The 55,819-nt window shown below is 70.6% G+C and carries 58 protein-coding genes, 1 tRNA gene and 1 riboswitch (2 of these 60 only partly in view); of the genes, 44 read left to right on the top strand and 15 right to left on the bottom strand.

The genetic code is table 11. The features are described 5' to 3' along the window. The 3 genes from ACTOWY_RS02990 to ACTOWY_RS02980 form a co-directional block, all read left to right on the top strand. Window positions 1-980, top strand: the 3' portion of a protein-coding gene (locus ACTOWY_RS02990; protein ID WP_441308057.1) for a glycoside hydrolase family 6 protein. 160 nt of this gene lie to the left of the window's left edge; only the last 980 of its 1,140 coding nucleotides appear in the window; its start codon lies beyond the left edge, outside the window; it ends in the stop codon at window positions 978-980. A gap of 180 nt (window positions 981-1,160) precedes the next feature. Then, window positions 1,161-1,766 carry a DUF1707 SHOCT-like domain-containing protein gene (locus ACTOWY_RS02985; protein WP_247759827.1) on the top strand — a complete coding sequence of 202 codons (606 nt, stop codon included), beginning with the start codon at window positions 1,161-1,163 and terminating at the stop codon, window positions 1,764-1,766. After that, window positions 1,756-2,133, top strand: a complete 378-nt coding sequence (locus ACTOWY_RS02980; protein ID WP_441308056.1) for a hypothetical protein — start codon at window positions 1,756-1,758, stop codon at window positions 2,131-2,133. The genes ACTOWY_RS02985 and ACTOWY_RS02980 overlap by 11 nt, the downstream gene beginning before the upstream one ends. 13 nt (window positions 2,134-2,146) lie before the next feature. On the opposite strand, the gene ACTOWY_RS02975 is transcribed toward ACTOWY_RS02980, so the two are convergent. Together ACTOWY_RS02975 and ACTOWY_RS02970 are read right to left on the bottom strand one after the other, a co-directional pair. After that, window positions 2,147-3,265: a glycosyltransferase gene (locus ACTOWY_RS02975; RefSeq protein WP_441308055.1), complete on the bottom strand. Its 1,119-nt coding sequence runs from the start codon at window positions 3,263-3,265 to the stop codon at window positions 2,147-2,149. A gap of 25 nt (window positions 3,266-3,290) precedes the next feature. Then, complete coding sequence (locus ACTOWY_RS02970; protein ID WP_441308054.1) at window positions 3,291-4,043, bottom strand: WecB/TagA/CpsF family glycosyltransferase; 753 nt, start codon at window positions 4,041-4,043, stop codon at window positions 3,291-3,293. Window positions 4,044-4,085: 42 nt separating this feature from the next. On the opposite strand from ACTOWY_RS02970, the gene ACTOWY_RS02965 reads away from it, so the two are divergent. Next, complete coding sequence (locus ACTOWY_RS02965) at window positions 4,086-4,742, top strand: GNAT family N-acetyltransferase (protein ID WP_441308053.1); 657 nt, start codon at window positions 4,086-4,088, stop codon at window positions 4,740-4,742. Continuing rightward, window positions 4,742-6,070: a glutamate-1-semialdehyde 2,1-aminomutase gene (locus tag ACTOWY_RS02960; RefSeq protein WP_441308052.1), complete on the top strand. Its 1,329-nt coding sequence runs from the start codon at window positions 4,742-4,744 to the stop codon at window positions 6,068-6,070. The genes ACTOWY_RS02965 and ACTOWY_RS02960 overlap by 1 nt, the downstream gene beginning before the upstream one ends. Here the strand turns inward: ACTOWY_RS02960 and ACTOWY_RS02955 are convergent. Then, window positions 6,065-7,390 (bottom strand): acyltransferase family protein, encoded by a 1,326-nt coding sequence (locus ACTOWY_RS02955; protein ID WP_441308051.1) that lies wholly within the window; start codon window positions 7,388-7,390, stop codon window positions 6,065-6,067. The genes ACTOWY_RS02960 and ACTOWY_RS02955 overlap by 6 nt on opposite strands. A gap of 136 nt (window positions 7,391-7,526) precedes the next feature. On the opposite strand from ACTOWY_RS02955, the gene ACTOWY_RS02950 reads away from it, so the two are divergent. After that, window positions 7,527-8,306, top strand: coding sequence for a DsbA family protein (locus ACTOWY_RS02950; RefSeq protein ID WP_441308050.1), 780 nt, complete (start codon window positions 7,527-7,529; stop codon window positions 8,304-8,306). Then, window positions 8,303-9,115 (top strand): cytochrome c biogenesis CcdA family protein, encoded by an 813-nt coding sequence (locus ACTOWY_RS02945; RefSeq protein WP_441308049.1) that lies wholly within the window; start codon window positions 8,303-8,305, stop codon window positions 9,113-9,115. Before ACTOWY_RS02950 ends, ACTOWY_RS02945 begins: the two co-directional genes overlap by 4 nt. On the opposite strand, the gene ACTOWY_RS02940 is transcribed toward ACTOWY_RS02945, so the two are convergent. Then, on the bottom strand, window positions 9,112-10,425 hold the full coding sequence (locus tag ACTOWY_RS02940; RefSeq protein ID WP_441308048.1) for a hypothetical protein: 1,314 nt from the start codon (window positions 10,423-10,425) through the stop codon (window positions 9,112-9,114). The genes ACTOWY_RS02945 and ACTOWY_RS02940 overlap by 4 nt on opposite strands. 303 nt (window positions 10,426-10,728) lie before the next feature. On the opposite strand from ACTOWY_RS02940, the gene ACTOWY_RS02935 reads away from it, so the two are divergent. Together ACTOWY_RS02935 and ACTOWY_RS02930 are read left to right on the top strand one after the other, a co-directional pair. Further along, entirely contained in the window at window positions 10,729-11,232 is a 504-nt protein-coding gene (locus ACTOWY_RS02935) for a DUF3145 domain-containing protein (RefSeq protein ID WP_441308047.1), read from the top strand. A 30-nt stretch (window positions 11,233-11,262) separates the two neighbouring features. Next, the gene (locus tag ACTOWY_RS02930) at window positions 11,263-11,838 is read left to right on the top strand and encodes a hypothetical protein (protein ID WP_441308046.1); all 576 of its coding nucleotides are present in this window, start codon (window positions 11,263-11,265) and stop codon (window positions 11,836-11,838) included. 7 nt (window positions 11,839-11,845) lie between these two features. On the opposite strand, the gene ACTOWY_RS02925 is transcribed toward ACTOWY_RS02930, so the two are convergent. The 6 genes from ACTOWY_RS02925 to ACTOWY_RS02900 form a co-directional block, all read right to left on the bottom strand. Continuing rightward, window positions 11,846-13,267 (bottom strand): acyl-CoA carboxylase subunit beta, encoded by a 1,422-nt coding sequence (locus ACTOWY_RS02925; RefSeq protein WP_441308045.1) that lies wholly within the window; start codon window positions 13,265-13,267, stop codon window positions 11,846-11,848. 87 nt (window positions 13,268-13,354) lie between these two features. Further along, complete coding sequence (locus ACTOWY_RS02920; protein WP_441308044.1) at window positions 13,355-14,581, bottom strand: beta-ketoacyl-[acyl-carrier-protein] synthase family protein; 1,227 nt, start codon at window positions 14,579-14,581, stop codon at window positions 13,355-13,357. After that, complete coding sequence (locus tag ACTOWY_RS02915; protein WP_185002353.1) at window positions 14,578-14,820, bottom strand: acyl carrier protein; 243 nt, start codon at window positions 14,818-14,820, stop codon at window positions 14,578-14,580. The genes ACTOWY_RS02920 and ACTOWY_RS02915 overlap by 4 nt, the downstream gene beginning before the upstream one ends. Window positions 14,821-14,901: 81 nt before the next feature. Beyond that, window positions 14,902-15,867: a beta-ketoacyl-ACP synthase III gene (locus ACTOWY_RS02910; RefSeq protein WP_441308386.1), complete on the bottom strand. Its 966-nt coding sequence runs from the start codon at window positions 15,865-15,867 to the stop codon at window positions 14,902-14,904. Window positions 15,868-15,887: 20 nt separating this feature from the next. Beyond that, the gene (locus ACTOWY_RS02905; protein ID WP_441308043.1) at window positions 15,888-16,820 is read right to left on the bottom strand and encodes an ACP S-malonyltransferase; all 933 of its coding nucleotides are present in this window, start codon (window positions 16,818-16,820) and stop codon (window positions 15,888-15,890) included. A gap of 186 nt (window positions 16,821-17,006) precedes the next feature. After that, window positions 17,007-18,215: a PucR family transcriptional regulator gene (locus tag ACTOWY_RS02900; protein ID WP_247759842.1), complete on the bottom strand. Its 1,209-nt coding sequence runs from the start codon at window positions 18,213-18,215 to the stop codon at window positions 17,007-17,009. Between the two features lie 188 nt (window positions 18,216-18,403). On the opposite strand from ACTOWY_RS02900, the gene ACTOWY_RS02895 reads away from it, so the two are divergent. After that, window positions 18,404-20,050, top strand: coding sequence for an alpha/beta fold hydrolase (locus ACTOWY_RS02895; protein ID WP_441308042.1), 1,647 nt, complete (start codon window positions 18,404-18,406; stop codon window positions 20,048-20,050). 219 nt (window positions 20,051-20,269) lie between these two features. Further along, entirely contained in the window at window positions 20,270-21,049 is a 780-nt protein-coding gene (locus tag ACTOWY_RS02890) for a mechanosensitive ion channel family protein (RefSeq protein WP_441308041.1), read from the top strand. Window positions 21,050-21,277: 228 nt separating this feature from the next. Here ACTOWY_RS02890 and ACTOWY_RS02885 read toward each other — a convergent pair whose 3' ends face one another. Continuing rightward, on the bottom strand, window positions 21,278-22,564 hold the full coding sequence (locus ACTOWY_RS02885; RefSeq protein WP_441308040.1) for a phytase: 1,287 nt from the start codon (window positions 22,562-22,564) through the stop codon (window positions 21,278-21,280). A 104-nt stretch (window positions 22,565-22,668) separates the two neighbouring features. Then, a riboswitch (FMN riboswitch) is annotated at window positions 22,669-22,797 on the top strand. A 93-nt stretch (window positions 22,798-22,890) separates the two neighbouring features. Here ACTOWY_RS02885 and ACTOWY_RS02880 point away from each other — a divergent pair. Next, the gene (locus ACTOWY_RS02880) at window positions 22,891-23,526 is read left to right on the top strand and encodes a nicotinamide mononucleotide transporter family protein (RefSeq protein WP_441308039.1); all 636 of its coding nucleotides are present in this window, start codon (window positions 22,891-22,893) and stop codon (window positions 23,524-23,526) included. A gap of 59 nt (window positions 23,527-23,585) precedes the next feature. Further along, window positions 23,586-24,839: a M14 family metallopeptidase gene (locus ACTOWY_RS02875; protein ID WP_441308038.1), complete on the top strand. Its 1,254-nt coding sequence runs from the start codon at window positions 23,586-23,588 to the stop codon at window positions 24,837-24,839. Window positions 24,840-24,914: 75 nt separating this feature from the next. Here the strand turns inward: ACTOWY_RS02875 and aceE are convergent, their stop codons facing one another. Then, window positions 24,915-27,683 (bottom strand): pyruvate dehydrogenase (acetyl-transferring), homodimeric type, encoded by a 2,769-nt coding sequence (aceE, locus tag ACTOWY_RS02870; RefSeq protein WP_441308037.1) that lies wholly within the window; start codon window positions 27,681-27,683, stop codon window positions 24,915-24,917. Window positions 27,684-28,016: 333 nt separating this feature from the next. On the opposite strand from aceE, the gene ACTOWY_RS02865 reads away from it, so the two are divergent. The 5 genes from ACTOWY_RS02865 to ACTOWY_RS02845 all read left to right on the top strand — a co-directional run bounded on the left by ACTOWY_RS02865 (window position 28,017) and on the right by ACTOWY_RS02845 (window position 33,527). Continuing rightward, window positions 28,017-28,448: a DUF3052 domain-containing protein gene (locus ACTOWY_RS02865; RefSeq protein ID WP_247759849.1), complete on the top strand. Its 432-nt coding sequence runs from the start codon at window positions 28,017-28,019 to the stop codon at window positions 28,446-28,448. A gap of 76 nt (window positions 28,449-28,524) precedes the next feature. Then, window positions 28,525-28,989 carry a peroxiredoxin gene (locus ACTOWY_RS02860; RefSeq protein WP_247759850.1) on the top strand — a complete coding sequence of 155 codons (465 nt, stop codon included), beginning with the start codon at window positions 28,525-28,527 and terminating at the stop codon, window positions 28,987-28,989. Window positions 28,990-29,038: 49 nt separating this feature from the next. After that, a tRNA-Val gene (locus tag ACTOWY_RS02855) sits at window positions 29,039-29,113 on the top strand. A gap of 371 nt (window positions 29,114-29,484) precedes the next feature. Continuing rightward, window positions 29,485-30,972 carry a tyrosine-type recombinase/integrase gene (locus ACTOWY_RS02850; RefSeq protein WP_441308036.1) on the top strand — a complete coding sequence of 496 codons (1,488 nt, stop codon included), beginning with the start codon at window positions 29,485-29,487 and terminating at the stop codon, window positions 30,970-30,972. Between the two features lie 1,703 nt (window positions 30,973-32,675). After that, the gene (locus ACTOWY_RS02845; protein ID WP_441308035.1) at window positions 32,676-33,527 is read left to right on the top strand and encodes an inositol monophosphatase family protein; all 852 of its coding nucleotides are present in this window, start codon (window positions 32,676-32,678) and stop codon (window positions 33,525-33,527) included. Window position 33,528: 1 nt separating this feature from the next. Here ACTOWY_RS02845 and ACTOWY_RS02840 read toward each other — a convergent pair whose 3' ends face one another. Together ACTOWY_RS02840 and ACTOWY_RS02835 are read right to left on the bottom strand one after the other, a co-directional pair. Next, complete coding sequence (locus ACTOWY_RS02840) at window positions 33,529-36,036, bottom strand: NB-ARC domain-containing protein (RefSeq protein ID WP_441308034.1); 2,508 nt, start codon at window positions 36,034-36,036, stop codon at window positions 33,529-33,531. Window positions 36,037-36,267: 231 nt separating this feature from the next. Continuing rightward, window positions 36,268-36,690 (bottom strand): GntR family transcriptional regulator, encoded by a 423-nt coding sequence (locus ACTOWY_RS02835; RefSeq protein WP_441308033.1) that lies wholly within the window; start codon window positions 36,688-36,690, stop codon window positions 36,268-36,270. Between the two features lie 127 nt (window positions 36,691-36,817). Here ACTOWY_RS02835 and ACTOWY_RS02830 point away from each other — a divergent pair, with 127 nt between their 5' ends. The 21 genes from ACTOWY_RS02830 to ACTOWY_RS02730 all read left to right on the top strand — a co-directional run bounded on the left by ACTOWY_RS02830 (window position 36,818) and on the right by ACTOWY_RS02730 (window position 51,161). Then, window positions 36,818-37,069 carry a helix-turn-helix domain-containing protein gene (locus ACTOWY_RS02830; RefSeq protein WP_441308032.1) on the top strand — a complete coding sequence of 84 codons (252 nt, stop codon included), beginning with the start codon at window positions 36,818-36,820 and terminating at the stop codon, window positions 37,067-37,069. Beyond that, complete coding sequence (locus ACTOWY_RS02825; protein WP_441308031.1) at window positions 37,069-37,413, top strand: WhiB family transcriptional regulator; 345 nt, start codon at window positions 37,069-37,071, stop codon at window positions 37,411-37,413. Before ACTOWY_RS02830 ends, ACTOWY_RS02825 begins: the two co-directional genes overlap by 1 nt. Next, window positions 37,413-37,772, top strand: coding sequence for a hypothetical protein (locus ACTOWY_RS02820; RefSeq protein ID WP_441308030.1), 360 nt, complete (start codon window positions 37,413-37,415; stop codon window positions 37,770-37,772). Before ACTOWY_RS02825 ends, ACTOWY_RS02820 begins: the two co-directional genes overlap by 1 nt. Beyond that, window positions 37,772-38,047: a hypothetical protein gene (locus ACTOWY_RS02815; RefSeq protein ID WP_441308029.1), complete on the top strand. Its 276-nt coding sequence runs from the start codon at window positions 37,772-37,774 to the stop codon at window positions 38,045-38,047. Before ACTOWY_RS02820 ends, ACTOWY_RS02815 begins: the two co-directional genes overlap by 1 nt. Continuing rightward, a complete protein-coding gene (locus ACTOWY_RS02810) occupies window positions 38,044-38,322 on the top strand; it encodes a hypothetical protein (protein WP_441308028.1) in 279 nt (92 codons plus the stop codon). The genes ACTOWY_RS02815 and ACTOWY_RS02810 overlap by 4 nt, the downstream gene beginning before the upstream one ends. Beyond that, a complete protein-coding gene (locus ACTOWY_RS02805; protein ID WP_441308027.1) occupies window positions 38,319-39,488 on the top strand; it encodes a DUF2637 domain-containing protein in 1,170 nt (389 codons plus the stop codon). The genes ACTOWY_RS02810 and ACTOWY_RS02805 overlap by 4 nt, the downstream gene beginning before the upstream one ends. A gap of 67 nt (window positions 39,489-39,555) precedes the next feature. Further along, on the top strand, window positions 39,556-39,879 hold the full coding sequence (locus tag ACTOWY_RS02800) for a hypothetical protein (RefSeq protein WP_441308026.1): 324 nt from the start codon (window positions 39,556-39,558) through the stop codon (window positions 39,877-39,879). A 45-nt stretch (window positions 39,880-39,924) separates the two neighbouring features. Then, a complete protein-coding gene (locus ACTOWY_RS02795; protein ID WP_441308025.1) occupies window positions 39,925-40,302 on the top strand; it encodes a hypothetical protein in 378 nt (125 codons plus the stop codon). Window positions 40,303-40,358: 56 nt separating this feature from the next. Further along, on the top strand, window positions 40,359-42,344 hold the full coding sequence (locus tag ACTOWY_RS02790) for a hypothetical protein (protein WP_441308024.1): 1,986 nt from the start codon (window positions 40,359-40,361) through the stop codon (window positions 42,342-42,344). Window positions 42,345-42,531: 187 nt separating this feature from the next. Next, window positions 42,532-43,074, top strand: a complete 543-nt coding sequence (locus ACTOWY_RS02785; protein WP_441308023.1) for a Pycsar system effector family protein — start codon at window positions 42,532-42,534, stop codon at window positions 43,072-43,074. 38 nt (window positions 43,075-43,112) lie between these two features. Beyond that, window positions 43,113-44,051 carry a hypothetical protein gene (locus ACTOWY_RS02780; protein WP_441308022.1) on the top strand — a complete coding sequence of 313 codons (939 nt, stop codon included), beginning with the start codon at window positions 43,113-43,115 and terminating at the stop codon, window positions 44,049-44,051. 35 nt (window positions 44,052-44,086) lie between these two features. Further along, window positions 44,087-44,614 (top strand): hypothetical protein, encoded by a 528-nt coding sequence (locus ACTOWY_RS02775; RefSeq protein WP_441308021.1) that lies wholly within the window; start codon window positions 44,087-44,089, stop codon window positions 44,612-44,614. Between the two features lie 39 nt (window positions 44,615-44,653). Continuing rightward, window positions 44,654-45,091 (top strand): hypothetical protein, encoded by a 438-nt coding sequence (locus tag ACTOWY_RS02770; RefSeq protein ID WP_441308020.1) that lies wholly within the window; start codon window positions 44,654-44,656, stop codon window positions 45,089-45,091. Window positions 45,092-45,125: 34 nt separating this feature from the next. Continuing rightward, the gene (locus ACTOWY_RS02765) at window positions 45,126-45,932 is read left to right on the top strand and encodes a hypothetical protein (RefSeq protein WP_441308019.1); all 807 of its coding nucleotides are present in this window, start codon (window positions 45,126-45,128) and stop codon (window positions 45,930-45,932) included. Between the two features lie 104 nt (window positions 45,933-46,036). After that, window positions 46,037-46,876 carry a hypothetical protein gene (locus ACTOWY_RS02760; RefSeq protein WP_441308018.1) on the top strand — a complete coding sequence of 280 codons (840 nt, stop codon included), beginning with the start codon at window positions 46,037-46,039 and terminating at the stop codon, window positions 46,874-46,876. Between the two features lie 54 nt (window positions 46,877-46,930). After that, a complete protein-coding gene (locus tag ACTOWY_RS02755) occupies window positions 46,931-47,281 on the top strand; it encodes a hypothetical protein (protein ID WP_441308017.1) in 351 nt (116 codons plus the stop codon). A 77-nt stretch (window positions 47,282-47,358) separates the two neighbouring features. Beyond that, window positions 47,359-47,793, top strand: a complete 435-nt coding sequence (locus ACTOWY_RS02750) for a hypothetical protein (protein ID WP_441308016.1) — start codon at window positions 47,359-47,361, stop codon at window positions 47,791-47,793. Further along, the gene (locus tag ACTOWY_RS02745) at window positions 47,786-48,205 is read left to right on the top strand and encodes a hypothetical protein (RefSeq protein WP_441308015.1); all 420 of its coding nucleotides are present in this window, start codon (window positions 47,786-47,788) and stop codon (window positions 48,203-48,205) included. The genes ACTOWY_RS02750 and ACTOWY_RS02745 overlap by 8 nt, the downstream gene beginning before the upstream one ends. Window positions 48,206-48,281: 76 nt before the next feature. Beyond that, window positions 48,282-48,833 carry a hypothetical protein gene (locus ACTOWY_RS02740; RefSeq protein ID WP_441308014.1) on the top strand — a complete coding sequence of 184 codons (552 nt, stop codon included), beginning with the start codon at window positions 48,282-48,284 and terminating at the stop codon, window positions 48,831-48,833. After that, on the top strand, window positions 48,830-50,380 hold the full coding sequence (locus ACTOWY_RS02735) for a YfjI family protein (RefSeq protein WP_441308013.1): 1,551 nt from the start codon (window positions 48,830-48,832) through the stop codon (window positions 50,378-50,380). Before ACTOWY_RS02740 ends, ACTOWY_RS02735 begins: the two co-directional genes overlap by 4 nt. A gap of 376 nt (window positions 50,381-50,756) precedes the next feature. Next, entirely contained in the window at window positions 50,757-51,161 is a 405-nt protein-coding gene (locus ACTOWY_RS02730) for an RRQRL motif-containing zinc-binding protein (protein ID WP_441308012.1), read from the top strand. On the opposite strand, the gene ACTOWY_RS02725 is transcribed toward ACTOWY_RS02730, so the two are convergent. Continuing rightward, window positions 51,146-51,286 (bottom strand): hypothetical protein, encoded by a 141-nt coding sequence (locus tag ACTOWY_RS02725; protein ID WP_441308011.1) that lies wholly within the window; start codon window positions 51,284-51,286, stop codon window positions 51,146-51,148. The two genes, ACTOWY_RS02730 and ACTOWY_RS02725, sit on opposite strands and share 16 nt — an antisense overlap. 35 nt (window positions 51,287-51,321) lie before the next feature. On the opposite strand from ACTOWY_RS02725, the gene ACTOWY_RS02720 reads away from it, so the two are divergent. From ACTOWY_RS02720 to ACTOWY_RS02700, 5 genes are all read left to right on the top strand, one after another. Continuing rightward, complete coding sequence (locus ACTOWY_RS02720; RefSeq protein ID WP_441308010.1) at window positions 51,322-52,500, top strand: hypothetical protein; 1,179 nt, start codon at window positions 51,322-51,324, stop codon at window positions 52,498-52,500. Window positions 52,501-52,505: 5 nt separating this feature from the next. Further along, window positions 52,506-53,075, top strand: coding sequence for a hypothetical protein (locus tag ACTOWY_RS02715; protein ID WP_441308009.1), 570 nt, complete (start codon window positions 52,506-52,508; stop codon window positions 53,073-53,075). A 183-nt stretch (window positions 53,076-53,258) separates the two neighbouring features. Next, window positions 53,259-54,062 carry a hypothetical protein gene (locus ACTOWY_RS02710; RefSeq protein WP_441308008.1) on the top strand — a complete coding sequence of 268 codons (804 nt, stop codon included), beginning with the start codon at window positions 53,259-53,261 and terminating at the stop codon, window positions 54,060-54,062. A gap of 880 nt (window positions 54,063-54,942) precedes the next feature. Next, window positions 54,943-55,155: a hypothetical protein gene (locus ACTOWY_RS02705; protein ID WP_247759851.1), complete on the top strand. Its 213-nt coding sequence runs from the start codon at window positions 54,943-54,945 to the stop codon at window positions 55,153-55,155. Window positions 55,156-55,180: 25 nt separating this feature from the next. Further along, window positions 55,181-55,819 carry the 5' portion of a hypothetical protein gene (locus tag ACTOWY_RS02700; RefSeq protein WP_441308007.1) on the top strand. The gene runs 456 nt beyond the window's last position, so only the first 639 of its 1,095 coding nucleotides appear in the window; it begins with the start codon at window positions 55,181-55,183; its stop codon lies beyond the right edge, outside the window.

Genomic DNA, 55,819 nt, shown 5'->3' with positions numbered 1-55,819 from the left:
CCGGCTCGATGCCGGCCCCGGCGCCCTCGGAGAACCCGCCCACGGGCAAACCGGGCAACCAGCCCCGCCCGCCAGCCGGACCCGCCGCGCCCAGCCCCATCGCGGAGACCAGGGGGCTGTTCGTGGACTCGGAGAGCAACGCCGCCCGCTGGGTGCGCGCCAACAAGGGCGACGGCCGGGCACACCTGATCAACGAACGCATCGCCGCCCAGCCGATGGCCCGCTGGATCGGCGGTGAGGGCGACATCCGGAGCTGGCTGGGCTCCTACGTGCAGGCAGCGGCCCGCGAGGACCAGCTGCCCGTCGTGGTGCCGTACAACATCCCCAACCGCGACTGCGGCAACCACTCCGCTGGCGGCGCCGGTTCGGTGGACAAGTACCGCCAGTGGGTGGAGACGGTGGCCGACGCCATCGGCAAGACCCCCGCGCTGGTGGTGCTCGAACCCGACGCGCTGATCCACCTGTCCTGCCTGGACCCCACCGGCAAACAGGACCGGCTGCGGATGCTCGCCGAGGCGGTCGCGACGCTGAGTCAGCGCGCCCCGAACGCCTGGACCTACCTCGACGGCGGCGACGGCCGGTACAACCCGCCCGGCACCCTGGCCCAGCGGCTCATCGACGCCGGGGTGAGCGGCGCCCGCGGCTTCGCGGTCAACGTGTCCAACTTCAACACCACCGCCGAGGCCATCTCCTACGGCCGCCTGGTGCAGGCCGCGATCGCCGCCCGCGGCGGCGGCAAACACGGGTTCGTCATCGACGTGAGCCGCAACGGCAACGGCTCCAACGGCGAGTGGTGCAACCCGCCCGGCCGCAAGATCGGCCAGTCCCCCTCGGTGGACGGCTCCTCACCCCAGGTCCCCGACGCACTGCTCTGGATCAAGCAACCCGGCGCCTCCGACGGCGACTGCGGCACCGGCAAGGGCACCGACTCCGGCGCCTTCGTCCCCGAACTGGCCATGAGCCTGCTCAACGGCCTCTAACCCCACCCGAGTGTTGGCCGAACTCGTACGCCGAGTTGGCCACAGTGGTACGGGTAGTTGGGCCAACTCGTACGCCGAGTTGGCCCAAGTCGGTCGCCGTCGGTCCACAACGGCCAACACCCCGTACCAGTTCGGCCAACACTCGGCGGCGGGTTGAGCGCACCCACTAGCCTGGCCCCCATGAACGACCTCCCCGAGATGCGGGTCAGCGACGCCGAACGCGACCTGATCGCCCAGCGCCTCAACCAGGCGGTCGGCGAGGGGCGAATCACCCTGACCGAGTACAACGAGCGGGTCGGGCTGGCCTACGCCGCGCTCACCCGCGGTGAGCTGGACCGGGTGGTCGCCGACCTGCCGGTGCTCGCCGCGCCCGCGCCGACCCCGGTGCCGATCCGGCACAGCCCGGTGGGGGAGAAGACCAAGTGGGTGGTCTCCTTCATGTCCGGCGCGGTGCGCAAGGGCCGCTGGCGGGTCACCCGCAAGACCGCGGCGATCGCGGTCATGGGCGGCACCGAGATCGACCTGCGCCGGGCCGAGTTCAGCGCGCCGGAGATCACCGTGGTCGCGGTGGCCTTCATGGGCGGGGTGGAGATCACCGTGCCGCCAGGGGTGCGGGTGGAGGTCGGCGGGTTCAGCTTCATGGGCGGCAAGGAGGTCAAGGTCGACGACGAGGACCTGCCGCCGAACGCGCCCGTGGTGCACGTCAAGGGCTTCGCCTTCATGGGCGGCATCGACATCCGGACCAAACCCGCGCGCAAGGCGATCTCCCGCGGGGATGACGACTGAGGTGCCGTTATCCGGCGAGGTGCGCGACCGGTGCCGCGGGTTCCTGCCCGCGGGCGCCGAACTGCGCTACCTGTTCCCGGCGGTCACCCTCAACCCGGGCATGGCCCCGGTGCTGGTCGCCGTCACCAGCCGCACGGTGACCATCCTGACCTGCAGTTTCCTTCGCCGCAACCGGCCGAACGGGGTGCTCGCGCACTATCCGAGGACCAGCAGGCTGGGCCCGGTGGACATCCGCACCACCGCGACCATCGAGATCGGCAGCACCATGCTGGAGATCGAGGACGAGTACATCCCGGTGGTGCGCTGCGCGGACGCGGAGATCGACGAGACCACCTTCCTGCCGCCGGACCCGCTGCCGGACCTGTAGCGCCGCCAGCCCGCTACAGCGCGGCCAGCAGCGCCTGCCCGGTCTCCGTCCCGTCGTGCGCGGCCGTCCAGCCCGGCACGTCCACCGTCGTCTCGCCCAGATGCCAGCGCCGGATGGCCGCGGCGGTCTGTGCCGGGCCGTCGGCGATCAGCCAGGGACCGGCCGGGTCCACCGCCTCGGCCAGTTGCGGCGGCACCACCGAGGGCAGTCCGTACTCGGCGGCCTCCAGCATCTTCACGCTGATCCCGGTGCTCGCGCCGAAGCGCGGCACCACCACCAGGCCGACCTGCCGGTAGAACTCGGCCTCGGCGGCCACCCGGCCCAGCGCGGTGGTGCGCGGATGTCCTTGGTGCACCTCGGTTCCCGACCCGGCCAGCACGAACTTCACATCGGTGCCCAGCCGGGTCAGCTCCTCGTGCACCGGACCGAGCAGGCTGGCCAGGGCGCGCTCGTTGGGCGGCCAGCTGGCCTTGCCGATGAAGCCGACCGCCTGCGCCGCAACGGGATCCGGCACCGGCCGCACGGTCAGCGGCAGTGGCAGGGTCGGCGCGGCCCAGCGGGTGAGGAACTCCGCGTCGGTGCGGGAGAGTGCGAAGACGGTGCGCGGCAAGGAGAGCAGCCGTCGTTCCGCCTTCGGCAGCCGCCAGGTCTCGCCCAGCAGGCGCAGTGGCCGCGGCGAATGCTCCAGCGCGATGGTGCTCTCCACGTTGTGCGCGATGTGCGCGGCCACCGGCACCCCGGCCGCCTCGGCCAGCAGCAGGCCCGGCCAGCCACTGGTGATCACCTTCCGGCCTGCCGCGCGCTCGTGCAGCAGCCGGGCCGCCGCCCGCCAGCCGGGGAAGGCGGTGAACTTGCGGGACAGGTAAGGCTGTTCGGTCACCGCCATGCCGGCGGCCACCCGCAGCAGCTTGGCCCGGTCGCCGCGGATCTCCAGTGGGACATCGCCCGCGGCGTGGCAGACCACCTCCTGCTCGGCCCACTGGCCGGGCGGGCCGGTGACGCACACCACCTCGACCTCGACGCCGGTCGAGCGCAGCACGGCGACCAGCCTGCGGTCCACCCAGCCGCTGCCGCCGAGTTCGGCCCGGCCCAGCGGGTAGGTGGTCACGAAGCACACCCGGGAAGTCGTCACGGCCTCGATTTGTACCCGCTCCCGGTCACCTTTTCGTGAAGACCCGCTCGGCCAGCACCCGCGCCAGGAAGAGCGGGTTGCCCAGCACGTAGCGGGCGAACAGCCTGCGCGGCTCCAGCCCGAGCCGGTACAACCACTCGATCCCGGCCTTCTGCATCCACCTGGGCGCCCGGGAAACCTTGCCCGCGGCGAAGTCCAGGAAGGCGCCAACGGCTACCCCCAACCGGGCGCCGGTATCGGCCAGATGGCGGTCCAGCCACAGCTCCTGCCGCGGATTTCCCATGGCCACCACCAGGATCCGCGCCCCGGACGCCTTGATCGCGGCGATCACCTCGGGCTGCTCGGCCTCGGTGAAGAAGCCGTGCCTGGTGCCCGCAACCCGCAACCCGGGGATCTTGGCGGTGAGGTTTCTCGCAGCGGTCGCCGCGATGCCCTCTTCGCCGCCGAGGAAGTACACCGGGGCGTCACGCTCCGCCGCCACCCGCAGGATCTCCGGGGTCAGATCGGTGCCGTTGAGGTTGTCCGGAAAGCTTTTTCCTTGCAGCTTCGCGGCGATCGCCAGGCCGGAGCCGTCGTTGAGCACCAGCGCCGCGTCGTCCAGTACCCGCCGGTAGGCGGCGTTGCGGACGGCCAGGTTGAGCGAGTGCGCGTTGGCGTAGGCGAGCAGTTGGGGGGCGGCCGAGTCGAGCAGTTCGCCGACTACGGAGAGCACCTGCTTCCGGGGCAGGCAAACCACCCGAATGCCGAGCACGGTCACTGTCGGGACGTTCGAGCGCATGTCAGTATCTTGCCGTCGAATGGCTGTGAGGAGTGGAATTTCATGCGCAGCGGCGTATTGCTGGCCGCGGTGACCCGGCGGCTGCGGCCACACCACCCGGGCTGGCCCGCGGTGCTCGGTCCCCTGTCCGGACACGACCGCGCGGTCACCCTGCGTCCACCCAGACCAGCCGACGCACCCGATTGGTGCGAGGCGGTGCGCGCGGACCGCAAGTGGCTGGAACCCTGGTGGCCGACCAGCGCCGCCTCCTGGGACAGCCGGTCCTGCCGGCAGGTCTGGCGGGCCCGCTGCGACGACTTCCTGCGCGCGGCCCGGCGCGGCGGCATGATCCCGATGGTGGTCGAGGTGGACGGCCGCTTCGCCGGGGAGATGATGCTGGACCGGATCGACCGCGACCAGGGCCTGGCCGAACTCGGCGGCTGGGTCTACTCCGCCTTCCACGGCACCGCGGTGGCCGCCACCGCCATGCGCGAGCTGATCCGGCACGGCTTCGGCCCGGTCGGCCTGCGCAGGCTCACCGCGCCGGTCGGGGTTGGCAACCGGGCGGCGGGCATCCTGGTGGCGCGCAACGGCTTCCGCAAAGAGGGCGTGCTGCGCGCGCACATGCACGTGGGCGGCAAACTGCTCGACCACCAGCTCTGGGGCCTGTTGCCGGAGGACGCGGAATGGCTGCGGAGCCCGGCGAATATTGTGGGGTAATGAGCTTCCACCGGTCCGCCCAGCTGCAGGCACGGTTGCACGAGCTGGTGCCGGGAGGTGCGCACACCTACGCCAGGGGCGCCGACCAGTACCCCGAATTCATGACCCCGGTACTGGTGAAGGGCGCGGGCGCCCGGGTCACCGACGCCGACGGCAATCAGTTCGTCGAGTACGGCATGGGCCTGCGCGCGGTGACCCTGGGCCACGGCTTCGCCCCGGTGGTCGACGCGGTGCGCGCGGTGCTGGCCGACGGCCTCAACTTCACCCGGCCGACCACCCTGGAACTGGCCGCCGCCGAGGACTTCCTGGCCGCGGTGCCCGGCGCGGACATGGTCAAGTTCGCCAAGAACGGCTCGGATGTGACCACCGCCGCGGTCCGGCTGGCCAGGGCCGCCACCGGCCGCGACCTCATCGCCATCTGCGCCGACCAGCCGTTCTTCTCCACCGACGACTGGTTCATCGGCACCGTGCCGATGTCCGCGGGCATCCCGGCCGCGGTCCGCGCGCTGACCGTGGCCTTCCGCTACAACGACCTGGACTCGCTGCGGTCCATTGTGGACGTCCATAGTGGACAGATCGCCTGCGTGGTGATGGAGGCGGCCACCACGCTGGCCGAACCCGAGCCCGGTTTCCTGGCCGGGGTGCGGGAGATCTGCGACCGGCACGGCATCGTGCTCATCTTCGACGAGATGATCACCGGTTTCCGCTGGTCCGCCGGTGGCGCGCAGCAGGTATACGGGGTGCGCCCCGACCTGTCCTGCTGGGGCAAGGCGATGGGCAACGGTTTCCCGATCGCCGCGCTGGCCGGCCGCCGGGAGCTGATGGAGCTGGGCGGCCTGGCCACCGACGCGGACCGGGTGTTCCTGCTCTCCACCACGCACGGCGCGGAATCGGTGTCGCTGGCCGCGTTCCGGGCGGTGGCCGCGGTGTACCGGGAGTCCGATCCGGTGGCGGTGATGGAACGTCAGGGCGCCGCACTGGCGGGCGCGGTCAACCAGCTGGCCAGGGAGTACGGCGTGCAGGACGCGGTGGCCGCGCTGGGCCGCCCGTCCTGCCTGGTCTTCACCACCAGGGACGCCCAGGGCCGCCCCTCCCAGGCCTACCGCACGCTGTTCCTGCAGGAGCTGCTCAGCCGGGGCGTGCTCGGCCAGTCCTTCGTCATCTCCGCCGCGCACACCGACGCCGACCTGGCGCACACCGCCGAGGCGGTGCAGGGCGCGCTCGGGGTGTACCGCAAGGCCCTGGAGGCAGGCTCGGTCGAGGGCCTGCTCCAGGGCCGCCCGGTCGCCCCCGCGTTGCGGAGCCGGGCCGAACCGCGGCGACTATGACGCTGAGGATGAGGTAGCCCGCTCGGCAGCGCGCAACAGCACCGCGCCCACCCCCAGTGCGAGCACCCCGCGCCACGCCCCCGCGGCGTCCTGCGCGGCCAGGTCAAGGCCGTGCAGGAAGATTTCGTGCAACCCGAAGGCCGCGGCCACCGTGCCGAGCACGATCAGCGGCGCGGACACCGGCCCGGAACGCCGGTTCTCCCGCTCACCGGTCTCGCAGTGCCGCAACCACTTCACCAGCGCGAACAGCACCAGCCCGCAGGCCAGCAGCCACATCGGCCGGGAGGACCACCAGGCCGCGCCCGGCTGCGGCAGCAGCAGCTCCGGCGCGAGCAGGCAGACCCCGGCCACCAGCAGCGCCGCCGGGATGTGCCACAGGTACACCGTCATCAGGGTGGAGTTCCCGCGCTGCAACACCTTCCGGGTCCGCGCGCCACCAAGCCTGCGCTCCAGCCACGGCGTGCACCGGGCCAGCAGCGCCACCTGCGCGATGCCCAGCAGCACCATCAGCACCGTGGGCGGGGCCAGGTTGGACACCGGCACGTCCGGCAGCCCGATTGGCGCCGGCGGGTACGGCCCGAACACGATCAGCGCCACGATCCCGGCCACCGCGACCCCCGCCACCGCCAGCAGCCCCCGGTCGCCGAAGCGGGCCAGGCCACCGCGGGCCAGCACGATGCCGAGCTGGTGCACGGTCACCCACACCAGCACCAGGCTGACATCGCCGAGCATCCCGGCCGGCCCGCTCAGCCCCACGGTGGCGAACCGGTAGGTGTCCACCGCGGCCACCGCCAGGGTCAGCACCGCGGGCACGGCCAGGCCGAACCGGTCGTGCAGCCGCACCATCAGCGGCGCCAGCGCGACCACCACCAGGTAGACCGCCAGGAACCACAGCGGGTTCGCCGCCTGGTCGCCCACGATGGCGATCGCGGGCTGACCCAGCAGCGAACCCGCGGTGGCCAGCGCCGCGCAGATCCCGACCAGTGGCAGGGTCGGGGTCACCAGGCGGCGAGCCCGGCGGGCCAGGAAGGTCACCGCGGACTGGCCCTTGCGGACCGTCGCGTCCACCCCCGCGGTGTTGACGAACCCGCCCGCGATGAACACCAGCGGCATCACCTGCAGGAACCAGGTCGCCACCCAGGTCACCGGTCCCGAGAACGCGATCCCCGCCTTCACCGCGCCATTGGCCACGGTGATCACCGGACTGATCCAGTGCAGCAGCACGACCATGCCCACCGCGGTCAGCCGGACCAGATCCACCACCGCGTTGCGATTGCCGGTGCCGACCGGCGTAGCCCCGCGGACCCCCATGCTGCTCATGGGAAAAGCCTCGCGGGCCGGGCCCGCCGCAGCCATGGGGTGGACTCCCGAGTCGACTCAGGGGCAGCTCCCCCAAAGGTAGGGGGGCTGACACCACCTTTGGTCGGTCCGCCGCGCGCCGATACGGTGTCAGACGATGAGCCAGCCGCAGCCCGAACAGCCGGAAACCCAGTCCGCCGCACGCCCGGCCTGGCAGCTCGCGCTGCCCGCGATCGTCGTGGTGGCCGGGGTGCTGCTCGCCTACCTGGCCCTGGGCCGCACCGGCGGCGACACCCCTCGGGCCGACCCGCCCGCACCCACCGCCTCGGACACCGCCGCGCCGCAGACGCCCAACCAAAGTCAGATGGACGCAGCCGCCCGGCAACTTGACTCCCGGTTCACCCGCCGCCGCGAGGGCGACCCCTACGCCAAGGGCCGGGTGGACGCGCCGGTGGTGATGGTGGAGTACGCCGACTACCGCTGCCCGTACTGCGCCAAGTTCAGCACCGACACCCGCCCCGAACTGGTGCGCCGCTACGTGGACCAGGGTCTGCTCCGGATCGAGTGGCGGGACCTGCCGATGTTCGGCGCGGAGTCCGAGGCCGCCGCGGTGGCCGCCCGCGCCGCGGCCAGGCAGGGCAGGTTCTGGCCGTTCCACGAACTGGCCTTCGCCGAGGCCCCGCGCTCCGGGCACGCCGAGTTCGGCCCGGACCGGCTGCGTGACCTGGCCCGCCGCTCCGGCGTGGCCGACATGGCCAAGTTCGAGCGCGATCTGGCCGATCCGGTGCTGCGCCAGGAAATCCGCGTCGACGCCGCGGAGAGTCAGGAGATGGGCCTGACCAGCACACCGGCCTTCCTGATCAACGGCCGCGCGGTGGTCGGCGCCCAGCCGCTGGAGACCTTCGTCCGGCTGATCGAGCAGGCCGCCAAGAAGTGACCGGCCAGCTCGGCTACCTGGGCGCGCTGCTCGGCGGCGCGCTCGCGCTGGCCAGCCCCTGCTCGGCGTTGCTGCTGCCCGCCTTCTTCGCCTACGCCTTCGGCCGCCCGGCCCGGCTGCTGGCCCGCACCGGCGTGTTCTACCTCGGCCTGGCCACCACCCTGGTGCCCCTGGGTGCGGCCGCGGCCAGCCTCGGCGGCCTGCTCACCGCGCACCGGCAGACGGTGATCACGGTGGCCGCGGTGCTGCTGATCGGTTTCGGCCTGGCCCAGCTCGTCGGCCGCGGCTTCGGCTCCGGGCTGTCCCAGCGCTTCGCGGCCACCACCAGGATCTCTTCGGCCGTCTCGGTGTTCGTGCTGGGCGCGACCTACGGCCTGGCCGGGTTCTGCTCCGGCCCGATCCTCGGCGGCGTGCTCACCGTGGCCGCGGCCGGCGGCGATCCCGGCTACGGCGCGGCCCTGCTCGCGGTCTACGGCCTGGGCATGGTGCTGCCGCTGTTCGCACTGGCCGCGCTGTGGGACCGGTTCAAGCTGGCGGAGCGGACCTGGTTGCGCGGCCGGGAGATCAGCCTCGGCCGCCTCCGCCTGCACACGCTGAACCTGGTGGCCGGACTGCTGTTCATCGGCATCGGCGTGCTGTTCCTGGTCACCGACGGCACCGCCGCCCTGCCCGGGATCGTCAGCGTGGACACCGAATCCGCGCTGGCCGAACGCGCGGGCGAGTTCGCCGCCGGGGTGCCGGACCTGCTGGTGCTGGCCCCGGTGCTGGCGGTGGCCTCGTTCGTGCTGATCCGCCGCCTGCGTCGTTAACCCGGCAGCGGCAGCCGCAGCGCGCGCTCGGCGATGCCCTGCAGCACCACGTCGGTCTGCTTGGTCTCCTGGCCCACCCACACCGCGCGCACGATCCGCACCCTGGTGCCATCGCGTGAGGTCGAAGCCACCGCGGGCGCGAACGAACTCGGCCCGCCCGGCCAGCTCCGGCCCTCGCGCAGCAGCTCGTTCACCCCGCCGCTCTGCTCGTCATCGGCCAGCGCCTGGAAGCGCTGCGCCTGCACCGCGTCGGCGAAACTGACCACCACCACCGAGACCGCGGCCTTGCGTTCCTCGTTGACCTCGAACAGGCTGCGCACCAGCGCGGTGCACGGGTTCTCCCGCAGCCACTGCTGCAACTGGCCGAAGGCCCTCGGCCCACAGTCGGCCTCCCGGGAGGAGCCGCGCGGCACGAAGTCCAGACCGTCCACAGTGGACTCCGGCGGTTCCGCGCTGCGCAACGAGGACACCGCGCCGCCGCCCTCGGGCCTGGCCGGTTCGCCGCTACAGGACTGGGCCACGGTGGCGATCAGCAACACCAGCGCCAGACCGGCCAGGGCCAGCCCGGCCAGCGGCAGCCACGGCTGGCGTTTCTTCGGCCGGGGCGCGGCGGGACGCGGCGGCGCTGGGCGGCCGTCGGCGGTGAAGCGGGGGATGAGCATGGTGCTGGCACTGGCCAGGTCCGGACTCACCGAATCGGCGAAACCCTCCGCGACCAGCTCACCGGCGGTCAGCGTGGCGGTGCGCCGGTCCACACTGGACAGCAGCCGCCGGGCGGCCTCGGCGGTGCACGGACGTTCGTAGGTGGACAGCTCCTTGACCGCGGCCAGCATCGCGGTCGGCGCCGGGTGCAGCACCCGGACCCCGCGGTGCAGGTCCCCGGTGGGCTGCAACACCTGGGCGACATACGGTCCGACCGCCACGATGGTGGACACGGGTAACGGCTCGATCCGCTCCGCCTGCAGGCGCTGGGTCAGCGCGGAGGCCGCGGTCAGCGCCTCCACCGCCGGGTTGAGCAGTCCGTCGTCCCTGATCAGCGGCCAGCCGTCGACCTTCCACTGTCCCTGCAACGGGGCTTCCAGCTTCATCGCCGGACCGGGCAGGTCGACCCCGACCACCACGATCACCCCGCGCGGCAGCACGATCACCGCGTCCAGCGGCCGCAGACTGCCCGGCGGTGTGCAGTCCAGCAGCGCGATCCCGCCGGCCAGATCGGTCCCGGCGCCCCAGGTCGACAGCGCGGCGCGCATGTCGGCCTCCACGCCCTCCACCCGGGCGGAGGGATCGTCACCGAGCCGCACCAACCGCACGCCCAACACCTCCGCGCGTGACTCGTCCCGTCCCGGTTGCTCCGGTCGGCTCAAACCGTAGCGGGAGTCCCCCCGTGGGTTACGGGCAACCACCCAATTCGCGGTCAGTACCCGAACACCCTGGGTGAACGCCCCCGGCCGGGTGACACTGATCGGGGTGTCGGTTGGTTCTTCTGGCGCATTGGCGGTCGCGCAGGGCAGAATGACCGCACGGGTGATCGCCGGAAAGTCACGACGCACCGTCCGTTGCACAAGACGAGGAACGCGGGGAATACGTCCCTCGTCGAGTAGCGGAGGTCAGCAGTGAGCGCACGGGGATGCACCGGTGGCGTTGTCTACGTCCACTCGTCGCCGTCTGCGGTCTGTCCGCACGTCGAGTGGGCGATCTCGGGCACCCTTGGTGGCCGGGCCGATCTGAAATGGACCGCCCAGCCGGCGGCGCCAGGACAGCTGCGCGCCGAATGCGCCTGGACCGGCGATGCCGGCACCGGCGCGTCGCTGGTGTCCGCGCTGCGGGCCTGGCCGATGCTGCGCTTCGAGGTCACCGAGGAACCCAGTGCCGGCGTGGACGGCGAGCGGTTCTGCCACGTCCCTGGCCTGGGCCTGTGGCGAGCCCGCACCAGCGTCAACGGCGACATCATGGTCACCGAGGACCAGCTGCGCACCCTGATGGCGGCCAACCGCGCCGCCGAGGCCATGACCCACCGCCTGGGCGAGCTGCTCGGCGCGGCCTGGGACGACGCCCTGGAGCCGTTCCGCCGGGCAGGCGACGGCGCGCCGGTGACCTGGCTGCACCGGGTGGGCTGAGCTGCCCACTTGGTATGGCACCCTGGTGGGGTGAGTGGGCTGCGGCGGTTCTGGCCGCTGTTTCTCGTCGGGCTGGTGCTGCTCGGCGCGGTGTCGATCGGGCTGACCCTGCGTCAGGCCTACCCCACCGCGGGCGCTGACCCCGCGGTGCGCGCGGTCATCGACAGCACCTCGGCGCGGCCACGGGAGCAGGAACCCGGACCGTCCACAGTGGAGTTCACCCCGGACGCCAGCGCGCACCCGGACGCCCCGGCCATCAAGAACCTGCTCACCGGCTACTTCGAGGCGATCAACAGCCGCAACTTCGACCAGTGGCGCGCGCACGTCACCGCCAAGGTCTCCCAGGAGACCCAGCGCGCGGTCTGGCTCGCCGACTACGCCACCACCAAGGACGGCAGCATCCTGGTCCGCCGGGTGATCAACTCACCCGGCGGCACCCTGCGGATCATGCTGACCTTCACCAGCACCCAGGACCCGGCCAAGTCCCCGCCGGACGCCCGCTCGGACTGCAACCGGTGGTGGGCGACCTACCAGCTCGCCATGGAGGGCCGCACGCTGCGCATCGACAAGGGCTCACCGCTGAGCACCATCGTCTCGGCCTGCTGAGCACGCGCTAGAGCGGGATGTTGCCGTGCGCGCCACGCCCGGCCACCGCACTCGCCAGCGCCTCGGCCAGCCGCCGCCGGGTGTGCCGGGGCTCGATCACCTCGTCCACCACCCCCAGCTCCACCGCGCGCGCCACCCCGCCCGCGACCCGCTCGTGCTCCCGCGCCAGCTCCGCCCGCAACGCCGCTCGCTCCACCTCGGGAGCGGCCGCCAGCCGGCGCCGGTGCAGCACGTCCACCGCGGCCGTGGCGCCCATCACCGCGACCTCGGCCGCCGGCCAGGCGAAGACGGCGGTGGCGCCCAGGGCACGGGAGTTCATCGCGATGTAGGCGCCGCCGTAGGCCTTGCGGGTGATCAGGGTGACCCGGGGGATGACGGCCTCGGCGAAGGCGTGCAGCAGTTTCGCGCCGCGGCGGACCACGCCCTCCCACTCCTGGCTCACCCCCGGCAGGTAGCCGGGCACGTCCACCAGCACCAGCAGCGGCACCCCGAAGGCGTCGCAGAGCCGGACGAAACGGGCCGCCTTCTCCGCACCGGCCGAGTCCAGGCAGCCACCCATCCGGATCGGGTTGTTCGCCAGCACGCCGACGGTGCGGCCGCCGAGCCTGCCAAGGCCGGTCACCACATTGGCCGCCCACCTCGGCTGGAGTTCCTCGACGCTGTCCAGCAGTTCGCGCACCAGTGGGCGCACGTCGTAGGCGCGTTGCGGCCGCTCGGGCAGCAGCGCGGCGAGGTCCCGCTCGTCACGCACCGCGTGCGGGTCGAACAGGCCGGGCCGGGCGAACAAGGCGGTGATCCGCCGGGCGCGGGCACAGGCGTCGGCCTCGTCGGTGGCCACGATGTGCGCCACGCCGGACTTCTCGCCGTGTGCCTCGGGACCGCCGAGCGCGGCCATCTCGATCCGCTCGCCGGTGACGCTGCGCACCACCTCCGGGCCGGTCACGAACACCCGGCCGCCCTCGGCCATGATCACCACGTCGGTGAGCGCGGGACCGTAGGCGGCGCCGCCTGCCGCCGGGCCGAGCACCACCGAGATCTGCGGGACCTTGCCGGAGGCGCGGACAATGGCCGCGAAGACCTGGCCGACCGCGTCCAGCGCGGCCACCCCCTCGGCCAGCCGGGCGCCGCCGGAATGCCACAGGCCGATGATCGGGATCCGCTCGCGCAGCGCGGTGTCGATGGCCGTCACCAGGTGCGCGCAGCCCGCGGTGCCCAGCGCGCCGCCCAGCAGCGCGGCGTCGGTGCAGAAGGCGATCACCGCGGCGCCCTCGACCCGGCCGCGCACGGTGTGCACCCCGCTGTCCTCCGGCGGGTGCAGCGGGATCATGGTGCCGTCGTCGAGCAGGCGGTTCAGCCGTAGCCCGGGAGAACGGGGATCGAGCCCCGTGTTGTCGAGTGGTTGGTCAGCCCTGGTCGCCAATGCCGTCATCAAACGCTCCTCGAGAGGTGCGGGACAGGCAGGAGGAGGCTGACGCCCCGGTCTGAGGGCGCCCCGGCATAACACCGGGGCGGAGACTCAGACCGAGGCGAAAGCCAGTGCGACGTTGTGCCCGCCGAAACCGAACGAGTCGTTCACGGCGGCCTGCAGCCGGACGTGCCGGGGTCCACCCGTCACCACGTCCAACCCGACCGCGGGGTCGAGGTTGTCCAGGTTCAGCGTCGGCGGGATCACGCCGTCGCGGACCGCGAGCACGGTGGCGATCGCCTCCACCGCACCGGAACCACCCAGCAGGTGACCCAGTGCGGACTTCGGCGCGGTGACCACGGCGTGGGTGCCGATGGCGGAGCGGATGGCCGCCGCCTCGGCCACGTCGCCGACCGGGGTCGACGTCGCGTGCGCGTTCACATGTCCCACATCCGCGGGGGTGAGCCCGCCGGTGCGCAGTGCGGCCTTGATGGCCCGGCTGGCGCCCTTGCCCTCCGGTTCCGGGGCGGTGATGTGGTAGGCGTCCGCGCTGGTGCCGATCCCGGCCAGCTGCCCGTACACCCTCGCCCCGCGCGCCGCGGCGTACTCGGCCCGTTCCAGCACCATGATCCCGGCGCCTTCCCCGAGCACGAACCCGTCGCGGGCGGTGTCGAACGGGCGGGAGGCCCGTTCGGGTTCGTCATTGCGCGTGCTCATCGCCCGCATCTGGGAGAACCCGGCCACCGGCAGCGCGCAGATGCTCGCCTCGGCGCCGCCACAGACCACGATGTCGCACTCGCCCGCCTTGAGCATCCGCCACGCCCAGGCGATGGCCTCGGCGCCGGAAGCGCAGGCGGAGACGGGAGCGTGCACCCCGGCCCTGGACCCCAGCTCCAGCCCGACCACGGCCGCGGGGCCGTTGGGCATCAGCATCGGGACGGTCAGGGGCGAGACCTTGCGCTTCCCGTAGGTCTCCAGGATGTCGTCCTGACCGAGGATGGTCAGGGCGCCCCCGATGCCGGTGCCCACCACGACGGCCAGCCGCTCGGGCTCGACCTCGGGTGCGCCGGCATCGGCCCACGCTTGCCGCGCGGCGATCAGGGCGACCTGCTCCGACCGGTCGAGGCGGCGAGCCTCGACCCTGGTCAGCACCTCGGTGGGTTCGACAGCGAGCTGGGCGGCGATGCGCACGTCCAGATCGAACCTGTCCACCCAGTCGGCCTTCAGCTCGCCGACTCCGCTGCGCCCGGCGAGCATCGCGTCCCAGGTGGACGCGACGTCGCCGCCGAGCGGAGTCGTCGCACCGAGACCGGTGACGACAACGTCAGGAGATGTCATTGGTTCTTCGAGATGTAGTTCACCGCGTCGCCGACGGTCTTCAGGTTGACCAGCTCGTCGTCCGGGATCTTCACGCCGAACTTGTCCTCGGCCTGCACCGCGACCTCGACCATGGACAGCGAGTCGATGTCCAGGTCGTCCACGAAGGACTTGTCGGCGGAGACGTCGGCCTGGTCCACACCGGCGACCTCTTCGATGATCTCGGCGAGACCTTCGAGAATTTCTTCGTTCGAAGCCATTGAGCTTGTTCCTTTCGAGTTACCCACCGACCAGAGCGGCAACGGCCGCCCCGGAGTCTTGTTGAGTTGCCGCCCCCGTGCTCAGGGGCAGATGACCACCTGTCCGGCGGACACCAGGCCGGCGCCGAAACCAATGAGCAGCAACACATCGCCGCTGGAGATCTCACCGGCCGCACGCATGTGGTCCAGGGCGATCGGGATCGAGGCCGAGGAGGTGTTGCCGCTGGTGACGATGTCCCTGGCGACCACCAGGTCCTCCCGGGCGCCGCGACCGCGCAGTTCCTTGGCGATGGACTCCACGATCCGCAGGTTCGCCTGGTGCGGCACCAGCGCGTCGATGTCGGAGAGCTTGAGCCCGGCCAGTTCCACCGCGCGTTCGGCCACCGGCCAGTTCTCCGTGGTGGCCCAGCGGAACACCGACTGGCCCTCCTGGTAGAGGTAGCGCTGCGGGGTCACCCCGATCACCTCGGCCATGCCGCCCGCGCTCTCCCAGGCCACCGGCCCGATGGCGGGTTCGTCCGAGGGTCCGACCACCACGGCCCCGGCGCCGTCGGCGAAGATGATGCAGGTTGAGCGGTCCGTCCAGTCCACCCAGTCGGTGAAGCGCTCGGCGCCGATCACCAGGACGTACCGGGAGGAGCCGCCTCGGACCAGGTCCGAGGCGGTGGCCATGGCGTAGCAGAAGCCGGCGCAGGCCGCGTTCACATCGAAGGCGCCCGCCTTGACGATCCCGATCCGCGCGGCCACCTGGGCCGCGGCGTTGGGGATGGTGGTGGGCATGGTGCAGGTGGCGATGATGACCGTGTCGATCTCGGTCGGGTCCAGCCCGGAGTCCGCGACGGCCTTCTTGCCCGCCTCGACCGCCATGTCGGTCAGCGACTGGTCCTCGCGGGCGAGCCTGCGGGTCTTGATGCCCACCCGGCTCTGGATCCACTCGTCGGAGGTGTCGACCAGCTTGGCGAGGTCGTGGTTGGTCACCACGCGGTCGCCCTGGTGACTGCCAAGTCCGATGATCTTCGTGCCGACCGGGCCGGGGGCCAGCTGCATGGTTGGTCGCTCCTCGTTGCTCACGCCGCACCACCGGCGAACAGGTCGACCGCCTTGTCCAGGTCGGCCGGGGACTTCAGGGGGAGCCGCGCAACGTCGGGCAGCTCGCGCTTGACCAGGCCACTCAGGGTCCCGGCCGGAGGCAGCTCGACGACCGCGGTCACACCCTGAGCAGCGAGGGTGGTCATGCAGGCGTCCCAACGCACCGGCGAGGTCACCTGGGTGACCAGCCGGCCAAGCACTTCGGCGCCGCCGGTGCCCACAGGGAGCACAGCGCCTTCGGCGTTGGACAACAAGGGGCGCGTGACGTTGTTCACCGTCATCTGGGCGGCACGGGCGCGCAGCGCCTCGGCCGCCGGGGCCATGTACGCGGTGTGGAAGGCGCCCGCGACCGGCAGCGCCTTGACCCGCGCGCGCTCGGGCGGGTTCGCCAGCAGCTTGTCCAGCCCGGCCAGGCTGCCCGCGGCCACGATCTGACCCGCGCCGTTGCGGTTGGCGGGGATCAGGCCGAACTCCTCGATCCGGGCGAGGACCTCGGCCTGCACACCGCCCATCACGGCGGTCATGCCGGTCGGTTCGAGCGCGCAGGCGGCGGCCATCTCGGCGCCGCGCACCGCGGCCAGCGCGACGGCGTCGTCGGCGGTGAGCACGCCACCCAGAACAGCGGCGGCGAGCTCACCGACCGAGTGGCCGGCGACCGGGACGTCGGTGGGCAACTCGACCCGGCGGGCCAACTCTTCGTACGCCAGCAACGCCAGGGCCACCACCAGTGGCTGGGTCACCGACGTGTCCTTGATCTCCTCCGCGGTCGCCGTGGTGCCGAGGCGGACCAGGTCCAGCCCGGTCAGCTCGGACCAGTGGGACAGCCGCTGCGCGGTTCCGGGCAGTTCGAGCCAGGGCTCGAACATGCCGGGGGACTGCGAGCCCTGTCCGGGAGCGAGGAGAGCGATCACGTCGGTAACTGAACACGCTCAAGGGGGTCTGGAGGCATGCCGCCGGGGACTAAGTTCGGCGGCTGGTTTTGTGGAGTGTCTACAAGCAGTAGTAGAAAACGGGGCCAGATATGTCAGTTTCATTGTGGCGACCGCTAGAAGTCCGGCTCGCGCATTAGGCCAAATGGGTGAGCATTGAGACGGAGGTCACCAGAGTCCGCGGGCCCTGGCCAGCCGCCCCACCGCGAGGGCCACCCGGAGCACCAGCGCGTCCCGTGGATCGGTGGCGGTGTGCCCGGTGATCTCGGCCACCCGGCGCAGCCGGTACCGCACGGTGTTGGAGTGCACGAACAGGGTGCGCGCGCAGCTCTCCAGCACACCGCCTGCCTCCAGATAGGCCTCCACGGTCTCCAACAGTGAGCCGCCTGCCTCCACCAGCGGCCGCACCACCCGTTCCACCAGCTGCCGTTCGGCCTCGGGGTCACCGGCCAGCGCGCGTTCGGGCAGTAGTTCGCCGGAGCGCACCGGGCGCGGCGCGGCCGGCCAGCCGACCACGGCGCGCAGGCCGGAGATGGCGTCGGCGGCACTGTGGTGCGCCTCGGCCAGACTGGGCACGGTCGGCCCGGCCACCACCGGCCCGTCGCCGAAGGCCTCGGACATCTTGGCCAGCACATCGTGTCCGGTGGAGCCGGCCACCGGCCCGCCGAGCACCACCACCAGCCGGGAGCCCTGCACGCCGAGCAGCACCGCGCGGCCGGTGCGGGCGGCCCGGCTGCGCACGTCGAAGACCACCGCGGGCGGGTCGTCGCTGGCCGGGTTGCCGACCAGCACGGTGGCCTCGGCGGCCAGGTCCCAGCCCAGCGCGGCGGCCCTGGACAGCAGCGACTCCTCGGCGTCGCCACGCACGATGCCGTCCACCATCAGCGCTTCCAGGCGGGCGTCCCAGGCGCCGCGGGCCTCGGCCGCGGCGGCGTAGGAGGTGGCCGCGGCGAAGGCGATCTCCCGGCCGTAGCGCAGCACGGCCTCGGTGAGCCAGGCGCGTTCGGCGGTGTCCCTGCCCAGTATCGGCAGCTGCTGCTCCAGCATGTCGATCGCTATCCGGACCAGTTCCACGGTCTGGCGCAGGCTGACCCAGCGGGAGATGTCCCTGGGCGCGGCGCGGAAGGCCTCGGCGGTGAGCCGGATGGCCTGGCGCGGGTCGCGCAGCCATTCCACGAAGTTGGCCGCGCCGGTCTGGATCACCAGCAGCACGCTGGCCCGCTGGTCGGCCGGCATCCGGCGGAACCAGGGCAGCTGGGAGTCCATCGCGGAGATGCTGGCCGCGGCCAGGTCCCCGGAGGCGCGCTCCAGTCCCCGCAGGGTCGCCGCGGACAGCTCCGGCGGCGGGTGGGGCTGCGGCACGACCTCGGCACTCATGTCTCCCAGAGTCCCACGCCGGGGCAGCGCTGAAGCTCACCCAGGGCGTTACCTCTGTCGAGTGACCGCCTATACGGGGAAAATCCCAGAATTATGTGCCGCCAGTCTGCCCTGTTTTCGCTGTTCACCCGCCGGTAGGAACGTTCTGCTCGCCCGAAAGGGGCACAGGCGATGCAGGAGGTCTCACCGTGCGTAGAACAACCGCCGCCCGTGGCAGGTGGCCGAGAGCAGCGGCGCTGACACTCGGTCTGCTCGGACTGCTCGGCAGCCAGGTCGTGACCGCGACCCAGCCCGCCGAAGCAGCGGAAACGGCCAACCCGGCCGCGCTCAAGGAGTTCTACAGCCAGGTTCCGAACTGGCAGCCGTGCAAGTTCAACAGCGCGCTGGACTGCGCCACCCTGGTGGTGCCGATGGACTACGGCAAGCCCAAGCAGGAGCGGATCGCGCTCTCGGTCAGCAGGCTCAAGGCCAGCGACCCGGCCAAGCGCCGCGGCATCCTGCTGTCCAACCCCGGCGGTCCCGGCGGCAGCGGCCTGGCCCTGCCGACCTACTTCTACGGCACCCCGCTGACCGAGGTCTACGACCTGATCGGCTTCGACCCGCGCGGGGTCAACGAGTCCACCCTGCTCAGCTGCGAGGTCACCACCGACCTGCACAAGCTCAACTCGCGGCCGGAGGACAAGGACTTCGCGGCCTGGACGGCCAGCGCCCGGCAGAGCGAGGAGGCCTGCCGCAAGGCCGGTGGCGCGCTGCGCAAGCACGTCAACACACCCAACACCGCCCGCGACATGGATGTCATCCGCGGTGTGCTGGGGGAGAAGAAGCTCAGCTACGTGGGCTACTCCTACGGCACCTACCTGGGCGCGGTCTACGGCAGCCTGTTCCCCAAGCAGCTCGACCGCAGCGTGCTGGACTCCTCGGTGCACCCGGAGTGGATCTGGCGGCACCAGTTCAAGCAGCAGTCGGTGGCCTTCCGGGAGAACGTGGACCTGTGGGCGGAATGGGCCGGGCAGCGCAACAACCGCTTCGGCATCGGCAAGACCAAGGCCGAGGTGCTGGCCACCGTCGAGCAGGTCGCGGCCAAGCTGCACGCCACCCCGGCTGACGGCTTCGACCGCACCCAGTTCGACGCGGGTGTCGGCGGCGGCGCGCGCTACCGGTTCAACTGGGAGTTCCTCGCCGAGGACGTGAAGTACTTCCGCGACTTCCAGCCCGGCTCGGCCGAGTTCGCCGAGGCGGCCAAGGCCGGCAAGGAACTCGCCGCGCTGGGCCTGGCCCAGCTGCGCGCGGGTGTGTTCGACACGGTCACCTGCGAGGCGGACTGGCCGCGCGACCTGGACAGCTACTACCAGGACATGCGCGAGTTCCGGGACCGCTACCCCTACGGCCTCGGCGTGACCAGGGCCGCGCCGCGCACCTGCACCTTCCGCTCGTTCACCCCGCCGGAGAAGCCGGTCAAGCTCAAGCGCAAGGGCTACCAGACCGGCGTGGTGATCCAGGCCGACGGCGACACCCAGACCCACTACGACGGCGGCCCGGCCATGGCCGAGCGCCTGGAGGACCACCTGATCTCGGTGGCCGACGAGGGCAGGCACGGCCTGTACGCCCTGGGCGGCAACACCTGTGTGGACGAGCACGTCAACCGGTACCTGGTCGACGGCGTGCTGCCGCCGAGCCGGGTGATCTGCGCGGGCACCCCGCGCCCGGACGTGCCCACCGACGCCGAGTCGGCCTCGTCCCGGTCCCGCAGGCTCGCGCCGACCCCGCCGGGCGCGCTCGCGGAGAAGGTGCGGCAGGCCGCGGCGGCCAACAAGGTGACCAACCTGCCGTTCTGATTCAGCCGCCAGGACAACGGAAAAGGGAGAAGGCCCGGCGCTCGCGCCGGGCCTTCTCATCCCTCCGGTCCCCACCGGTAGTTCTACTGTGGACGGTCAAGGGCCGTTGGGGCTAGTGCATTACTCCTATCGGGTCTGTGTCGCGCCTTGCTGGTTTAGTCCAACCGGCCCACGATCAACTCCGTAGCGACAACCTGTCGCGGATTAGAGGAGGAAGTCGTGGGAGGCGAACTACGCCGGGGGCTCGCGGACGCGTGGTCCATGGTGGCCACATTCGTGCCGAAGCTCTTCGGCTTCTTGCTGATCCTGTTGGTCGGCTGGCTGATCGCCAAGGCGCTGGCCAAGGTGGTCTCGTTGCTGCTGCGCAAGACCGGCTTCAACAGGCTGGCCGACAAGGCGGGCGTCGGCACTCTGCTGGCCAGTCAGCGGGTGGACGCCGCCGAGATCATCGTCAAACTCGTCTACTACTTCGTCCTGCTGATCGCGCTGCAACTGGCCTTCGGCGTCTTCGGCGCGGGCAACGCGGTGAGCCAGCTGCTCACCGACATCATCGGCTACCTGCCTCGGATCATCGTGGCCATCGTGCTGCTGCTAGTGGCCGCGGCCATCGCCCGCATCGCCCGCGACCTGGTCGGCACCGCCATCGGCGCCCGCCCGTTCACCGCACTGCTGCGCGGCATCACCTACGCCTTCATCCTGGCCCTTGGCGTGATCGCCGCGCTGAACCAGCTCGGCATCGCCACCACGGTCACCACCCCGGTGCTGATCGCGGTGCTGGCCACCGTCGGCGGCATCCTGGTGGTCGGCGTCGGCGGCGGCCTGATCCGGCCCATGCAGGACCGCTGGGGCAGCTGGCTGAACCGGATCGAGAGCGAGGCCGCGGCCACCCGCAACCCCGCTCCCGCACCCGGCACCTCCAACACCCCAGGCCCGCCACCGAACGAGACGCCAACCCCGCCCGCGGGGACGCCGATCCCGCCGATGCCGCCAGCGCAGTAGACAGGCATGGGCTCGCGAGAACGCGCTGCGAGCCCATGGACAGTCCGCCACTTGTTGCGAAACAGGCGTGGCGCGCCAGCGACACGGCGGGCTCTTCACCAGCGGCGGGGTGCCGATTTTTCGCGTTGCCTTGTCGTGTGCCCGACGCATCCGAAGCTTGCTTCGCGTGCGGCGGGTACATGACGAGGCGACTTCGAAGCGAAAAATCCAGCGTGCGGAGCACGCCAATCAACACAGTCGCCGATCCAACACAGCGAGCACGTCCTTCCAGCTCAGATAAGCGAAACCGGTGGTCTCCAGCTCCTTGCCCGAGGGGTCGGTGACCGCCGGTTTCCGCTCTCCGTCGTGCACCGCGAGCAGCCCGGCCGGATAGCCGGGCAGCGGGGTGGTCACCACGGCCGCGCCGTCGGAGTGCTCCACCGAGTCCCGGCCGTGCCCCTCGCGCACCCGGAAGGTGCCCAGCACCGTGCCCGGCTTCTCCCGGTCGTAGACCACGAACCGGGAATCACCCTGGCTGGAGGCGACCAGCTGGCCGCGCCCGTGCCCGGCGTCGGCGATGGTCAGGCCCTCGGCGTCCGCGGTCAGCCACTTCCCGCCGAAGCCAGGATCCGCGCCGGCCGGCACGCACTCCTCGGTCTGCTCGTCGTACTTCGCGGGCACCCCGAACTCGCGCACCCGGTCGATCAGTTCCGGCTGACCGAAGCCCTTGGCGGACAACGGGATCCGCCAGATGCCGACATCCTCCTGAGCCGCGTAGAGCACCCCGTGCCGGGAGTCGATCACCATGCCCTCGATCTGCGGGCCCTCGCCCGGCTCGCCGCAGGGCACCCAGGTCTTGCCGTCGGGCAACCGGAAACTCGCCGGGAGGTCCACAGTGGACAGTGGGCGGATGGAGACGCCCTCGGCGGTGCGCACCGGGGTCAGCAGGGCCAGCCGGGTCTCGTGGCGGCGGCTGGCCACCACCAGCGGGGTGCCCCGGTCGGCGCCTGCGGCCAGGCCGTAGGCGGTGCGCTGCTCGTCCACCTCGGCCTCGGTCTGGCTGAACACCCGAGGGGTCGCCGCCGCGGTCACGTCCTTGAGCACGCTCTTCCCGGCCGCCGCGCCGCGCGGGTCGACCCGGTACACCCGCACCCGGTCCCGGCCCCGGTCACTGACAAAAGCCAGGTCGCCCAGCAGGTCCACGTTGTTGAACCGCCCCGGCGCGGCCCCGGTCACCGGCGGCGGCGGGGCGGCCACCAGCTGCAGCAGCTTCCCGGACAGGTCGAAGGCGGCCAGCCCGCCCTCCTTGAGCGTGCCCAGCACGACGCTGTCACCGCGCCGGGACGGGTGTACCCAGATCGCCGGGTCGTCCGCGTTGGCCTTCGGCGGTGTGCCGGAGGCGTCGTCGACGAAGGCCGGGGTCTGGGCGGCAGGGATGACGATGCCGGGCCGGGCGTCGGCGACACCGGGCAGGCCGAGCGCGAGCAGCGCGGTGCTCGACACGACGGCGACAAGGGGGACCAGCAGGTTGCGCATGGATCAACCTTGGCCGCCGCAGGTGAACGCGAACAGTCTTTCAGGTCACTATCCCCTGGGCGGAATAGCGGCGGGGGAGCAGAGTGTTGGCCAGAACAGAAGTGTCGTGCGCTCCGGGGTCGGTGAAAATCCGAACCGGCGGTGACAGCCCGCGACCCGCCGGCAGCCAGCAGGCGGTTGACACGGTGGAATTCCGTGGCCGACGGTGAAAGTCCGGATGGGAGGCTGCGCACGCGCGCCCGCGTACCCGGACTCATCCCGGCACGCCGGTGTCGCGTCGCCGTTCCCGAAAACAGCCCCGCTGCCTGGGCTGTGGGGAGAGGCAGATGCGGTTCCTGATGGAACACGGGTTCGAGTTCTTCGGCCAGCGGGTCGCCTACGCCGAGCTGATCGGCCAGCTAGGCGCGCTAGCCGTGGTGTTCCTGGCCCAGCGCCGCACCCTGTGGACCTGGCCGGTGCAGATCGTCACCGCCGTGCTGCTCTTCAGCGTCTACCTCTCCGCCCAGCTCGGCGGCCTGGCCACCCGGCAGGTCGCGGTGCTGGCCATCGCGGTCTACGGCTGGTGGGCCTGGACCCGCCGCCGCGACCCGGTCTTCGGCGTCGCGGTGCGCGCGGCCAGCGCCACCGAACGCCTGGTGATCCTCGGCCTGATGCTCGTCGGCACCACCGGGTTCGCCCTGCTGCTGGACGCCCTGGACGCCTCCTGGGCACCCTGGCCGGACGCCTGGATCTTCGTCGGCACCCTGGTCGCCTACGGCGCGCAGGCGGCCGGTCTGGTCGAGTTCTGGCTGGTGTGGCTGGCCGTGGACGCGGTCGGCGTGCCCTTGCAACTGATGTCCGGCCTGTGGTTCTCCGCGCTGGTCTACATCGTGTTCGCGGTGCTCGTGGTGCGCGGCTGGCTGGACTGGAACCGCACCGCGGCCGCCGCCCGCAACCGAATGACGGTTGACACGATCGGGTGAGGCTGATGGGTTCAGGCGGGGCTCACTGGGGGCCCTGCCCGAACTCATCGAGGAGTCACGTGCGTCGACTCATCGCCCTGTCCGCGCTGACCGCGGCCACGCTGGGCCTGGTGGCCCCGCTCGCCACCGCAGCGCCCGCCCCGCCGCGCACCGGCTTCGAGCAGTCCAACGGAGCCCGCTGGACCGGCCTGGACGAGGAACAGCGTTTCCTGGCCGCGGTCGACAAGGCCAGCAGGCACACCACGGTCAGCCGGATCGGCAGCACGGTCCAGGGCCGCCCGCTGAACCTGGTCCGGATCGGCCCCGCGCACGCCACCAGCACGGTGCTGTTCATCTGCTCCCAGCACGGTGACGAGCCCTCCGGCCGGGACGCCTGCCTGACCAAGCTGCGCGACCTCGCCTTCCAGCGGGAGAACCCGCGGGTCAAGTACCTGTTCGTGCCCACGGCCAATCCGGACGGCCGGGCCGCGGACACCCGCACCAACGCCAACGGCGTGGACATCAACCGGGACCACCTGCTGCTGGTCTCACCCGAGGCCAAGGCCCTCGCCGCGGTCATCCGCGAGCACCGCCCCGAGGTCATCCACGACCTGCACGAGTACGGCGCCACGCCCAAGTTCTACGACAAGGACGTGCTGTACCTGTGGTCCCGCAACCTCAACGTGGCCGACCACCTGCACGACGAGTCGGTCACCCTGTCCAAGGACTACGCCAAACCGCACGTCGAAGGGGCCGGGCACTCCACTGGTGAGTACGGCATCTGGACCGACCCGGTGACCGGCAAACCGATCCGCCAGGTCGCAGGCGACGGTCAGGAGCGGATCCTGCGCAACACCGCGGGCCTCAAGCACGCGGTCGGCATCCTGCTGGAGACCAAGGTCGACCCCAAGGACGCCGCCGAGGCCGCCGACCCAGCGCTCAACCAGCGCCGCCGGGTGCACTCCCAGCTCGCCGCGGTCGCGGGCACCGGCAAGCTGGTGGCCGACCGCTGGGCGCCGATCGCACTGGCCACCGGCAAGAGCCGCCTCGGCGCGGTGCTCGGCCAGGGCCCGGTCTACTTCGGCGGCGCGGACAACGAGCCGGCCAAGCCCGAGGACACCGAGAAAAACCCGGCCTGCGGCTACAAGCTGACCGCCGAGCAGTTCGCCGCCCACCGCGAAGTCCTCGGCCTGCACGGCATCTTCTCGGTGCCGGTGCCCGGCGGCCGCCTGGTGCCACGCAACCAGGAAGCCGGGCGCCTGATCCCGCTGCTGCTGGACGCCCGCGCCGACTACGGCCTGGTCAAGGCCACCACGGCCCCGCACTGCGTCTGAGCATGACGATGGGGCTCCCCTAACTTGGGGGCTCCCCTAACTTGCGGGGAGCCCCATCGCGCAATGCCTCAACGATCAGGCGGAGCCGGAGTCCGAGGTCTGCGGACCGGCGGCCTGGACGTCGTCGATGCGGTACTTGCGTGCCGCCTCGGCGACCACCGACTGCTCGACCTCACCGCGCTTGGCCAGTGCGGCCAGCGTGGCCACCGTGATCGACTCGGCGTCGACCAGGAAGTGGCGGCGGGCTGCCGGGCGGGTGTCGGAGAAGCCGAACCCGTCGGTGCCCAGGGTGAGCATGTCGGTGGGCACCCACGGCCGGATCAGGTCCGGGACCGCGCGCATCCAGTCCGACACCGCCACCACCGGGCCCTGGCCCTGGGAGAGCGCCTGGGTGATGTAGGGCACCCGCTGGCCCTGCTCGGGGTGCAGCAGGTTCTCCCGGTCGATCGCCACCGCCTCGCGGCGCAGCTGTGACCAGGAGGTGGCCGACCACACATCCGCGTGCACGCCCCAGTCCTGGGCGAGCAGCTCCTGCGCGCGCACCGCCCACGGCAGCGCCACGCCGGAGGCCAGCACCTGGGCCCGCAGCGGGCCTTCGCCCTGCGCCGCCTTGACCCGGTGCAGACCACGCAGCAGACCGTCCACGTCCAGGTCAGCCGGTTCGGCGGGCTGGACGTAGGGGTCGTTGTAGACGGTCAGGTAGTAGAAGATGTCCTCGGCGTGCTCGCCGTACATCCGGCGCAGACCGTCCTTGACGATGTGCGCGACCTCATACCCGTAGGCGGGGTCGTAGGCCACCACGGCCGGGTTGGTGTAGGCCAGCAGCTGCGAGTGCCCGTCGTTGTGCTGCAGGCCCTCACCGGTCAGCGTGGTGCGACCGGCGGTGGCGCCGATGACGAAGCCGCGGGCCATCTGGTCCGCCGCCGCCCACAGGCTGTCGCCGGTGCGCTGGAACCCGAACATCGAGTAGAAGATGTAGATCGGGATCATCGGCTCGCCGTGCGTGGCGTAGGAGGTGCCCGCGGCGGTGAACGAGGCGGTCGACCCGGCCTCGTTGATACCCTCGTGCAGGATCTGGCCCCGCTCGCTCTCCTTGTAGGCGAGCATCAGCTTGGCGTCCACCGAGGTGTACAGCTGACCGTGCGGGTTGTAGATCTTCTGCGTCGGGAACATGGAGTCCATGCCGAAGGTGCGTGCCTCGTCCGGGATGATCGGGACGAGCCGCGGGCCGATCTCCGGGTCCTTCGCCAGGTCCTTGACCAGCCGGACGAAGGCCATGGTGGTGGCCACCTCCTGCTTGCCGGACCCACGCTGGATGACCTCGTAGACCTTGTCCGCCGGCAGCGCCAGCGGCTTGTGCTTCACCCGGCGGGCAGGCGCCGAGCCACCGAGCTGGCGGCGGCGGTCCTGCAGGTACTGGATCTCCGCGGAGTCCTGGCCGGGGTGGTAGTACGGCGGCAGGTACGGGTCGCGCTCCAGCTCGGCGTCGGTGATCGGGATCCGCTGGGTGTCCCGGAACCGCTTCAGGTCCTCGAGGGTGAGCTTCTTCATCTGGTGCGTGGCGTTGCGCGCCTCGAACTGCGGGCCCAGGCCGTAACCCTTGATCGTCTTGGCCAGGATGACCGTCGGCTGGCCGTGGTGCTCGGTGGCCGCCTTGTAGGCCGCGTAGACCTTGCGGTAGTCGTGCCCGCCGCGCTTGAGGTTCCAGATGTCCTGGTCGCTGTACGGCGTGACCAGCTCCTTCGTCCGCGGGTCGCGGCCGAAGAAGTGTTCCCGCACGTAGGCGCCGTCATTGGCCTTGTAGGTCTGGAAGTCGCCGTCCGGCGTGGTGTTCATCAGGTTGATCAGCGCGCCGTCGCGGTCGGCGTGCAGCAGGGTGTCCCACTCCCGGCCCCACACGACCTTGATCACGTTCCAGCCCGCGCCGCGGAAGAACGACTCCAGCTCCTGGATGATCTTGCCGTTGCCGCGCACCGGCCCGTCCAGGCGCTGCAGGTTGCAGTTGATCACGAAGGTCAGGTTGTCCAGGCCCTCGTGCGCCGCGACGTGGATCAGGCCACGCGACTCCGGCTCGTCCATCTCGCCGTCGCCGAGGAAGGCCCAGACCCGCTGCTGCGAGGTGTCGGCCATGCCGCGGTCGTGCATGTACCGGTTGAATCGGGCCTGGTAGATGGCGTTCATCGGGCCGAGGCCCATGGACACCGTCGGGAACTCCCAGAAGTCCGGCATCAGCCGGGGGTGCGGGTAGGACGGCAGGCCGCCGCCCGCTCCGGCGTGCGACAACTCCTGCCGGAAGCCGTCGAGCTGCTCCGCGGAGAGGCGGCCTTCCAGGAAGGCGCGCGCGTAGATGCCGGGCGAGGCGTGACCCTGGATGAAGAGCTGGTCGCCGCCGCCGGGGTGATCCTTGCCGCGGAAGAACCAGTTGAAGCCGACCTCGTAGAGCGCGGCCGAGGAGGCGTAGGTGGAGATGTGCCCACCGACGCCGACGCCGGGACGCTGCGCGCGGTGCACCATGACCGCGGCGTTCCAGCGGATGAACGCCCGGTAGCGGCGCTCGGTCTCCTCATCGCCGGGGAACCAGGGCTCCCGCTCGGTGGGGATGGTGTTCACGTAGTCCGTGCTGGTCAGCGCGGGTACGCCAACGTGGCTCTCGCGAGCCCGCTCCAGCAGTCGGAGCATCAGGTACCGGGCGCGCTGCTGACCGGCTCCGGCGAGGACGGCGTCGAAGGACTCCAGCCACTCGGCGGTCTCCTCCGGATCGATGTCCGGCAGGTGGGCGGCCAGCCCGTCACGGATGACCCGCACCCGCTCAGGGGTGCCGGCGCCGGTGTTCTGCGGGGCCAAGGGTTCTCCTCGCCATGCTTCGTCGTCAGTTTCGGGGCAGCCTTTCTCGGCCACGCGGTGTCAGTGGAGCATCCCACGCGTTGGCGCTGCCGTGTCATCGTCCCCCATTCCTTACGCGTGCGCGCACGCGCGTCACCGCTACCGGCCGGTAACTGTCAATAGTCCGATAGAGGGCAGCCGGATGCCGCCGGTTGGGAAGCGATTCCGGCGTGTCCCGGGGCGTGCAGTTGCGCAGGTGGGCACTCGCAGTGTTCGCTAGCCGGGATCGGTTGGACACACCAGTGCGGCGGCCGTACGGCCAGCCGCACTCGCGTAGTTGGAGGAGTGACACTCGTGGTCGCCGCGGAAGGCGCTGAAAAGGTCGGCGTCGCCGAGAGGCTCGGTATTGAGCCGGACATGGTGGTCCAGGAACTCGGCTGGGACGAGGATGTTGATGACGACATCCGCGCCGCCGTGGAGGAGCGCTGTGGAGGCGAACTCCTCGACGAGGACGCACAGGAAGTCATCGACGTCGTGCTGTATTGGTGGCGGGAGGGTGACGGTGATCTCACCGACGACCTTGTCGACGCCATCACACCACTCGCCGACGAGGGCGTGATCTGGCTGCTGACACCCAAGACGGGCAAGCCGGGCTACGTGGAGCCGAGTGACATCGGCGACGCGTCAAGCACCGCCGGGCTGTCCGTCACCTCGACACTGTCGGTGTCGGAGGGCTGGACAGCGACTCGTCTGGTGGGAGCGCGGGCTGGCAAGCCCAAGCGCTGAGACCAAGTCTGTGGGTAGTCCCTGAGGGTCTAGGCTGGCTCGCTGGAAGCCAGCCAGACTCCCAGGAGAGTGCTCGATGACGATCGAGGTCGGTACGCAGGCCCCGGATTTCACGCTGCCGGACAGCAACAAGGAGAAGGTGACCCTCTCCTCGTTCCGCGGTGAGAAGCACGTCCTGCTCGTGTTCTACCCGTTCGCGTTCAGCGGCATCTGCACGGGCGAGCTGTGCCAGGTCCGGGACGAGATCGGGGACTACCAGAACGACGCGGTACAGGTGCTCGGCGTGTCCGTGGACACCCCGTTCAGCCTGAAGGCCTGGGCGGAGCAGGAGGGCTACACCTTCCCGCTGCTGTCCGACTTCTGGCCGCACGGCGAGGTCGCCAAGACCTACGGCGTCTTCAACGACACCGCGGGCTTCGCCCTGCGCGGCACCTTCCTGATCGACAAGGAAGGCACCGTCCGCTTCGCCGAGACCAACGCCCCCGGCGAGGCACGCGACCAGTCCGCGTGGAAGAAGGCGCTGGCCGAGGTCATCGGCTAAATCGCATGATCTTGCAGAGCCCCGGGCGGTACGCTCGGGGCTGCTGCGAGGGCGCATAGCTCAGCGGGAGAGCACTCGCCTTACAAGCGAGGGGTCGTTGGTTCGAACCCAACTGTGCCCACCAGGTCAGAGGCCTGGAGACCAGGCAGGCCCGGTTCGTGTGACATGACTTGTGACATGAACCGGGCCTAGTCTGCCTGTATGGCCCCTGCGAACGACCCTCGGAAACGTCGCCAACCGGGCAGCATCGACGAGCTGCCGAGCGGCGCGTTGCGGGTCCGCGTTTACGCGGGGATCGACACGGTGAGTAAGAAGGCGCTCTACCTGGTCGAGACGATTCCGCCCGGTCCGAAGGCGCGGGATGAGGCTGAGGCCGCCCGTGCCCGGCTGGTTGCGGATGTGAAGGAACGTCGTAACCCGCGGACGAAGGCCACCGTCGACCAGATGTTGAGCCGGTACCTCGACCGGTGGGGCGGCGAGCCCGAGACCAAGGAGATGTACCGCAGCTACCACCGCAACCACATCTCACCGTTCGTCGGTAAGCAGATGGCTGGCTCGGTCGACGCTGAGGTGCTCGACTCCCTCTACGCCGAACTTCTTCGGTGCAGGGTGCACTGCGATGGCCGGAAGCGCACAGACCACCGGACCACCAGGAAGCACGAGTGTGATCACCGCTGCGGACCGCATCAGTGCAAGCCGCTGGGGGCCACTGCTGTCCGGCACATCCACTTCCTGCTGTCCGGCGCCTACAAGCGGGCCAACCGGTGGAAATGGGTCTCGCACAACCCGTGCACCCAGGCCGAGCCCCCGCCTGCGCCTCCGCCGAACCCCAAGCCGCCGACTGCGGAGAACGCGGCCAAGATCCTGAACGAGGCGTGGCGGGTCGACCCGGACTGGGGAACCTTCATCTGGCTCGCGATGACCACCGGCGCCCGGCGCGGTGAGCTGTGCGGCCTGCGCTGGTGGCACATCGACCTCGACAACGCCGTGATCATCCTCGAAAAGGCCATGCGGGGGAGACGCGAGAAGGACACGAAGACGCACCAGCACCGGCGGATCGCGCTCGATGCGGAGACCGTGCTGGTGCTGCGCGAGTACCTGGCACGGTGCCAGGCACGCGCAGCCGCTCTTGGGATCGAACTCCGGGTAGACGCCTTCGCCTTCTCGTTGGTCCCGGACCACGGCGTGGCTCTCCTGCCCAGTTCCGTCACCCAGCGGTTCGAGCGCCTTGCCGAACGGCTCGACATCGACACCACCCTGAACAAGTTGCGCCACTACTCGGCGACCGAACTCATCGCCGCCGGTGTAGACATCCGGACAGTCAGCGGCCGACTCGGCCACGCTGGCGGCGGCACCACCACGCTGAAGAACTACTCCGCGTTCGTCGCCCTGGCCGACCAGCGCGCCGCGGACAGCCTGGCGCCGCGCATGCCGAGCAGGCCGGCGTTCGAGCCGGACTCGGTGGAGCGAGCCAAGACCGATCCGCGGAGCCCGTACGAGAAGCTCGCCGCCGAGCTGCGTCAGCAGATCCTGGACGGCAAGCTGACCGCTGGCACCCCACTGCCAGGCGTCCGCGAACTGGGGAATGCCCATTCGATCGCGCTCAGCACGGCCCACCGGGCGATCAGCCTGTTGAAGAAGTGGGGCCTGGTAGAGGCGCAGGGGCGCCGCACCACCATCGTGCGCGAGATCGAGATCACCGAGACAGCTACGGCTACATCGGCGACAACCGATACCGACCTGGTCCACGAGGACGACCTGTATCCGCTGGAGTCCGTTGAGATCGAGGTCCGCAGGGACGGCCAGGTCGTCAGGAAAATCTCCGCCGCCGTCGACCTTGGAGACTTTCAGCAGCTCAAGCGCCTGCTGATCGCCACCATTCGTCGATCTGGTGGTGACGTGACTGAACTCGACCGATACGAAATGGACATCATGCGTTACGGCCAGGACAAGGTGCTCACCACGTTCGTCGTCGCGGGGTAGCCGTGGTGCAGTCGTCAGGTGATGGCTGGGGCCAGTCCGGCCGTGCACGGCGCGGGGCGCGACAAAAGGTCGCACCCCGAAGAAACGGCGGCAAGGCCGCCGCAAGATGGGCCTTACCGGCCCATACAACCATGACAGTGTTCATGGGGTCAGAGGGCGTTCTTGGCTGCTCAGAGCAGGTGTCCGACGGTCGATGCGGCGGGAGTTTCCCACACTTTTCAGACGGCGCTGTGGGGCATCGCGCGGCGCAAATGCGCGGCTTATCCCGCCTGGATCCTCAGCGGCCGTGACGAGGCAGCCCCGGCCCCGGACGACCGCGTGAGGACTGGCGTCGGCCGAACAACATCCGGTTCACCGCGCCCACAGTGGGCCATCCTCGGGGTTGGCCCGGCGCACCTCCGCGACCAGGTCTTTCGCTGAAAATGAAACCCAAGGTATCCCCCGTGAGCGGGGATACCATAGTGCAAATGGGCGGGGTGGGGTCCTGTTAACCGAGCGCACGGGAGAAGCGCGTGGACCACACCGAACAGCTACTCAATGCCATGGCCTCCTGGGTGCAGGCCAGCTCGGAGCAGACAGGTTTTGCTGCCACGCCGGAGCTGGCCGCAGTTCGAGCAGCTGGCCTGTTGCGAACGCTGGTCGCTGAACTCGCGGACAAGGAACTCGGCCATAGGGTCGCGGCGGCCCGAAGGCGGCAGCCGCGAGGCCACACTTGGAAGCAGATCGGTGCCGAACTCGGAGTCAGCGGCCAGGCTGCGGGCAAGTACGTGCGGCAGCGTGGCCTGCACGTCAGCCGCGTCGTCCCAGGTCGTGGGGGGACTGCGAGACGAAAGCAGCATGAGAAGCTCGTTCGGGAAGCACAATTCCAGGCTGGGCAAACATGGTCGGGGCGGCCGATTCGTCGTGTCATGGCCAAGGACGGCACCGTGGAATTCAGACCTGCCCGCCCCAGTCGAATCGACACCATCACCGCGATCTGGGTTCGAGATGGCCGGATCGTCGTTGATGCCGCCCGGGAGGAGGGCCGGCACAACTTGGCCGCTCCGCGCGGGGAGAGGCGTGGAACGCCCGACCGCACTGACGGAGGTGGGATGACGGGCAGTGCGGGCCGCAGCGCCGGGAACCAAGACCTCCCTGGCGAGATTCCAGCCGCCCTGGCAGGGCCGCGATATCGGCCAGCAGGCCGGTAGCCCGCTCGTTCGCAAATGCTTAATGAAGTTTCACCAGTGGGCTATTCCGAACCCAAGGAAGGTAACGCGACGAGCGTCCTCTGGTTGCGAAATATGGTCGCTGCGCGCACTTATTTGGCAACCGACTGTCATGCGATGGTTGCCGTCGAACACCTGGCTGGGAGCGGGTGATTCGAGCGTTTACATACGATACTGTTGATCCTTGAGATTGCCGAAGTGGCCACAGTGGACAACTTGGAGCACTCTTGGACAACAGTGGGTAGCGGCCAGGAACCCCAGAGTTACAATGGCCACCGGGTGTTACGTGGCGAATACCCGGCCGAGGAAGAAGGCGCTCCGGACAATCAGGAGGTGACCGAACCTTCACCTGCTGAGTTGGTCCACAAAATCGACGACCTGCTCTTCCGGGTAGATCGGTTGATCGGAGTAGCCGAATCTTTGCGGAGACGCGGGGAATGACCAGCGGGCACGAGGGCCTCGCGAGGATGTCCAAGGCTCCGTAGGATCGCGCGAGTGGATGTTGGTGCGCTGTGGGATGACCTCCAGGACACGCTGACCCCGCTGCTGGGCAGCTTCCGGGCTCGGCTCGATGATCTGGACGTCTCGACCAAGGCCGATCAGACCTTGCTGTCCGAGGCTGACCTCGCCGTCCAGGAGCACATCGTCGCGAAGATCCTGGCCGCGGACCCGGGCGCGCACATAGTCGCCGAGGAGGGTCGGCAGACGCTGGAGAGCGCTGGCTCGACGACTTCCAACCGCACATGGATCATCGACCCGATCGACGGCACCGCACAGTTCGTCCGGCCGGATCGAGTCGAGTTCTGCAGCGTGGTCTGCCTGCTCGACCAGCGGCGGCCGGTGGCCGCGTTCGTGTTGGCGCCCGAGCTTGGTCCGGAGCGCAGCCCGGTGCGCGTCTCCGTGGATGAAGCTGGCGGCCCCATCGCGGTGAACGGCCGGGTGGCCGCTGCTCGATCAGCCACGGAGCCGCTTCGGGCGTCGGTGACGCGGAGTTCCGGTGTTCCACCGCGCCCGTGGGAACAGCCTCTCCTCGATGCGGGTTTCGAACTCAAGACCCGGACCACCTCCCAGACCCTGGACATGGTCAGGACCTGCGTCGACCTTTCCGCACACACGGAGCCCGTGCTCACCCAGTTCGCCCTCTTCTACCGGCCAAACCAGAAGGTCTGGGACGGCGCGGCGGGCATGTGCCTCGCCCAGGCCGGCGGCCTGCAGGTGCTGGACCGCAACGGCATCGACCGGCCGATCATCGATCTGGATTTCTCCGTCCCGGAGCCCCAGTTCCCGAGCACCCTGGTCACGCTGCCGAGCCTGCCGAAGGAGATCGTGGCGGCCTTCGCCGAATGAGCTACGCGTCGCTGTCCAAGCGCGACAGCCAGCTGGCGACCACCTTGGCCTCGGGATCGTCGACGCCGAGCGGCCGGCGGGTCAGCAGGTCGTATGCCTCGACCAGAGAGTGCCGCCCGGCGGCTCCATCACCGAGTTCGTCCTGAACCCGGCCGCGAGCAGCGAGCGCTCGCGCCCTGCTGACCGGATCGTTGACATCCTGCAGGAAAGCCTCGACGCACTCGTTGTAGAAGCCCACCGCGGAGCCGAGCTGCCCTTGGTCGCGGTGCAGGTCGGCCAGGCGGCGGAGCGAGAAGCCCTTCAGCCGGCCGTGGCGCGCCCGGCCTTGGTCGTTGAGCAGCCCGCCGTAGGCGAGGCTCGCGCGGAAGCACTGCTCGGCTTCCCCGAACTGGCCGTTGATCGCGTAGGCCATGCCCAGGGCCAGGCGCAGTGACGCGAGGCCGTTCTCATTCCCCAACTCGGCGTAGACCTCCTCCGCCGCCTGGTACGCCTCGATCGCCTTTCGGATGGTCCTGCCGGGCGCGGTCGGATCCACTTCGAGTCGGTAGGCATCCGCGAGTTCGCGCAGTGTGGTGCCTTCACCCGCACGATCCTGGCGACGTCCGTGTTCCAGGTACTCGGCGTGGTAGAGGTCCCGGCTGCGTTCGAGCAGAGAGATCGCCTGGTCACAGGCTTCAGGCGGAGCTGGCCGGGCGTCATCTTCGTCTCGCAGCCGTTCCTGCTCCGCGAGCACACCGATCATGGCCAGGCGGCCGCGGTTGCGCAGCGATCTGGCGCGGTCGCTGCGGGCAGTCGCCATCCGGCTCGCGATCTCTTCGACGCGGTGCCAGTCAGCCAGGTGGCTGCCGATCTCCAGGAAGTAGAACAGGCTGGTGGCCAAGCGCGGCGTGGGTTCCAGTTCGGCCTCGGCCGCGGCTTGAACGAGTGCGACCAGGTTCGCGTGCTCGGCGGCGAACCACCCGGTCGGCGAGCTGGCCGCGTCGACCGCCTCGACCCCCGCCGGGTCGCGTTCGCGCCAGCTGCGGAGGTAGTCCGCGTCGACCATCGGGTTGTTGTGGTTCTGGCGGTCGAACGCGTGGTTGACGCAGCCGTAGTACGCGTGAACTAGGCGGTCCAGTGCCACCCGGGAGTCCGAAGTGGACTCCTGTTGTTCAAGTAGTTCCCTGGCGTACAAGCGAAGCAAGTCGTGCATGCCGACACGCCCGTTCGCCCCGGTCACCAGGAACCGGCGCCGCAACAGGTCGATCTGCTCCGCCGCCGTGTCGATGTCGACGCCCACGAGCGCCGCGATGGTGAACGGCTCGGCGGTGTGTCCAGCCGCCGGGTGCAGGCTCAGCAGGCGGAACATCCGCTGGGCCTCCTCCGGCAAGCCCCGGTAGGACCACGAGAACACCGCGCGCACGTTGGTCCGCGGGTCGTCCGGGTTGCCAAGCCGCCGTAGCCGTCGGCGTTCGTCGGCGAGCTGCCGAACCAGCGCGGCCACCGACACGTCCGGGTCCGCGGCCGCCCGGCTGCCCGCTACGCGCAAGGCGAGTGGGAGGTAGGCGCAGAGCTTGGCCAGCGCGGCGGCTGCCGGTTCATCGGCGTCCACTCGTTCGCCGATCACCTTGCGCAGCAACGCTTTGGCTTCCGTCGGCGACAGCAGGCCGAGGCTCATGGGGCTGGCACCTTCCGCGAGAAGCCCGTCCAGGCGGTCCCTGCTCGTCACGATCACGAAGCACGACTCCGTGGCGGGCAACAACGGTCGGACCTGGTCGGCGGTGACGGCGTTGTCGAGCACCAGCAGCATCCGCTTCCCGGCGATCCTGCTCCGGAAGAGCGACACCCTAGCGTCGAGCCCATCTGGGACGCGGTCGACACCCCAGACATCCTTGAGCCAGTCGGCCAGCACCTCGCTGGGGGACAAGGGCTTCTCGTCCGGGGCGTAGCCACGCAGGTCCCGGAACAGCTGACCGTCCGGGAACTGCGGGCTCGCCGTGTGCGACCAGTGCAGGACCAGCCCGGTCTTGCCGACTCCGGCCATGCCGGACACCACGACCATTCCGGTGGCGTGCTGGGGCAGAGTTCCCTGTGCGGCAAGCAGATTGGCCAGCAACCGCACCTCGTGTTCCCGGCCGGTGAAGTGGGTCGGTGCCGGTCCTAGCTGCCGTGGGACCTGGTGACCACTCCCGCCGCTCGGTTTGGCTCGTTCCAGTTCTTCGGTCAGGCGACTGTGCTCCGCCTTCCAGAAGGCGGGGTCGGTGGTCACCGACACTGGCCGCCGGCGTTCCCTGGCTGCCGTGTGGCACACGCCGACCCAGGCCGCGACGAGGCTCCAGTCCGGCGCCTTCCGGATCTTCACGCCGCGCTCGATCTCGTTGGCCCGCCCAGGGCTGAGGGTCCGGCCCTGCAATGCCAGGTTCATCCGGTCCGAGAACTCGCCCAACGGGAGCCCGGCGTCCTCACGGAGCTGCTTCAACCCGGCGCAGAACCGGACGAGGACCTCGCGTTCCTCTGAAGCAACAGCCATCACTTGGTCCTCAGCGTTCGACGTGGGTTCGACGCTCTACGTCACAGTGCGGCCCTGACCTGCATGTTCGCCTTGCTGTTGGCCGAGTCCGTTCGACGTTTGGTCCTCTGTGGCCGGAACCAGACCACAGTCGACGCATGGCACAAGAACACTCCCGCTGGCGGGACCAGGCATCGACCGATACGTCTCTGCTCAAAGCGATCGACCGGCTGGGCGAACGGGTTGAGCAGCTCATTGCTGCGCGGCTGGCGGCTCGCCGCCCGACTCGATGATGTCCATCCGCCGGGCGAGTTCCTCAAGCCGGGACTCGATTGCAGTCGCCTCCCGGCCGAGAACCTTCTCGCGCAGGTCCTCCAGCTCGGCTCGAATCGCCCGCAACTCGGTCAGCAGCTCGTCGTCGGTGTGCTCCGCCTCGGACGCGGGAACCTCGCGGACGAAGGTGCCGCGGCCAGCTGTTGAGACCAGGATGCCCTCGCGCTGGAGGTCCCGAACCGCTGTGTGCACGGTCAGTTCGGCCACGCTGTATTCCTTGGCGAGCGCTCGAAGCGAAGGGATCTTCTGGCCAGCGGGGAACTCGCCGCCGGTGATCCGCTTCCGGAGGCATTCCGCGAGCTGCACGTTTAGGGGACGAGCGTCTTCCGGGTTCAGTGCCACGTATCAAGCGTAGCCAGGGTGTCCTGGGCGCACTAGGGCACATCAGTCACACCGCTTGACGTCCATCTGCACTTGTGGCACCTTAAGGCACATCAGGCACCACAAATGCTGATGATCGGAGAGACCAGTGAGGAAGACCCAGGTGCAGCCGGGGGAGGTCGAGGCCCCGCGGTTCCTGAGCGTTGAGGCCACGGCACGCCTGCTCGGCATGTCCGCGATGACCCTGTACCGCGCGATCAACGCGAACGAGTTCCCGGCCATCCGCATTCGTGGCCGCTTGATCGTGCCCGCGAAGGCCATCGACGAGATGACCGCGGCCGCGCTCAAGGACCAGACCGTCGTCAACGCGGCGGACTGGGTCGCAGGTGAGGCGGCGTGATGACCGCCGAGGAGCGCCTCCAGCGCGGTAGCGAGCTGTGGAAGTTGTTGGGGCGTCTGCGAGCCGATGACTTCGGCGGGCACGCCGAGTGCGCTGAGACCGACCCCGAGCTGTTCTTCCCGTTCACCACCTTCGAGGGCAAGACCCTGGCCAGCGAGAACGAGAAGGTCGAGCAGGCCAAGGCGATCTGCGGCCAGTGCCCGATCGCCGCCTCCTGCCGGGACTTCGCCGTCCGCACCGGGGTGCGGGGCATCTGGGGCGGCACCGACGAACTCGACCGCGCCGAACTCCGCCTGGCCCAGGCCGCCGCGGTGCCGGTGTCCGAGCTTCCGGCGGTGGCCTGATGCTGGCCATCACCTTGTGCGTGATCGCGACCTGCGACACCTGCGGCGATCAGCCGGCCTTCCCGGCCGGGGACGCCCACTTCACCACCGAGTCCACCGCGCTGACCGTCCTGTCCGCGCTCGGCTGGAGCCTCACCCCGACCGGCACGCTGGCCTGCCCGGCCTGCGCGGCCCGGCCGGTGTGCGCGACCCGCGGGCACCTGTGGGCGCCGTGGCGTCCGTGCTGGTGCCGCGGCAAGTCCCTGCCCCACACCATGCCGGGTCGCCCGGTGGTGTGCGGGGAGGAACGCCGCTGGTGCGCCCGCTGCGATCACGGCGAAACTCGTCGTCCGGGCATGGCCGTGAAGGCGGTGGCCTGATGACCACGCCCAACGCTCATCTCTCGCCCCTGCGGCGGGTGGGACAGCTGGTCCGGCCCTCGCTGTTCGCGGTGGCGGTGTTCGTACTGGCCTGGTGGCTGATGACCGAGGTGTCGGGCTGGTTCGGCTTCCTCGCCCTGGCTGCGGTGATCTACCAGGTGTGCGTGTGGCGCAGGTGGAAGCACCAGACGCGCATGGCCTGGCACTGGCGCCGCCACGGTCCGAACCAGTGCGGCCTGAACTGCCCGCTCTGGTCGGGGAGGTGGGCGCGATGACCACGCCGTTTCGCGGTGCCTTCGCCCCGCTGCGCTGGCTGTTCCAGCTGATCCAGCTCTCCGCCATCCCGGCCCTGGTGCTCGGGTTGACGTGGTGGCTGGTAACCCCGGCCAGCTCCTGGTTCGCCCCGATCGCCCTCGTGGTCGGCCTCTACCAGCTGTTCGTCTTCTACGTCTGGGTCAACGCGGTGCGCGGGCAGATCCGCTCGCTGGGCCGTGGCCCCCACGTCATCCGCGGTGAACGGCACCGCCGGTCGCGAAGGAGGAAGCGGTGAGCACTTACGTCGACTACAAGGCCCAGCGCACCACCGCCGCGGCCAACGCCGCTGTCCAGCTGACCGAGGCCCAGACCCGCCAGGCGCAGGTCCAGGCCCAGATCGCCCAGGACACCCAGGATCGGGCCGCCAAGCGCAAGGCCGCGGCCGCCCAGCAGCGGTGGCTGGCCACCCAGGACCGCCGTCAGGCCCGCCAGGCCACGGTGCAGCGGATGTGGGCTGGGCTGCGCGAGGGTGCGGTGGCCAACATCGGGTTCCTGCTCGGGCTGGTCGCGATGGGCGCCCCGATCGTGCTGGCCTGGGCCGGGCAGGCCGAATCGGCCGCGAAGACGCTGCAGTTCGGGGCGCTGGGCCTGCTGATGCCGGTCGTGGTGGAGGGCGCGACCTGGTACACCGCCTACCTGACCCACAAGGCGGTCAAGGCCGGCCGCCCGGCCGGGCTGCTGCGGGCGGCCACGTGGGTGTTCGCCTTCGTCGCCGCCGGGCTGAACCTGTGGCACGGCCTGGCCGAGAACAACGCGGCCAAGGGTGTCGGCCTGGCTCTGGCGTCGCTGTTCGGGCCGGTGTTGTGGGAGCTGACGGTGATCTCCCGCCAGCAGGAGGTCTCCGGGCGCAGCGGGGCGCAGTTGCGCATCGCACTGTGGCGCCGGATCCGCTACCCGCGGCTGTCCTGGTCCGCGGCCAGCATCGCCGCCGCCCGGGGCGAGGGGGTTACCCCCGAGGCCGCGTGGGAAGCGGCGTGGATGGACCGTTTCGGGGTCGGCCCGGCCGCCTCCCGGCGGGACCGGCGACTCGGGAAAGCGATCGTGAAGGCCAACCGTAAGGCTGACCGTAAGGCGGCTTCGGGCGGGGCGTACATGATCGTGGGCGGAGTCATCCTGCGCACCGACCTGACCAGGTTGGCCGGGGTGTCCACCATGGACTCCGGTACGGGTTACCCCGCGATCGTCCAGCAGGAACTCTCCCCGGGCACCGCCGATCTGCTGACCCGGACCCGGGCGGCGATCACGACGGGGGAGCTGCCCGTAACCCCCTCGGCCAAGGCCATCCAGAAGCACCTGGGCGGGGGCATGGACCTGGCTCGCGAAGTCCGCGACATCCTCGCCGCCCAAGCACCGGAGGTAACCCCGCTCCCGACGTACTCCCCACGGCCAGCAGTGGCCTGATCCGCTGCACGATCACCGTCCAATTCGGACACCAAACCCACCCGCACCACCTTCTCGGAGGACAGCCATGCCCGAAACCGTCACCACCGCCACGATCCCGTCGCCACGCGAGCTGCTGGAGCTGGCCTCTCAGGCCCTGGACAGCTTGCAGGACAGCCTCGGCTACCACCCGCAGGTGCGCCGCCAGGCCCACCTCTACAACGACCTCGCCGAGCTGGTGTGGCGCTGCAGCCCCGACCGCGGCCTGGTGGCCAAGGCCGTGCAGCTGCTGGCCGGCCACCCCCGCAGCTGGGTGGCGACCTTCATCACCGACATCGACGAGCGGCTGGCCCTGGCCGAGGGCTACATCCAGCTGGCCGAGACCTCCGCGCTGTTCAACTCCCGAGCCTGACCTGCTCAAGATTCGTCCACTGTGTACTGAAAGGACCTGATTCCCTTGACTGGCAAGCCTTTCACCCTCGGGGATGTGGAGCTGTACTCGGCGAAAGCGCTGCGGGACTACTGCGCCAACGCCCGGGGGCTGATCCGCCCGCTGCACCACGAGCTGCTCATCTCCGCCGAGGAACTGGAGGCCGCCCTGGCCTCGGCCCCCGGTGGGCACTGGGCCGCGATGGGCATCGACCAGAAGGTGCGCGCCCGCCTGGTGGCCAAGCACCTGCGCCACGCCGCCGAGAACGTGGAACTGGTGTGCGCCAACGTGATCCGCACCTACCAGAGCTACCGCAAGCACTTCCAGCCCGGCGTTCCGGCGGCCCGGAGGAAGCCGATGTTCATCCACGACGACGGCCCCGGCGACGGCGGCTACGCCGCCTGACCTGCCCGGCCCCCGCAGGCCGGTGACCTGGACGAATCCGCAGAAAGGAGCAGGAGATGAGCAGGAAGAACTGGGCCCGCCGTGGGTTCACCAGCGTCACCGGCGTGACCGAGGCCGACCGCTCCCGCGCGGCGAGCTACCTGCCGCCGTGGGCAGTTGGCCTGGGTCTGTACCCGGCCTCGCTGCTCTCGCACTACATGGCCTCGGACCCGGCGGCGCTGCCGTGGGTCTCGGCCGGGATGACCCTGGCCGGCGGCGCACTGACCGGGGTGACCTGGCTGGCAGCCTCCGCCCGCGCCCGGGTCACCCGCATCCACAGCACGCTCACCACCGGGCTGGCCAGCCTGTGGTTCACCTCGGCCACCATCGCCGACCCGACTGAGCCAGTGCTGTGGGGTTCCTGGGCACTGGCCGCCCCGGCGGTGGCACTGTCCTGGAACATCCGCCACCTGCTGCGCAACTCCGGCAGCGAAACCGCTGGTGGGGGCCTGTTTGAGAAGGTCAAGCTCGCCGGGATCCAGGCCAAGCAGATCGACGTCGCCCCCGGTCGGGTCACCGCGCAGCTGCAGCTCCCTGCGGGGGAGATGACCGTCGCGGACGTGCAGGGCGCGACAGGGCAGATGGCTTCGGCAATGCGCCTGCCCGCCAGCAGCGTCCGGATCGCGCCAGACCCGGATGACGCTTCGCAGGCGAAGATGACCATCGTCCCGGTCGACCTGCTGCGCCATCCACGCCCCTACCCCGGCCCGTCGGCGCCGGGCAGGTCGATCACCGAGGCACTGGTGGTGGGCACCTACGAGGACGGTCAGCCGCAGTGCCTCTACCTGCCCGGATGCAAGGCCACCCGCCGCAACGCCACCCACGTGGTGGTCCAGGGCATGAACGGCTCGGGCAAGTCCCATGGCGCCAAGCTGGGCTGGACGGAGATCCTCACCCGCCGCGACGCCAACCTGGTCGTCCTGGACCCGTCCAAGGGCGAGCAGACGGTGAAGTTCCTTGGCAAGCACACCCCGGTCGTGCTGGGCAAGAACCGCTGCGCCGACGTCATGACCCGGGTCCCCGGGCTGATCACCGAGCGTGCCACCGACCTGGGCCGATGGGGTTTCGATGAGTGGACCGAGGAGGCCTTCACCCGCTACGGCATGCCCTACCTGGTGATCTGGGTGGAGGAAGCACCGAAGGTACTGGAAGACGCCAAGACGCTGGCCACCATCGCCCAGGAGGCCCGCTCGGCCGGGATCACCCTGGTCCTGTCGCTGCAGAAGGCCAGCTTCCGGCAGATGAGCACCGACGTGCGGTCCCAGCTCGGGGCGGTGTGGTGCTTCGGGGTCAACAGCATCGAAGACGCCGCCTTCACCCTCTCCGACGAGCTGATCGAGGCCGGGGCCAACCCCGCGGCCTGGAAGAACCGCAAGCCCGGCGCCAACTACCTGGAAGCCCCGGGCATCGAGGAGGAGCGCTTCACCATCCCGGGACGCACCTTCGAGACCACCAACGCCGAACTTGCGCAGGTTCTGGAGGCCACCGCGCACCTGCGGGCCCCGCTGCACCCGGACGTGGCCAAGCGCCTGGGCCTGTCCACCACCAGCGCACACGGCACCGCCGCGACCTCCCAGGGAGGCAACCCCATGGAGCCCTCGGACACCTTCACCCCGCACATCGACCCCCTGGACAGCGAGCTGAGCGATGAGGAGGAGAACACCCCGCTGACTGGACCCGCCAACCACGAACCGGACCTGGAGACCGTCAACCTGGACGCCGAGCTGCCCGAGGCCGAGGAGGCCGAGTTCGGCCGGCCGCGCCCGACCCGGGAGGAAGTCCGCAAGTTCATGGCCGACCGCATCACCCAGCTGCTGATTGAGGGCCAGACCCGGATCACCACGCGGGACTTCCACGACCCGGAGCGCTACCTGGGCCGCACCCGCGGCTGGGTCTCCGGGGAGTTGGCCCGCCTGGCCACCCAGGGCCAGCTGCGCGAGGTCGGCGAGGACAACCGCGCCACCGTCTACGAGATCCCCGCCCGCGATGCTCACGCAGCGTAGCAAGTAGCGGGTGCGAGGGCCTGCGTCTGACGTCAGACGTCAGACGCGCCCGCACCCCCGCCCAATGCGCGCGCGGGCGCGTGCGCACGCGAAACAAGTTTCATAACAGTGTTCTGACGTTAGGCCGGACCAGTCCGGCCTGGTTCCACACACCCTCAATCGACTACTCAGAGTTACGGAGAATGTGATGTCCAGACCGATCCACGTCATCACCGACCTGCACGACGAGCCGACCACCGACACCCCCGCCACCGCGGCACCGGACCCGGCCAGGGCCCTGGCCACCGACCTGGCCGAGGCACTCACCGGGGTGCACGGCGAGCACGGGCGGGCCGATGCCAAGGCCGGGCAGCTGCTGGTGGTCTTCGGCGCGGTGCTGGCCGGAACCATCGCGCTGACCCGCGCGGAGATCACCGGCTTCTCCACCGTCCTGCTGTGCCTGGCGCTGCTGCCCGCCACCGCCGCGGTCGCCCTGCTGTTGTGGGTGCTGATGCCCCGGGTCACCGCCGGCGGGCACGGCTTCCCCCGCTGGGCGCTGTTCACCGGGGAGAACACCGAGCACCTGGCCGCCGATTTCGCCGCGGCCCGCCACCACGCCGACCGGGTCCTGCCGCCGCTGCTGGCCACCCAGTCCGCCCTCGCGGTGGCCAAGTACCGCCACATCCGGCGCGCGGTGTTCCTGCTCCTGGCCGCCCTGCCGCTGATCGCGCTCGCGGTCCTGGCCGCGTGAACCCGCCCGTGCCCACCGCTGCAGAGGAGTCCGCCGTCATGCTCACCGCCACCGACCACCGGTTCACCCGCGAGGACTTCCCGACTCCCGACCTCGCCCTGCGCCGCCCCGACGGCGCCCAGCCCCACCGCGCCCGCGCCTTCGCCGAGGAGCAGGCCCAGGCCGCCACCGTGGCCCTGGGCATCCTGTCCCGGCAGTTCGCCGACTACCCCGGCCTGGACTCGCGGGTGAGGTTCCTGCGCTCCATGCACCGCACCCTGTCCGACACCTGGCGGGCCGGGCTGGCCCGCCGCACCGACCCGCGCCACACCGTCGGCCCGCGCCCCGGGCCGGAGCGCTTCGCCACCCCGATCACCGATGCCGACCCCAACTACGACCGGCTCGGCCACGTCGGCCGCCGCACCTACGGCGCCACCTGGGACGAGGCCACCCGCACCTACACCGGCGGGATCCCGACCCCGGCCAGCCGGATCCTGGCCCGCTACGGCGAACTCGCCCACCTGCGCTTCGACCTAGAGGCCCCGGGCGAGGACGTGCTGTTCAACGAGGTCGTCCTCCCCGATGGCACCTGGTGTGTGGGCAACCGGCTGCTACGCGGGCAGGCCGCCCACGCCGCCGCGCAGGAGCTGGCCGCCCGCCTGGGCGCCCGGGGCCTGCCCGCCGCCCGGGTGGAGACCGGCGGCGACCCGATCTTCACCGCCACCGCGACCGCGGCCGACCGGGAGCTGATGTTCACCACGGCGCTGGAGTTGCTGGCCGACACCGAGCACCCCCAAGCCCGCACGAACTGGGTGCACGCCGCCTACCTGCTGTATCAGGCCCCACAGACCAAACGCGACAGCGACGCGGTCACCCGGGTGTTCCTGGCCGCCACCAGCGTCCTGCTCACCGGCCAGGTCATCAGCCTGCCCCAGGACATCGACCTGCGCGGCTACGTCATGGGCCAGTCCGCCTTCCTCATCAACGCCCTGGTCTGACCCACCCCGCCACCACGATGCGGAAGGAACCCGCGATGCCCGCACACACCACCACCACGTCCGCGCCGGTGAGCGCTGCCCGCCGGGAGCTGCTGCGCGCCGCCGGCCACGAGGCCGGGCACGCCGTGCTCATGGCCGTGCTCGACTTCCCGCTCTACGAGGCCGTCATCGGCGTGAGCCGCCCGCTCTTCGGCCGCCCGCAGGCCCGCGGCCACGTCCACGAGACCTGCACCGGTCAGGACGAACCGCCCCCGGAGGGCCAGGTCCAGGACGCGGTGCTGACCTACCTGGCCGGTGCCGAAGCCCAGGCCCGCTGGATGCACCAGCAGGAAGGCATGGACCTGGAGACCGCCCGCGCCCTGGCGATCGAGGACTACGCCGGAAACGACTACGCCACGGCCCGCACCCTGCTGCGCCGCAGCGGCGGGTCGCTGGGCTGGGCCACCGCCCGCACCCGCGCCCTGGTCACCCGGCACTGGCCCGCGATCACCCGCGTGGCTCAGGCGCTGGTGCGTCACCGGCGCCTGACCGGCCCGCAGATCCACCGCCTCATCGGCCGCTGAACCCCCGACCCCCGCATTCCGCTCTGGAAGGACCACACCATGACCACCACCCACCAGGACCGGAAACTCCAGCTCCTGCAGGTCGCCACCGACATGGCCGCCTGGCTCAACAGCCACGCCGAGCCCCTCGATGTCCTCTCCGCGATGATCTGCCGCTTCACCGGCGGGCCTGCGCTCTCCGCCCAGGTGCACATCTCCAGCAGCCTGGCCGCGTTGCCGCGGCTGCTGGCCGTGATCCCGCAGGCCACCGTCACCAGCTTCGCCGTCGACAGCGGCGTACGCATCGAGATCGCCTTCACCACCGGCAAGGACAGCCTGATCGTGCTGACCGCGTACCTGAAGGGCGAGGAAGCCCTCGTGCTGGCCCAGACCGCAGGGCTGGACTACCCGGCCCGGCCCGCGCAGGCCGCCGTCACCACCGACACCCTCGCCGCCGCGGCCACCACCACAGCCGCCGGGCAGGTCAGTGATGCCTGATCACCCCAGCCCTGCCGAGGAAGGAAGCCCCACCGTGAGCCTTGCCGCCGCCGCCATCCAGACCGCCGAACAGCACCTGCGCGCCGCCGTGCGCAGCATGGCCAACCAGCAGGCCCAGCACACTCCGGCCACCCTGGCCGAGATCGCCGAGCTGTTGCGGGCCGTGCCGATCACCGGGCTGAACATCCTCAACCACCGCGTCCACGCCGCCGAGGCCTTCGAGCAGGACTACCTGCACACCCGGCACCCGGCGAGCCGGGCACTGCCCCCGCTGTTCCGTATCAAGTGGACCGCCTACCGCGAGAAGCTGCTGCGCGGGCAGAAGTCCTGCAGCAGCGGGGATCACTACCTCGGCCGCTTCGCCGCCGATCTGCGCGAGCTCGACAGGCTGCGGCTTCGCCACAACCTCATGCCGGGCTATCCGGACGGCGCCAACGCCGGACTGCACCTGCAGGCCACCGGCGTCACCGCGCCCGCCGGAATCCAGGCCATCGGCGCGTTGGAAGCGGCCGAGCAGTCCCTGGAAGCCGTCGGCGCGGCCTTCCGCCGGCCTCAGCCACCGGCGCGGGCGAGCGAGCAGATGGAGCTGTTCCGGGACCTGGTCCGTAAGGCCGCGCACCCGGTCGGACTGCGCATCTACGGGTTCGTGAACGGGCTCGCCTTCGGAGGGCGCGCCCCGGCCAAGACCCAGGAACTGCTCGAACCGGTCGCCGAGGCGGCCCGGCTCGCCTGCAGCCACCTGGGTGGGGCGGGCCACGCGGTCTCGAACCCGGGGTCGGAACTGGAGTTCCTGCCCACCTACCTGCCCAGCGTCGACGCCATCCCCGACCTGCGGTTGTGACCAGCTCATCCACCCCGAAGACCGACTGCAAAGGACACCGACGATGAGCCGCTATCTCGACGACGCCGAACTCGCCCAGGACCGCGACACCGGCGGGGGCCGCGATGCCTGAGCACACCAGCCCTGACCTGCCCGACCCGCTGAAGGGATCGCCGTCGATGGCCCTGCCCACCGCTGCGCTGCGCACCACCCTGGACCACCTCAACACCGGGCTGCGCCTGCTCTCCACCCGGCATACGGCCCACCCGCCGGCCGATCTGGCCGAGGCCGCCGACCACCTGCGCTACCTGGTGCGCACCACCGGCCGCCTCGCCCGCGAGCACATCGACCAGGCCACCGAGGCGCTCAACAGCCGCAGCCACGGTGGGGTCACTTACCAGCGCGAGCAGCTGCGGCCGGTGCAGCGGGTGCGCGAGACCGCGATGACCCTTGCCGCCGAGACCAGCGCCGCCTTCCACGCCCTCACCAGCGCGGCGAGCAGCTACAGCGAGCTGGACTGGGCCCGTCGCCGCGGTCACCTGGAGCAGTTCGCCCCGTTCCCGCCGGGCCTGCGGTTGCACCTGGAGCGCACCGAACGGCCCGCACCGATCACCCGGCAGGCCCTCGGCGCCCTGGGCGAGGCCGAGGAAGCCGCCTACGTCGTCACCGGCGACTACGGCCGCACCCGTGCACCGGCCGCGGTCGCACAGTCCACGCACCTGCTGGCCGAGGTCTACAAGACCGCCGAGCAGATCGCCGAGCTGCTGTGGCTGTGCGCGTGGAACACCACCTGGGCCGGCCGCGCCGACGTGCCCCTGGCCGCCCGGCTGGAGCCGGTGCGGCGCTACGGCCACCAGGCCAAGACCGCGCTCGGCGTGCTGGCCGTGGCCACCACCGAGCACACCGCCGCCCTGCAGCAGCTGGCCCGCGCACTGCCGGAGCTGCAGGTCAACTTCTGGGGCTGAGCGCCCCACCCGTTCTCGCCCGTCTCCGTCGACTGCAAAGGACACCGAACAGCCATGAGCCGCTACCTCGACGCCGCCGAGGCCGCCTACAGCGCGATGACCGAGCTGGCCCGCCACGGCGTGCGCAGGGAGAAGCCGATCGATCTGGCCGAGGGCACCAACCTGCTCACCGACCTGATCAAGGTCACCAACGAGCTGGCCTGCGCGATGCGCAACACCGCCCACAACACCCGCTTCGGCCGCCAGACCCGCCCCGACCCCGAGGTCGATGAGCTGCTGGCCGGACTGGACTCCCAGTTCACCGCCTGCATCAACCGCGGCCGCGCCCTGGCCAAAGCCTGGGGCCAGGTCCGCGGCCAGTTCTACGAGATCGAGGCCACCGCCCCCACCACCTTCCGCATCTAGCCCAACTTCGGGCGGGCACCCGCCGACCAGCAGCGTCCGGGCGCCCGCCCGACCCCACCACCTTCTGGGAGAAGGCCATGACTGACCAATTCCCCACTCCACCGGCCCCCACCTGGCTGGACGTAGACGAGCTGCCCGCCGACCGTGTCCGCGCACTGGCGATGTGGCTGTGCGAGAACAACATCGGCATCCTCGACGAGAGCGACGACGGTGACCTGGTCTGCACCGACCTGGACTCGATGACCGCGCTGGCCCAGCGACTGCTCCAGCACGGACCGGACGGCATCCGGATCACCCCGGTCGCCGGGGAACTGGTCGAGATCGTGCACGAGCTGCTCCGCCAGCCCCAGACACAGCACGCCCTGGCCTCCGCGAGCGGGACCCGCCAGCTGGCCGAGCAGATCGCCCGCCCCGTGCAGACCGCCATCGACCTGGCCGCCACGGTCAACACGGTCACGACGCTGCTGGACCGCAACCCCGCCAACCGGGCAGGCGGTGACCGCCGTGAATGAGCGCCCCCAGGCCGAGGGGACCAGTGCCACCTCGAACCCGGTCACCGGCTGCACCACCCGCCACGTCCTCAACCCCGCCGAGATCGCCGCCACGCTGGTCGAGCTGCTCACCACCGGCCAGCACTTCCACGCCGCCACCCCCGCCGTCCTGGCCGCGGTTGGCGCCGAACGTGTGCGCCAGCGCGCCAAGCACGGCGTCCACGCCCCGGACTCGCCCTCGATGAACAACCACGAGCGCCTGGTGGTGCTGGTGGAGGAGGTCGGCGAGATCGCCCGCGCGATGTCCCATGACGGCACCCTCGCCGGGCTGTGCAGCGAGCTGACCCAGGTCGCCGCGGTCGTCCTGGCCTGGCTGGACGCGCTGGCCGAGGACCCGGCCGAGCAGGAGGACTGGGAGGAGCCCCCGTTCTGACACCTGCCCTCCGGGACGCCTGCCCGCTCCCCGGGGAGCCAAGTTCGAGTTCGCACTCTCACGGAAGGAGCAGGCCATGGAACGCCACCGGCACCCCGATACCGCGGTGCCCGCCTACGGCAGCCCGGCCTGGCACGCCCTGCCGCAGCACCACCCCCACCGGGACCGCGCGACCGTCCTGGCCGCCGAAGCCTGGCACCGCTACTGGAGCCCGGAGATGCGCACCCTGCGCGCCGAACAGGCCGAAAGGGAGATCCGGGCGCGGTTTCGCGCCGTGGCCTTCCAGCTCTCCGCGGGCATGCCCGAGCGCTTCATCATCGGCCCGACCTACCGCGAGCTGGAAGCCCGCCGCGCCCTGCACACCACCACCGGCTGCGGCCACCCCGGCTGCACCAACCAGGTGTGGGTGCGCCACCCCTTCCCACCCCGCTGGCTCGACACCGACGGCTTCCCAGCCCCGGCCACAGTGCGCTGCCCGACCCACGACATCCCCGGCCAGGCCCCGGATTCCGGGATCCCCTCACCCCAGGACGGTGCGCTTCGGCCGTCTACGGCCCTCTCAGCGCCTGTCCCCACCGCCACCTCCCGGCCCGGTACACGCCAGGCTGGGGAAGGGACCGCGGCATGAGCACCGCCGAACATCACAACGTCACCGAGCTACCCGTGCGCACCGTCCCCGCTGACCAGGGCGGGTTGGGGTGGGAACCGCCGATCGAACTCGGCGCCGACCGCAGCCTGCCGCCGTTCCCGATCCACGCCTTCCCTGCCTGGCTCGGCGACCACGTCGCCGCGGTGGCCACCGCCACCCAGACCCCCACCGACCTGGCCGCCTGCATCGCCCTCGCGGCGCTGTCCACCGCCACCGCCGGCCGCTCGATCGTGCAGGTCCGGCCCGGCTGGGAAGAGCCCTGCAACATCTACACCGTCGTCGTCCTGCCCCCGGCCTCCCGCAAGTCCGCGGTCTTCCGCGCCCTGACCAAGCCGGTGCTGCGCGCGGAGAAGGAACTCATCGAGGCCAGCAAGGAGACCATCGAGGCAGCCAAGGTCACCCGCGCCGCCGCCATCGCCGCCCGGGAAAAAGCCGAACGCGCCGCAGGGGAAGTCGCCGCCGAAGTCCGCGACAACGCCCTGGCCGAGGCCATCAACGCCGCGATGCTGGCCGCCGGACTGGAAGTCCCCGCCACACCACGGCTGTTCGTCGACGACATCACCCCCGAACAGACCGCCACCCTGCTCTCCCAGCACGGCGGCCGCCTGGCCGTGCTCTCAGCTGAAGGCGGCCTGTTCGCCATCCTCGCCGGCCGCTACTCCGGCACCCCGAACCTGGACATCTTCCTCAAAGGCCACGCCGGAGACACCCACCGCGTCGACCGCGGCGGCCGCCCCGCGGAGTTCATCGAGCGCCCCGCGATCACTATCGGACTCACCGTGCAACCGGCCATCCTCGACGACCTCGCCCGCACCAGCCTCTTCCGCGGCACCGGCCTGCTGGCCCGGTTCCTGTTCTCCGTCCCGGTCAACACCGTGGGCAACCGCCTCATCAACCCGCCGCCGGTCCCGGACTACATCGCCGCCCGCTACGACATCAACGTCGGCGCCTTGGTGCATGCCCTGGCCGAGTGGACCGACCCCGCCCGCCTGGCCTTCACCGCCGAAGCCGACGCGCTGATGATCGAGCTGGAAACCGAGATCGAACCCAAACTCCACCCCACCCACGGGGCATGGGCCTCGGTAGGGGACTGGGGCGGCAAACACGCCGGAGCCACCGCCCGCCTGGCCGGGCTCCTGCACGCCGCGACCCACCCCCGCGACTGCTGGACCCACCCCATCACCGCCCAGACATTCACCGACGCCTGGGAAATCGGCGACTACTTCGCCGCCCACGCCCTGTCCGTGTTCGACCGCCTGGGCACCGACCCACAGATCGAAGCCGCCCGCACGGTGCTGGCCTGGATCAGCGAGCACGGCCCGATCGCGGTCACCAAGCGAGAGGTCTTCAACGCCCACCGCGCTCGCTTCAAACGCGTAGATGCCCTCGACCCCGTGCTGGACCTCCTCGAAGAACACGGCCACCTCCAGCGCGCCCCCACCCCGGACCGCACCGGACAGCGCGGCCGGCCACCGTCCCCGACCTACTTCGTCCACCCCGTCCACCGCCGCGAGGGAGCCCGGTGACCCCCCGGCAGGCCCCGCAGAAACCGCACAATCCGCAGAAACCCACCCAGGCAACGGTTTCGTCAGGTCACCAGCCCTGCATGGTGATCTTGGGGCGGACACGCAGAATCCCGCAGAATTCCGCACAAATACTCCCAACGCCCAAACAGCCCAACCCGGCGCAGAGGGCGCTTCCTGTCCCAGTCGTTCACTCCGTTGGAGTAGCCGGAGAGAGCTGTGGCAATTTGTGCGGAATTCTGCGGAGTTCTGCGGTGATCACGCATGATCACCCTGCGCAGCTCTCACCTGCAACAACAGGGTGCCGGACTGGATTCTGCGGATTGTGCGGTTTCTGCGAGCCCTCCCGGGGGTTCCGGCCAGGCCCGGGGTGGTCGCGGTGAGGCGCTACCAGGTGGCCGCCGACTGCCACGACCCACACGCCCAGCGGCACCCGATCCCGACCTATGCCTGGGGCCGCGCCCCGGATCACCTGGTGACCCGCCGCCAGCTCCGCGCCGCCGGATGGAGCCCCGGCCAGCTCGCGGTCGCGCAGATGCTGCGGCCGCGGAAACGCCGGCCAACCGACCCGCTGCGCGCGTGGCTCTACGACATCGACGCCGCCGTACCCAAGCGCGTCCCGAGCCCGGCGCAACTGGACGCGATCGCCAAGGCACTCCGCGCCCGCCGGACTTGCCCGACTTGTCATCGGGACGTCGGCTACTGCCTCGCTCCCTCCTGGCTCTGCCTGGGGGACTGCCTCGACTGCGCCGCAGCAGCTGAACGACTTCAACTCGCCGCCTGAAGGATCACCCGCACAGAAAGAAGGAAGCCGCGATGACCGGCAGCAAGCAGGCCAAGAACTGGCCGCCGATCGGCATCAAACTTCTTCGCCCGCCGTCTTCCGGCCACGGAGAAGAACACGGTCACCGACCACGCGTCCTGACCGGCAGGAGGGTGTGGTCGTGAGCGGCAAGGCGGAGCAGGAGTGGGCCGGGCTCAACGCCCGGCAGCGGCTGTACCTGTCGACGATCTTCGACTTCGACCAGCAAGCCGAGGCCGACATCAAGCGGCGGTCGGCGAAGTGGATGGCCACCCCACCGGCGTCGGAGTGGCGGCAGATCACCTACGACATCAAGCTGCCCAAGGAGATCGCCGGGTACAGCTCGGTGCAGTCGGTGCTGCGTCGCCAGGGCGAGCACGACACCGGTTCGGGGTCGACGCTGGCCGCGTTGCGCCGTCGCGGACTGGTGTCTGTGATCCATGACCAGGTCGTGGTGATGCCGTTCGGCGCGGTCGATCGGATCAGGGTCCGGCTCACCACCACCGGCCGTGCCGCAGCCCGGCACGGCGCCGGGATCACCGCCCCGGCCAGTCCGCCGCAGGGGCTGATGGCGCGCTGGTCGTTGCTGGCGCTGACCCGGCTGTACGCGGCCGGAGAACGCGGGCTGTGCAACGAAACCACCCGGGACCGCGCCGATGCGGCCCCGTCGTGGAACACGCTGCTGCACCTGCGGGACCGCCGCGACGGATCGCTGATCGAGGAGTTCGTCGCCGACCGCCCCGACCAGGACCGTCACCTGCTGCGCCAACACCGGGTGCGCTGCTCACCGCTGGGGCGACACCACTTCGCGGTGCACCGCGCCTGCTACGCCGAGCTGTACCCGGATGTGGACCTGCCCGCCGTCGACCCGGCCGACACGATCGAACACCCCCATGCCGGGCCGGCCGACCACCGCCGGCCGCGGCCGCGGCACCTGGTGCGTGACACCGACCTGCGGCTGCTGCTGGAACTGGACCACCTGGCCGAGACCGGCCGCTGCTATCTGCGCCAGGTCGTGACCGAGGAGTTTCAAGGCTGGGACGACGAGGTGCCCGGCTGGGTCGGTGAGATCCCGAACGGTCTGCTGCGCTGGCAGGTCAAGGACCTCACCCGCAGCGACAAGAGCACCAAGCGGCTCGCTGAGCACGCGAGCGGACCGCTGGTCGAGCAGGTCGAGGTCTGCGCCGGGCTGCGCCAGTGGCAGGCCGGGACCACCACACCGATGGTGGTGATCACCGACCACGGCCGCGCCCACCTTCGCGAGCACCGTGACGCCTACCAACACGCCTACCCCGAGCTGTTCGGACCGACAGGGGCCTGATCACCATGACCACCCATTCCGGCACCACCCACACCCCTGGTGCGCGCCGAACCGTTGAGGAAATCGACCGGCGCTACCGCTCGTCGCTGTGCACCGCGCCGGTGCTCGACACCGCTGCGGGCCTGCTCGACGCGTGGTGGGAGACAGCCACCGAGCACGGCGCCGACATCACCGGCTACCAGGGCTGCGAGTGGGTCGACCGGCTCGCCGTTGTCGCGGTGGAGATGGCCACCCGCGGAGTGCGCGAGCCGCGCCCATCCACGCCGGAGGAGGCGACCGCGCTGCTGGATGCCGTGGCCGCGCGCCTGGCCGAGCGCGGTGTCACCACGAGTCGAGACGTGCTGTACGTACCGCTGCCGCGCACCGCCACCACTCCGGCCTGGGGCGCGTTCGAGCCCCGGCCGCTGGCGATCACCGTCCACATCGAACGCGGCTGGGAACTGGTCATCGACCAGCCGGGCTCGTCCCCGGTCACCGAACTGGTGGGCCGTTGCGACGAATCCGGGATCGACGCCATGCTTGACCTCGTGATCGAGGTCAATGCCGGCGCCTTCGGCAACATCTTCGCCCGATGATGCCGGGCCCCGGATAGCGTTCGCCGCACGCGGTGCGCTGCACCACCGTGGCGGCCGCGAGCACGGTGAACGCGATCTCGCAGCGCCGCCAGAACTGCCAGCACCCGAACCGCACCGTGCAGGTCATCCTGACCGTGGCTACGGCAGGGTTGTCCGAGTCCGCCCTCGGGCAGGATGATCCTCGTGTTCGAGGATGAAGCAGGCCCACCCGCACCGCAGCCGCCAGAGGACGAACTCCGCCGGATCGTCGCCGCCTTCGACGGCTACCTCGGCTACCTCGGCGAGCTGGAGCCGTGGGAGCACGTGGGATCAGACACCGCCCCGTGGGGCAGGGCGAAGGTGTGTCGTGTCCGTCCAGGACGGGTCCTGCACGTGATCGGGGCCAGTGAGATGGCCGAAGCCCTGCGCGACCTGCTGAGCACCGGCGCGGTGGTCGGCTGGCAACTGCATCCCATGGCCGCCACCCGCACTCCGCTGGACCACTACCTTCCCCAGTTCAAACAGATCAGCCAGCGGCAAGGCGGCGCTCGCGGATACAAGCAGCTCGAACAGACCGGGTTCGCCTTCGGCGAGGAGGTTGCGGCCTGCCCCGACAGCGTCCTGTTGGCCACGCGCAACATCGGAGATCGCGCTCTGGCCACGATCCGCCGCATCATCGGTGGCCCCCCATCGGCGGGCACCGAGTTGGCCGAACGGATCGACATGACCGCAGGTGCACCCACCTCCCCGATGGAGGGAGACGAGCCGGTCAGCACGCAGTCGCGGGCGGACCTCTTCAGCGCGGCCTCACAGGCTCGCTACCCCGATCTCGTCCGCGGCCTGGCCGGTTCCGCAGTGCCGGTCGCTGCCCTGGGGAAGATCGCCGAAGCACTCAACGGCGAGGAGCTTCCAACGGCCGACTCGCTGGTGCTCCTGTTGCTGGAGACCGCCGGGCAGCGGCATCTGCTGCAGCTCTACCGGGCAACCCACACCGAGCCACAGTCCTGACCTTGAAGCAGAGTCGTTACTGGGAGTAGCGACTTTCAGATAGTCGCCAGGTGCATCCTGTGCAAGGTGAAGGCACCCTGGTTGTGCGGACTTGGCCCCGGGTGGGTGCTGGCTTCCGGGGACGGATGCCTCCGCCGTGACATGGCTTGTGACATGAAACGGTGTTAACCGGCGTGGGTGAAGCACACCCACGAGACTGGTTGTGCGGGCAAAGTTGCAGGTAGAGGCCATGGTCAACGGCTAGGACTTCCCTTACAAGCGAGGGGTCGTTGGTTCGAACCCAACTGTGCCCACAGGCAACACCACCCGGCAGCCGGACCGGCCCGGGTCAGGTGACTTCAGTCGTCACCTGACCCGGGCCGGTTTTGTTGTCTCCGGTCCGCGACCGGAATCCTGGTCGATTCATCCGCCAGTTCTCGTTGACCTATTGGTTATCGGTCGTCCAACTATCAACTAATGCAGCGATCGCCCGCTCCCCGGTCGATCTGCCGCTCGTCGTGCCACAGTGGCAACTCGGCGCAGCGCCGCTGGTAGTGCGGGGCCGGTGCTGAACATCCCTGCACGTTCGTCGTTGTTCATTCTGCTCGCGGGCCGCTTGACCTGCGGAAACACCCGATCCAGTGATGCTGTCGGGTGCTGGCGTGACTACCGTGTTTGGTATCCGGCATTCGGGTGGTGTTCTTGCGTGAGTCGCAAGAAATGACCTGTATTGGATGGCACAACCCCGGAATTCGGCCATGATGACGACAACTGCGAGACCCCGGAGCGCGAGGTGCCTGCTCCCGAGAGCGCGCCCCGGGGAAGCGGTTCCCGAGACACGCATTGCCGTCGGTAATGCGTACAGCGCATGTTGCATGCGCCGGAAAGGAGCAATTCGATCATGATCCCGTCACTGCCAGTCCCGTGGCACGCCCCGATGCCACCGCTGGGCCTGCTGGCCTGGGTGATCGCCCTGGCCGGCACCTCGGTGTTGTCCGCGCTGGGCGCCACGCCGCTCACCGCGGCGACCATCGTGATCGCCCTCGGCGGGCTGTGCGCCGAACTGGCGCAGCGGTTCGGGCCCGGTCCGGCCGCGCTGTCCGGCCGGCGCTGACCAGCACAGGAAGATCCGAACACGAATGACTGACAACGCCACCCCGAATGGCGGGCAGGCGCCACCCTTCGGCTCCCAGGAGCTGGGGTTGCTGCTGCAACGAGTGCGTCGCCGGGCCCAGGTCGGCACCGACGTGGTCGCCGACTTCGCCGACACCCCGGTCGGGCTCATCGACGAGATCGAGTTCGGCGTGTCCGCGCCGACCTGGCGGGTGCTGGAGGCCTACTTCGACCTGGTGCCGGATGAGGACGAACTCCGGCGGCAGGTCGGTGAACTGTTCCGCGGCGGCGCGGAGCGGACCACCGTGCGCGCAGCGGCCGAGATCGCCCTGCCGACGGCCGAGGCCGAGTTCGAGGCCCGGTACCTGCGCGACTACCGGAAGGACATCGAGCACCCGGACAACTTCAGCGCGCCGGCGCCCCGCCCCGGCCCCGAGACCGAACAGGCCGAGGCGATCCGCTCCAGGGTCGCCGAGGTGCGCAGGCTCAGCGGCCGGATCGCACCGCCGATGGAACCCAGGGTCAACGTCGCCACCTGGCCGCGACCCGAATCCGTGCGCAGCATCGCCCAGTTCCGCGCGGCCATGATGGCGATCAAGAAGGCGGTCGGCGTGAGCTTCCGGGACCTGGAACTGCGGGCCGCGGTCGCCGGCTACCCCGTGGCC

It is taken from the genome of Crossiella sp. CA198, assembly GCF_052078295.1.
Lineage (GTDB): Bacteria > Actinomycetota > Actinomycetes > Mycobacteriales > Pseudonocardiaceae > Crossiella.
Note: the sequence above shows the minus strand (reverse complement) of the source record. Positions and strands in the feature narration are given on the sequence as shown.

Coding starts and splice junctions, on each gene's coding strand:
- ACTOWY_RS02960 (WP_441308052.1), top strand. CDS start 4,742: ATGAGCTTCCACCGGTCCGCCCAGCTGCAGGCACGGTTGCACGAGCTG.
- ACTOWY_RS02880 (WP_441308039.1), top strand. CDS start 22,891: ATGCGGTTCCTGATGGAACACGGGTTCGAGTTCTTCGGCCAGCGGGTC.
- ACTOWY_RS02780 (WP_441308022.1), top strand. CDS start 43,113: ATGCTCACCGCCACCGACCACCGGTTCACCCGCGAGGACTTCCCGACT.
- ACTOWY_RS02915 (WP_185002353.1), bottom strand. CDS start 14,820: ATGGCTTCGAACGAAGAAATTCTCGAAGGTCTCGCCGAGATCATCGAA.
- ACTOWY_RS02790 (WP_441308024.1), top strand. CDS start 40,359: ATGAGCAGGAAGAACTGGGCCCGCCGTGGGTTCACCAGCGTCACCGGC.
- ACTOWY_RS02980 (WP_441308056.1), top strand. CDS start 1,756: ATGACGACTGAGGTGCCGTTATCCGGCGAGGTGCGCGACCGGTGCCGC.
- ACTOWY_RS02900 (WP_247759842.1), bottom strand. CDS start 18,215: ATGAGTGCCGAGGTCGTGCCGCAGCCCCACCCGCCGCCGGAGCTGTCC.
- ACTOWY_RS02985 (WP_247759827.1), top strand. CDS start 1,161: ATGAACGACCTCCCCGAGATGCGGGTCAGCGACGCCGAACGCGACCTG.
- ACTOWY_RS02760 (WP_441308018.1), top strand. CDS start 46,037: ATGCCTGAGCACACCAGCCCTGACCTGCCCGACCCGCTGAAGGGATCG.
- ACTOWY_RS02885 (WP_441308040.1), bottom strand. CDS start 22,564: ATGCGCAACCTGCTGGTCCCCCTTGTCGCCGTCGTGTCGAGCACCGCG.
- ACTOWY_RS02925 (WP_441308045.1), bottom strand. CDS start 13,267: ATGACGGCATTGGCGACCAGGGCTGACCAACCACTCGACAACACGGGG.
- ACTOWY_RS02775 (WP_441308021.1), top strand. CDS start 44,087: ATGCCCGCACACACCACCACCACGTCCGCGCCGGTGAGCGCTGCCCGC.
- ACTOWY_RS02970 (WP_441308054.1), bottom strand. CDS start 4,043: ATGCGCTCGAACGTCCCGACAGTGACCGTGCTCGGCATTCGGGTGGTT.
- ACTOWY_RS02820 (WP_441308030.1), top strand. CDS start 37,413: ATGCTGGCCATCACCTTGTGCGTGATCGCGACCTGCGACACCTGCGGC.
- ACTOWY_RS02850 (WP_441308036.1), top strand. CDS start 29,485: ATGTACCGCAGCTACCACCGCAACCACATCTCACCGTTCGTCGGTAAG.
- ACTOWY_RS02815 (WP_441308029.1), top strand. CDS start 37,772: ATGACCACGCCCAACGCTCATCTCTCGCCCCTGCGGCGGGTGGGACAG.
- ACTOWY_RS02920 (WP_441308044.1), bottom strand. CDS start 14,581: ATGACATCTCCTGACGTTGTCGTCACCGGTCTCGGTGCGACGACTCCG.
- ACTOWY_RS02910 (WP_441308386.1), bottom strand. CDS start 15,867: ATGCAGCTGGCCCCCGGCCCGGTCGGCACGAAGATCATCGGACTTGGC.
- ACTOWY_RS02825 (WP_441308031.1), top strand. CDS start 37,069: ATGACCGCCGAGGAGCGCCTCCAGCGCGGTAGCGAGCTGTGGAAGTTG.
- ACTOWY_RS02810 (WP_441308028.1), top strand. CDS start 38,044: ATGACCACGCCGTTTCGCGGTGCCTTCGCCCCGCTGCGCTGGCTGTTC.
- ACTOWY_RS02840 (WP_441308034.1), bottom strand. CDS start 36,036: ATGGCTGTTGCTTCAGAGGAACGCGAGGTCCTCGTCCGGTTCTGCGCC.
- ACTOWY_RS02860 (WP_247759850.1), top strand. CDS start 28,525: ATGACGATCGAGGTCGGTACGCAGGCCCCGGATTTCACGCTGCCGGAC.
- ACTOWY_RS02955 (WP_441308051.1), bottom strand. CDS start 7,390: ATGAGCAGCATGGGGGTCCGCGGGGCTACGCCGGTCGGCACCGGCAAT.
- ACTOWY_RS02735 (WP_441308013.1), top strand. CDS start 48,830: ATGAGCACCGCCGAACATCACAACGTCACCGAGCTACCCGTGCGCACC.
- ACTOWY_RS02800 (WP_441308026.1), top strand. CDS start 39,556: ATGCCCGAAACCGTCACCACCGCCACGATCCCGTCGCCACGCGAGCTG.
- ACTOWY_RS02750 (WP_441308016.1), top strand. CDS start 47,359: ATGACTGACCAATTCCCCACTCCACCGGCCCCCACCTGGCTGGACGTA.
- ACTOWY_RS02965 (WP_441308053.1), top strand. CDS start 4,086: ATGCGCAGCGGCGTATTGCTGGCCGCGGTGACCCGGCGGCTGCGGCCA.
- ACTOWY_RS02950 (WP_441308050.1), top strand. CDS start 7,527: ATGAGCCAGCCGCAGCCCGAACAGCCGGAAACCCAGTCCGCCGCACGC.
- ACTOWY_RS02755 (WP_441308017.1), top strand. CDS start 46,931: ATGAGCCGCTACCTCGACGCCGCCGAGGCCGCCTACAGCGCGATGACC.
- ACTOWY_RS02715 (WP_441308009.1), top strand. CDS start 52,506: ATGACCACCCATTCCGGCACCACCCACACCCCTGGTGCGCGCCGAACC.
- ACTOWY_RS02770 (WP_441308020.1), top strand. CDS start 44,654: ATGACCACCACCCACCAGGACCGGAAACTCCAGCTCCTGCAGGTCGCC.
- ACTOWY_RS02740 (WP_441308014.1), top strand. CDS start 48,282: ATGGAACGCCACCGGCACCCCGATACCGCGGTGCCCGCCTACGGCAGC.
- ACTOWY_RS02785 (WP_441308023.1), top strand. CDS start 42,532: ATGTCCAGACCGATCCACGTCATCACCGACCTGCACGACGAGCCGACC.
- ACTOWY_RS02705 (WP_247759851.1), top strand. CDS start 54,943: ATGATCCCGTCACTGCCAGTCCCGTGGCACGCCCCGATGCCACCGCTG.